We start from the raw sequence: 56,858 nt of genomic DNA on the forward strand, positions 1-56,858 counted from the left end.
GGCGTTGCCCGCACATCCGCCGGAACAAGGCGAACCGTTCGAATCCGTGCTCGCCGACTTGGACCGCGTCGTGTTGCCCGGCATCACACACTGGCAACACCCCTCGTTCTTCGCGTACTTCCCAGCCAACGCCAGTGGGCCTGCCATCCTCGGTGACCTGCTTTCGGCAGGGCTCGGCGTGCAGGGCATGGTGTGGGCGACCAGTCCGGCCTGCACGGAACTGGAGACGGTGGTGGTCGACTGGCTGGCGGAACTGCTCGACCTGCCATCCCACTTCCGCACCGACACGGCGGGCGGCGGGGTGATCCAGGATTCGGCGTCCAGCGCGAGCCTTGTCGCGGTGCTCGCCGCGATCCAGCGGGCAGGTGGCAGGGCCGGTGACGGCAGGCGTTACTCGATCTACGTCTCGTCGCAGACCCACTCCTCGCTGGAGAAGGCGGCGCGGATCGCGGGGATCGGCGCCGAATACGTCCGCGCCGTCGACGTGGACCCCGACACACTCGCGATGGACCCGGCACAGCTGGACGCGCTCATCGCCGAGGACGTCGCCGCGGGGGTGACGCCCGCACTGGTGTGCGCGACGATCGGCACGACGTCCACCACCGCGATCGACCCGGTGGCCAGGATCGGCGAGGTGTGTCGTGCTCGCGGGATCTGGCTGCACGTGGACGCCGCCTATGCCGGGGTTTCGGCGGTCTGCCCCGAACTGCGGTGGATCAACGAGGGAGTGGCCGCCTTCGCCGACTCCTACGTCACCAACCCGCACAAGTGGCTGTTGACCAACTTCGACTGCTCGGTGTTGTGGTTGGCCGACCGCGCGCCGCTGATCGAGGCACTTTCCATCCTGCCCGAATACCTGCGCAACGCCGCCAGTGCTTCGGGAGAGGTCATCGACTACCGCGATTGGCAGATCCCGCTGGGCAGGCGGTTTCGCGCGTTGAAGTTGTGGTCGGTGATCCGCTGGTACGGCGCGGAGGGGTTGCGCGCGCATGTGCGCAGCGGCATCGAGTTGGCCGCGAAGTTCGCCGCGCTGGTCAGGGCGCACCCGGGATTTCGACTACTTGAACACCATCCGTTCAGCCTTGTCTGTTTTCGGCCGGTATGGCCAGGGATGTCCACTGCGGACGCCAACGAGGCGACCCTGTCGCTGCTGGAGCGCCTCAACGACTCAGGGCAGTTGTACCTGAGTCACACCAAGGTCGGTGACGAGGTGCTCCTCCGGTTGGCCGTCGGGGCCCCGATGACACAACTGCGGCATGTTCAAGCCGCATGGGACCGCATTCGGACGGAGTACGAGCAGGCCCGTTGAGGTTCACCCACGCCGACGGGCAACTCACGGTCCACACCGCAGGACTCACGGTCCGCACCGCAGGACTCGCGGGCAGGAGCGGGGGACTCGCGGGCAGGAGCGGGGGACTCGCGGGTGTTTACTGCCTGCGCAGGATCGGCCGTAGTGAGTCCAGCACGCCTGGGTCCTCGATGGTGGAGGGCACCGGCTCGTCGCGGCCGTCGGCGATCCCGCGCATCGTCTTGCGCAGGATCTTGCCCGAACGGGTCTTCGGCAGCGCGTCCACAACCGAGACGTCGCGAAACGCCGCGACCGGGCCGATGTCGGCGCGCACGGCGGCGACCAGTTCCTCCCTCAGCCGCTCCTCATCGATGTCCACGCCCGACTTCAGCACCACGAAACCCCACGGCAGCTGACCCTTCAGCGGGTCGTGCACACCGATGACGGCGCACTCGGCCACGGCCGGATGCGCCGCGAGCACCGCCTCCATGGAGCCCGTGGACAGCCGGTGGCCCGCCACGTTGATCACGTCGTCGGTGCGGCCCATCACGAACAGGTAGCCGTCCCCGTCGCGGTAGCCGGAGTCTCCCGTGAGGTAGTGGCCCTCGTATCGGGACAGGTACGCCTCGACGAAGCGTTCGTCGTCTCCCCACAGTGTGGGCAGCGCGCCGGGAGGCAGCGGCAGTTTGATCGCGATGGCGCCCTCCTGACCCGGCGGCAGCTCCTCGCCCGATTGCCCGAGGATGCGCACGTCCCAGCCAGGCACGGGAACGGTCGCGGAGCCGGGCTTCACGGGCAGCTTCTCGATGCCGCGCGGATTCGCCGCTATCGGCCACCCGGTCTCGGTCTGCCACCAGTGGTCGATCACGGGTACGCCAAGTTTGTCGTGTGCCCAGTGGTAGGTCTCCGGATCGAGCCGTTCGCCTGCCAGGAAGAGGGTGCCGAACCGCGAAAGGTCGTGCTTGGCCAACTCGGTGCCGTCCGGATCGACCCGTTTGATCGCTCGCAGCGCGGTGGGAGCGGTGAACAGCGCCTTCGCGCCGTGCTCGGCGATGACCCGCCAGAACGCGCCCGCGTCCGGGGTTCCCACTGGTTTGCCTTCGTAAAGTACTGAGGTAGCCCCCACCAGCAGCGGTGCGTAGACGATGTAGGAGTGGCCGACCACCCATCCGACATCGGAGGCGGTCCACCACACGTCACCCGGGCCGATGTCGTAGACCGCACCCATCGACCAGGCCAGTGCCACCGCATGCCCGCCTGCGTCACGCACGACCCCCTTCGGCTTCCCGGTGGTGCCGGAGGTGTAGAGGATGTAGAGCGGGTCGGTGGCGGCTACCGGAACGGGATCGGCCGGTGAGGCGCCTGCCATCAGCTCCTGCCAGTCCACGTCGGTGTCGGTGAGTTCTGCCCGCGCCGCGTCGCGTTGCAGCACCACGACCCTGTCGGGCTGGTGCTGCGTGGTCTTCAACGCCTCCTCGATGATCGGCTTGTACTCGACGGTCCTTGTGGGCTCAATGCCGCAGGAGGCCGCCACGATCGCCTTCGGTTTCGCGTCCTCAACTCTGGCGGCCAGTTCCTTCGGGGCGAACCCGCCGAACACCACGGAGTGAACAGCGCCGATGCGGGCGCATCCCAGTATGGCGATCACGGCCTCGGGAACCATCGGCATGTAGATGATCACCCGGTCGCCCCTGCCGACCCCGAGTGACACCAGCGCCCCCGCGAAGCGGGCGACCTCGTCGCGTAACTCGGCGTAGGTGTAGCTGCGCCGCGAGCCGGTGACCGGCGAGTCCCATACCAACGCTGCCTGCTCGCCCCTGCCGCGTTCCACGTGCCGGTCCAGGGCGTTGTAGGCGGTGTTCAGCTCACCGTCGGGAAACCACCGGTACAGCGGAGCGGCCGACGCGTCCAGCGCGCGTCGCGGCGCGCGGGTCCAGTCGACGGCCTCGGCGGCCCGCAGCCAGAACCCTTCGGGGTCGGAAAGGCTGTACCGGTATTGCTCGGCGTAGGCGCCCATCGTGCATGCCTCCTCGTCGTCGAGGTCCAGCACAAACCGTAGAGTGACAAGCCTGCCCCACACCAGTGGCGGCGGGACCAGCGGCTTCGCTCACCTGTCACGGTCGCGAGCCGCCCCGGTGGCCGGTGGCATATTCTGGTGCCGACGGCAAACCGCCGGGCGACGCGGCGAAGGGGCGAGGGGTGGAATCGATCGCGAGCTCGTTGCTCTCGCTGGCCTACCGGCTGTTCCAGCCGGGATTCTGCCCCGGCGACTGGGCATGGGCCACGAGCATGGCCGGCGCCATCATCGCGCTCTTTCCCGTCGCGGGCGCCGTGGTGGTCGCCATCATGCGCAAGTTCACCGGCAACCGCTACCACGGCCCGACGCTCATCACCATCGGTGCTGTCGGCGCCGTTCTGGTGTTGCTCGTGCCCTGGCTCTACGCGGCGGGGGTGTCCAGTGTCTTCAGGGCCGTGTTCGCGGGTGGCAACGGTGGCCTCTCCGCGGGCGAGGTGGACGCGCTGCAACAGCAGTACTGCTTCGTGGGCCCGCAGGACGAGTACCTGGGCGGCGGGCAGAACGTCTACGAGACGCTCTTCTATCCCTCCGGGGACGTGTTCGCCTACGGCTACTACCTGGGCATGCTCGTGGGCCTGCCGGTGTTGGCGCTGCTGGCCGTGCTCCTGCTGAGCAGGATCGCGCTGCGCAGGGGCCCGAAGTGGCCCGGCCGGCTGCTGTGGGTGCCGTTCGTGCTGTACGTCCTGGTCTCCTCCGGCGTCGAGGCCAACACCGCGGTGCATCTGTGGCTGGGGTTCCTGCCGGTCACCGTGCTCGGAGTGATCCCGGTCGCGCTCGTCGGGCCGCCCAGTTGGTCGGTGATCCAGAACTCGGACCGGCCACCGCAGCGTGAGCAGCCACCGCCCTACGTGCCCCCCGCGCAGCAGGAGCAGAAGCCACCGCCACCACCACCGCCCGCGAAGAACTACCCGCCCACCTCGGTGGCGCCCGCCCAGGAACTGGCTGCCGCGCCGGGCCCGGTGCCGCCACCACCAGGCTCGGGACAGGCCGGTAGCGGCAGGTTCCGCCGGGTGCGCAGGCTCGGCCACGGCGGGTTCGGCACCGTGTGGGAGGCGGTGGACACCCAACTCGGCCGCACGGTCGCACTGAAGATCGCGCACGTCCCGGACAAGGACACCGAGGAACGCATGCAGCGGGAGGCGCGGGCGCTCGCCGCGCTGAGCCACCCCAACTGCGTGCGGGTGTACGACCTGGTCGAGGAGTCCGACGGACTGGCGCTGGTGATGGAGTACCTGCACGGCCAGGCATTGGCGGAGAGCGTCGACACGGTGGGCCCACTGGACGACATCACCGCCGGTCGGCTGTGGGCCACCATGGCCAGCGCGCTCTCGGCCGCCCACGAGAAGGGTGTGCTGCACCGCGACGTCAAGCCGTCCAACATCATCGTGGACCCGGCAGGGCTGCCGCACCTGATCGACTTCGGGATCGCCCGCAGCAGGGGTGACGCCAAGCTCACCGCCACCGGCATGATGATCGGCACCCCCGACTACGTGGCGCCGGAGACCGCGGCGGGCGCACCCGCGAGCCCGGCGTCGGACGCGTGGCAACTCGCGGCGACAGTGAGTTACGCGCTGTCCGGCTACCCGCCGAGGGGAACGCGCGAGACGCCGATGGCCGCGCTGATGGCCGCTGCCCGCGCCGAACCACCATCGCAGTTGCCGAGGCAGAGCGTGCACGCGAAGTTGCTCACCGCATCGCTGGACCCGCAACCACGCAACCGGCCGACCCTGAACGCCGTGCAGCGCGAGGTGGAAGGCTGGCTGTCCAGGGCGGGCACCTCCGCGGAGGGCCCGGTCACCCGCGTGGTGCCAAGGGCAAGGTGACGTCCGAGGTTTGACCGCTGGCCGCGGTCACGGGTGGGGCACGGCCGGTTCCGGGTCAGCGCCACGATGGCAGCCAGAGTTCGGCCTGCCAGCGCGCGTTGGTGATCGGATCACCGTTGAGGACAGGCCACAGCCAGACGAAGTTCGCCACCACCAGCCCGGTGTAGAGGGCGACCACGAGCAGACCGGTACCCCGCCGTTCCAGTCCGTGCCGCGCGCTGCCGAGCAGTTGCCCCAGCACGAGCGTCAGCCCCAGCACCAGGAACGGCGCCATCGGCGTGGCGTAGAAGAAGTACATCTGGCGGTCGAGGTTGGCGAACCACGGCAGCAGGCCCGCGAAGTAGCCCACGAGCACCGCCGCGTACCGCCAGTCGAAGCGGAACACGGCCCGCCACAGCCCCCAGCCAAGCACCGGCAGCGCCAGCCACCACATCGCGGGCGTTCCGATGAGCATCGTCGCGCTGACGCACTCCGACTCGCCGCAACCGGTGACGTCGGCGCCGGATTCGTAGTAGTACAGCATCGGCCGCAGGCCCATCGGCCACGTCCACGGCTTCGACTCCCACGGATGGGGGTCACCTGCGGGTGTCGCCAGGTTCTCGTGGAAGTCGAGCACGTTGAGCGTGTAGAGCACGAGCGACCGCAATGCGTCCGGCACGAACCCGAAGGCACCGCTCCCGACGTTGTTGATCTCGACGTAGTGGCGGTCGGTGGCGGTCTCGCTCGCGAACCACGCCCACCAGCTGCTGAGGTAGACCAGTACGGCCATCACACCGATGTTCCACGCCGCAGGGGCGAGGTCCCGTCGCAGCATGCCTGCCCACGGTCGCGGAACGCCCGCCGTCCTGCGTGCCGCCACGTCGAAGGCGATACACAGCAGACCGAAGGCGATCACCCAGTACGCGCCCGACCACTTCACGGCGGTGGCAAGGCCGAGCGACAGCCCCGCGCCGAAGCGCCACCAGCGAAACCCCAGTTTCGGCCCGTAGGGAGATTCGTCGACCCAGCCCTCGCGTACGGCTACGGCCAGCCGTTGCCGAACCTGATCGCGGTCCACGAGCAGGCTGGCGAACGCCGCGAGCACGAACAGCGCGCTGAAGATGTCGAGCATTCCCATGCGTGACTGCAGGTGCAGTACGCCGTCGCTGATGACCAGAATGCCCGCGACAGCGCCGAGCAGGGTCGAACGAGTTAGCCTGCGTGCGATGCGGATCGTCAGCAGCACGATGAGCGCGCCCGCGATCGCCGCACTGAACCGCCAGCCCCAACCGTTGTAGCCGAACAACCATTCACCGATGGCGATGAGCTGCTTGGCCAGCGGCGGGTGCACGATGAGTTCGTAGCCGTAGTTGTCCTCGTAGCCGCCGTTACGCAGCATTTGCCATGCCTGCGGCACGTAATGCTTCTCGTCGAAGACCGGCGTGCCCTGATCGGTTGGCACACCCAGGTTCTGCAACCGTACGAACGCGCCGATCGCCGTCAGCACGACCGTGACGACCAGCGCGCGCAGCCGGTCGCCGGGCATCGGCCTGCCCAGCAGGGCGGCTTCCCTGTCGCTCGGTGGTTGCGGCGCCCGTCCTGGCTCGGGGCCCACACCGCCCCCTGACGAGCGGGCGAGGAGTGCGGTCACGGAGCCCGATCCTACGGGCTAGCCTCGGCCCGTGACGCTCGTACTGGCAGCCACGCCGCTCGGTGACCCTCGCGATGCTTCTCCCCGCCTCGCTGAGGCGATCGGTGAGGCTGATGTGGTCGCGGCGGAGGACACCAGGAGGCTGCGAGCGCTTGCCACGGCACTGGGAGTGACCCCGTCCGGCCGGGTTGTCAGCTTCTACGACGACGTGGAGTCTGCGCGGTTGCCGAAGCTGCTCGACGCCCTTCGCGCTGGTGAGACGGTGCTGCTGGTGAGCGACGCCGGCATGCCGAGCGTTTCCGACCCCGGCTACCGGCTGGTCGCGGCGTGTGTTGCCGAGCAACTGCCGGTGACCGCGCTGCCGGGTCCCTCGGCCGTCACCACCGCGCTGGCGGTCTCGGGGCTGCCGACCGACCGGTTCTGCTTCGAGGGATTCGCGCCACGCAAGAGCGGTGAGCGGGCGAGGTGGTTGCGGGAGCTGGCGGGCGAGTCACGCACCGTCGTGTTCTTCGAGTCGCCGCGCAGGCTGGCCGCCACACTCGCCGAGGCGGCGCAGGCACTGGGCGGCACGCGGCAGGCAGCGGTATGCCGGGAGCTCACCAAGACCTACGAGGAGATCCGCCGCGGCAACCTGGCGGAGCTGGCCCACTGGGCGGCGGAGGGAGTCCGTGGCGAGATCACTGTCGTGCTGGCCGGGGCGCGACCGCCCAGCGCGAGCACCGCCGACCTGGTCGCCGAGGTACTGGCCAGGGTGGAGGCAGGCGAGCGGCTGAAGACCGCCTCGGCAGAGGTGGCGGCGGCGTCCGGGGTTTCCAAGAAGGAGTTGTACAACGCCGCGCTGCGCGATCGCGCCAGCCGCGGCCAGGACTAGGCAGGGTTCGCGAGCAGCCGTTCCAGCGGGGCGCTCTTGTCCAGGCATTCCCGCCACTCCGCGTCAGGGTCTGAATCGGCGGTGATCCCGCCGCCCACTCCGAACGCGATGGTGCCGCCGCTGATCTCGAAGGTACGGATGGCGACGTTCAGCTCCAGCCCCGCGACGGGCGAGCACAGTCCGATCGCTCCGGTGTATACGCCGCGAGGCTGGTGCTCCAAATCGGCGATCAGTTCGAGCGCGCGGATCTTGGGCGCGCCGGTGACCGAACCGGGCGGGAACGTCGCGCGCAGCAGGTCCTCGTCGTCGTGGCCTGTGGCGAGCACGCCCTCGACCGTGGAGTCCAGATGCCAGACACCAGGGGCCTCGCGCACGGCGAGCAACTCGGGGACCCGCACGCTGCCGACCTCGCAGACCCGACCGAGATCGTTGCGGACCAGGTCGGTGATCATCACGTTTTCGGCGACATCCTTCGCGGACTGCCGCAGCAGCCGGGCCTGGTCGGCGTCGGCCGCCGACCTGCGCGGCCGCGTTCCCTTGATCGGGGTGGACCGCACGCGGCTTCCGTGGCGGGAAAGGAACAACTCGGGAGACATCGACACCAACGCACCCCACTCGCCAGCGAGATAGGCGGCACGCGCTGGTCGCAGCAGCCGGATGCCCTCGGCGAACAGCCCGCTCGGCTGGCCGTCGAACGGTCCGGTGAACCGGGTGCAGACGTTGGCCTGGAACAACTCGCCCTGCTCGATGGCGTAGACGCACGACTTGACGGCCGCGTGGTGCGGTGGCGGGCGCAGCAGCGACGTTGGTGTCCAGGTCAGCGCCGGTGGTGGTTCGGCGAGAGCGGCGTCGAGTTCGCGGGCCAGCTCCGAGGGGTCGGGCGCGGCTTCGGGGACGAGCGCCTCGAACCACCAGCGGCCGTCCGTGTCGAGCCGCAACACGTGGTCGGCCCAGCCCCAGGCCGCGCTGGGCAGTGCGCCCCGGCGGCAGGACGGGTCGGTGAGGTCGTAGGACAGGTAGCCGAACCAGCCACCGCCGACGGCTCCAGGCACCGCGTCGCGCACGGCCGGTTGCCGCGCCGGGGTGGCGAACGCCTCCGCGACGCTCGCGCTCGGCCGCAGGTCCACGCTGGGTGTCAGCACCGCTTTCGAGCCGAACCACTCGCCCGCCAGCGCGGCCGGGTCCGGCAGGCCGAGCGCGCGTGCCCTGCGGTGCAGGGAGCGCAGCGCCTCCTCCGGTGTCGCCGTTGCCCGCAGCGTGGTGCGTATCAGCCGCATGCGCGCCATTCTCGCCGCAGCTACCGTCGCAGCCGATGGTTCGCGTGACGGACACGACACGAATCGGCCCGGTAACCGGCGCCGGTTCCGCCAACCGCACCCACGAGCGCTTCGCCATAACCGCCACCGACCTCGGGATCACGTGGGACGGCTGCGACGGCCGGGTGTTCGTGCTGTTCGGCGACACCTACGGCAGTGGTTGGGGCGGGCACGGCGCTGGTCCTGCGCACGCGGACTGGCGGTGCAACACGCTGGCGTTCTCCTCCGGCCGGGACCTGCGGCGGGGGTTGCCGCTGGACGGCGTCGTCGAGCGCGAGGGCGGTGGCGCCTGCCAGGTGATTCCTTCCGGTCATGGTCGCGAGGTCACCGTGATTCCCAACAGCGGGCTGTGCGTAGCCGGCGACCAGTACGTGCACTACATGTCCGTGCGCGCGTGGGGAAGGCCGGGCAGGTGGCGGACCAACCACGCGGGTATCGCGGTGTCCACCGACGGTGGCCGCAACTGGGCCAAACCGCGTGCCGCGCGCTGGGGCAACCGGTTGGGCGGTGACCGGTTCCAACTGGGTGCGCTGACCCGAAGCCGGGAGTACGTCTACCTGTTCGGAACAACGAACGGTCGAGCGGGGGACGCCTACCTCGCCCGAGCGGCCGTTCCGGATCTGCTGTCCAGACGCCGCTACGAGTACTGGAACGGCAGCGGCTGGACACGGTGGCAGGGTGCGGCCACGGCTGTCTTCGAGGGCCCGGTGGGGGAGATGTCCGTTGCCTACCACGGCTGGCTCGGTCGCTGGTTGCTCATGCACCTGGACGAGCGCAGGAAGGGCATCGTGCTGCGTAGCGCGCCGGAGCTGACCGGGCCCTGGACCGAGGGTGAGGTGGTGGTGTCGGGGCGCGAGTATCCGGCCGTCTACGGGGGCTACCTGCATCCCTGGTCGCTGGACGGTCCCGACCTCTACTACCTGGTGTCCCAGTGGGGCCCCTACAACGTCTTCCTCATGCGAAGCACGTTGCGGCGGGACTGACGGTCACCGGCCCCGCAGCACGATGTCGGCGAGGGTGAACGGGTAGACGAGCGCGTCGTTTCCGTAGCCGCCGCCGTTGCCGTGTTGGTGCAGGCCCAGTCTGGAGTGGAACCAGCCTGGCCGTCCCGGGATGCCGTTGTGCCGCACCAGCCACAACACCACCTCGTCGTCGGCCCACTTGTCGGGGCGCAACCGCCGCTGCCAGTGCTCGTAGGGCGCGTAGACCAGCACTCGCCGGATACCGGCACACTGCCGCAGTGACTTGATCCACGACTTGACGAAGCGATCGTCGATACCCTCGGCGCCTACATCCAGCGCGGGCGCGAGCGAACCGGGGACGAGTGCGCCGAGCCGGGTGCCCGTCTGCGCGAGGTGTTTCGCCTGTTCCTGTGGCGCTCCCGGGCGGGCGTAGTGCCGGATGCCCGCGTGGATGCCCGCGCGGTAGGCATCGACGAGTTGCCGTGCCGCCTGCTCGTCCGTCCAGTTCATTCCCTCGGTCACGGTGATCGAGGCGAACGAGACGGCATTCGCTCTGACGGCGGTCCAGTCGGCCACCGCCTGCCGCGGCGAGAGGTTGATCCCGCGCTGCTCGCCGTACTCGTTCATGGCGCGAGGCTAACCCGCCCGGGCGGGTGGCGCGGGTCGACGAGCCCGCGCCACCTCACCCGTCGTGGGGATTGTCGGGTCAGGCGTTCTCCCTGCGGAAGGTTCGCACTCCCCACAGCATTGCCAGTGTGGTCAACGCCACCAGCACGAGGCTTCCGGTCAGCAGCGCGTCCACTGTGAAGTCCCCGCGGAATCCGGCCCGTTCGGCCTCGACGACGTGACTGAACGGGTTGATCCGCGAGATGGTGTAGAGCCACTCCGGGGCGAGGCCGGTGGTGATCGGCAGCAGAATCCCCGACAGCAGCAGTACCGGCAGCAGTACCGCGTTGAGCAGCGCGGGGAAGGCCTCCTCGCTCTTGAGAGTGAGGGCCAGCGCGTACGACGCGGAGGCCATCGTGACGGCGAGCAGCCCGGCGATCAACAGGCTCAGCGCGATCCCGCCCACTGGCGCGCGCAGCCCGAAGACCACCACGGCCAGCGTGATCAGCAGTATCGCCTGCACCAGCGCCTGCAGCGCGTTGTTGAGCACCTTGCCAAGCAGTAGCGCCGTCCTGCTCGCCGGGGTGACGCGTAACCGTTCCACGACGCCGCTGCGGTAATCGGCGAGCAGTCCGAACCCGACGAACGAGGTGCCGAACAGCGCGATCATCACGATCAGCGCGGGCGTGAAGATCGTCCATACGTCGCCGGGCGGGAACCCGGGCGTGCTGGCCACGACTTTCTCCAGCAGCGGACCGAACAACACCAGGTACAGCACGGGCTGCATGATCTGGATGAAGATCCAGGCCGGGTTGCGCAGGGAGAGCACCAGGTCCCTGCGAAAGATCAGCCACACGTCACGCCACATTCGCGACCTCCTCGGCATCCCGCAGGCTTCGGCCGGTGAGGGTGAGGAAAACGTCGTCCAGAGTCGGCCGGTGTACCCGCATCGAGCGCATCGCGATGCCTGCGGCGTCGAGCGCGCGCAGCAGCTCCGGTAGCACGGTGTCCCCCTGCGGTACCCGGAAGCGAACCAGGTCCTGCGCCGTGGATACCTCGTGCGCTCCGTCGAGTTTGGCCGCGATCTCCGCTGCGGCTGCCGCGTGAGCTTCCTCGACGCCGATTTCCACACCGTCGCCGGAGACCTTGGCCTTCAGCGCGTCGGGTGTGCCCTCCGCGACGATCCGGCCGTCGTCGATCACCAGGATGCGGTCGCACAGCGAGTCCGCCTCATCGAGGTAATGAGTCGTGAGGAACAGTGTCACGCCGTACTCGGCACGCAGTCTGCGGATGTGTTCCCACAGGTTCGCCCTGCTCTGCGGGTCGAGCCCGGTGGTGGGTTCGTCGAAGAACACCAGCCGCGGTTGGTGGATCAGGCCCAGCGCGATGTCCAGCCTGCGTCGCTGCCCTCCCGACAGTGTCTTGGCGAGCCGCTGGTCGAGACCGGACAGGTCGAGTTGCTCGGCCAGCGCGCTGCCGCGTTCGCGTGCCTGTGTCTTCGTCAGTCCGTAGAGCCTGCCCTGCAGTTCCAACTCTTCGCCGACCCTCGACTCCGGTGAGGCGCCTCCGCCCTGCGCGACGTACCCGATGCGGGCGCGCACGCCGACCGGGTCGGAAAGCAGGTCACGGTCAGCCACCGTCGCCTCGCCCTCGGTGGGGCGAAGCAGCGTGGTGAGCATGCGCAGGGTCGTCGTCTTGCCCGCCCCGTTGGGGCCGAGGAAGCCGACGAGTTCGCCCGCGTCGACGTCGATGTCGACGCCACGCACGGCCTCGACGGTGCGGCTGCGGGCGGTGAACCGCCGCGCGAGGCCGCGTGCCTTCATCATGAAACCCCTTGGTAGTCAAATTTGACTAGCTGGACGCACTCTGCCCGATGCGCGGCAACTAGTCAAATTTGATTACGACTAGCCGACCGCCGGGCGCCCGAATGACGGTCCCGCGTCGTCGGCCATCACGTATTCGCCCGTGCGCAGTCGCTCGATGAGATCCTGGGTCCACTCCAGGTCGGCCTCCGCGCGCGCCTGCCACAGCCGGTACAGCGCGTTCACGTGCTGCGGCTGTCCCCAGTCGCTGCCGTGCTCCAGCAGTGCGGCCAGATTCGCCCGCACGCCCTTCAGCTGAATGACGCGAAACTTGAGCAGCCTGATCGCGCGCTCGCGGCTGAGTGCGGGCAGGAACGTCAACGCGGCGGCGAACCCGTGGTCGTCGGTGGAGTCCTCACGCACCTCCGACAGCAGCTTCTGAAGGCGCAGGTCGAAGTCGGCCTCGCCGCTGTCGGTGAGCCGGTACGCGATGCGGCCGGGGCCCGCGCCGGGTTCGGCCTCGACCTGTTCGAGCAGTCCCTCGACCGCCATCTTCTTCAACGCGTGGTAGATGGAGCCGGGCTGCACGTTGGCCCACTTGTCGGCCGACCACGAGAGCAGTTCGCGGCGCACCTGGTAGCCGTGCGCGATCCCGTGCATACGAACCACGCCCAGCACGAGCAACCGAGTCGCCGACACCGGCCCTTCCCCTTCCGCTCCCTGGCGCACGAATCAGCGGACACCATCCGTAGGCTAAACGGGTATGAGCACCCCTGTGTTGACCGCGGTGGCCTGGCCCTATGCCAACGGTCCCCGCCACATCGGCCACGTGTCCGGCTTCGGCGTCCCCTCCGACGTCTTCTCGCGCTACCAGCGAATGGCCGGCAACCGGGTGCTCATGGTTTCCGGCACCGACGAGCACGGCACGCCGATCCTGGTCCAGGCCGACAAGGAGGGGCTTTCCCCGCAGCAGACGGCCGACAAGTACACCCGGCAGATCGGCGAGGACCTGCGCGGGCTCGGCCTTACCTACGACCTGTTCACCAGGACCAGCACCGGCAACCACGCCGAGGTGACCCAGCAGATCTTCCTTGCGCTCTACCGCAACGGCTACGTCGTCCCCAAGACCACCACGGGCGCGGTCAGCCCCTCCACCGGCCGCACGCTGCCGGACCGCTACATCGAGGGCACCTGCCCGATCTGCGGGTACGACGGCGCCCGCGGCGACCAGTGCGACAACTGCGGCAACCAGCTCGACGCCGCCGAACTGATCAATCCGCGGTCGCGGATCAACGGTGAGAAACCGAAGTTCGTCGAGACCGAGCACCTCTTCCTCGACCTCCCCGCGTTCACCGAGACGCTCGGCAAGTGGCTTTCCACCAAGACCGACTGGCGACCCAACGTCCTCAACTTCACCAGGAACCTGGTGGACGACATGCGACCCCGGCCGATCACGCGTGACCTCGACTGGGGGGTGAAGATCCCGCTGGACGGCTGGCGCGACCAGCCGCTCAAGCGGTTCTACGTCTGGTTCGACGCCGTGATCGGCTACTTCTCGGCGAGCGTGGAGTGGGCCCGCCGCAGCGGCGACCCGACGGCGTGGCAGCAGTGGTGGAACAACCCCGATGCTCGCGGCTACTACTTCATGGGCAAGGACAACATCACCTTCCACGCCCAGATCTGGCCCGCGTTGCTGCTCGGTCACAACGGGGAGGGCGACCACGGTGGCGAGCCAGGGCCGTACGGCGCGCTGCGGCTGCCAGACGAGATCGTCTCCAGCGAGTTCCTCACCATGAGCGGGTCGAAGTTCTCCACCTCGCGGGGCACCGTCATCTACGTCAACGACTTCCTGCGCGAGTTCGGTCCTGACACGCTGCGCTACTTCATCAGCGTGGCGGGGCCGGAAACGCAGGACACCGACTTCACCTGGGACGAGTTCGTGCGCCGGGTGAACTTCGAACTCGCCAACGAGTGGGGCAACCTGGTCAACCGGTCGATCTCGATGGCGCACAAGAACAACGGCGAGGTACCGGTCCCGCGTGCCCTTACGCGGCAGGACGAGGAGTTGAAGGCGCAGGCCAGGGCCGCGTTCGACACCGTCGGCGAGAACCTGCGCAGGTCGCGCTTCAAGCAGGCCGCGAGCGAGGCGATGCGGGTGGTCTCCGCCGCCAACAAGTACCTCTCCGACCAGCAGCCGTGGAAGCTCAAGGACGACCCGCAGCGGCGGGACACCGTGCTGCACACCGCGCTGCAGGTGGTTTCCGACGCCAACACGCTGCTGACCCCGTTCCTGCCACATTCGGCGCAGCAGGTGCACGAGGCGCTCGGCGGTACCGGGGTGTGGGCCGCGCAGCCTCGGCTGGAGGAGGTCGAGGACCTCGACATTCCCGGCCGGATCAACCCGATCCTGACCGGCGACTACGCGGGCGAGCAGGCCCGCTGGGAGTCGGTTCCGATCGAGGTCGGGCGGCCGCTCGCCAAACCGACGCCACTGTTCGCCAAGCTCGACCCGAAGCTGGGCGAGACCGGGCCGGACTGGGCTCCCATTGAACGCGCGTGAGCTTCCGCCCGCGCCGGAGCCGCTTCCGGCGTGGGCGATCGACTCCCACACACACCTGGACGCCTGCGGCGCCACCACGCCCGAGGCACTCTCCGCCGCCCTCGACAGGGCGCAGGCGGCGGGCATCGCCGCCGTGGTGACGGTCGCCGACGACCTGGCATCGGCCCGCTGGGTGGTCGAGGCGTCCAACTGGGACAGTCGGCTGTACGGCGCCGTCGCGTTGCATCCCACCCGTACCAAGGATTTCGGTGAGGCGGAGCGCTCTGAGATAGAACGCCTTGCCCGGGCACCAAGAGTGGTCTCGATCGGTGAGACCGGGCTGGACTACTACTGGGACTTCTCGCCGCCGAAGGCGCAGCAGGACGCGTTTCGCTGGCACATCGACCTCGCCAAGCGGCTGGACAAGCCACTCATGATCCACGACCGGGACGCGCACGAGGACGTGCTGCGGATTCTGGAGGAAGAAGGCGCACCGAGGTCGGTGGTGTTCCACTGCTTCTCCGCAGACGCCGACATCGCGCGCCGCTGCGTGGCACAGGGTTACCTGCTTTCGTTCGCGGGCACGGTCACCTTCCGCAACGCCCGAGCGCTGCACGAGGCAGCCAGGCTGGTTCCCGACGAGCAACTGCTCGTGGAGACCGATGCGCCGTTTCTCACCCCGCACCCGTTCCGGGGCAGGCCCAACGAGCCGTACTGCGCCGCCTACACGGTTCGTGGACTCGCCGAGTTGCGTGGCCAGGCGGTCGACGTGGTCGCGGAGGCTGTTCGCCGAAATGCCGAGCGGGTCTTCGGGCTGGGTGCGACTGAAGGGGCCGCGCGATGAACTCACCGTCACCGGGACGTTCACCGGCTGCGACATTCGGGTACGCGCACGCGTCCACAGGCGCAGTGACGAACCTCACTGGACTGCGGGGGGTGTTTGCGCAACCTCGCAGCCTTCGTTATTGTCCCGTGACCGTGTCGGGTGGTGACTTTGCGAGTCACCGCGCGGCCGGCCCACAGTCACGTCGGTGTACGTCGGGGAAGCGCCCTGCGGGGTGCTTGGGGCGGCGCTGACTGCGGGAGTCGGTGTACTTATGCGAAAGGGATCGACCCTGTGACTGGTAGACCTGGGCATGCGGGCGGCTCCACCGCCATGCTCGAGTGGCCGAGCGAGCTTGACGACCTCGACTTCTCGCCCGACCCGCAAGTCACGCGGCATGACGTGATGACGGCTCTCGGCCCCGACGCCGATGCCCTGATGTACGAGGCGGACGTCGATGTCGACGAGCTGATTCGGCTGATCAACGCCGAGACCACGATGCTCCCGCCGATCGTCCTTCCCGACGAGACGAGCGACCGTTCCGCTCGACCCGCGCAGGCGCTGGAGGAACCCAAGGACGGCCTCGCGAGCGCGGTCAGGACCTGGAAGAAGCGCTTCCTCAAGGGCGCCGTGCTCGCGGTGATGATCACCCTCACCGGCGGCGGGGCCGCGGCGCTGGCGATGAACAAGAGCGTCACGCTTGACGTGGACGGCGAGCGCCAGACCGTGCGCAGCTTCGGCGACACGGTGGGCGAGGTGCTCGAGGACGCGGGCATCACCGTCGGCGCTCACGACGCGCTTTCCCCTTCGCCGCAAGCAGCCGTCGGCGACGGTGGTGTCATCAAACTCGAGCGGGGCAGGGAGCTCACACTCGTCGTGGACGGCGCGGAGCAGCAGTCCTGGGTGCGCGCCACCACCGTCGGCGAGGCGTTGACCCAACTCGGGCTCGACGACCTGAACAAGCAGGGAACCTGGTTCTCCGCACCGGTCACCGGCGAGGTGCCACTCGAGGGAATGCGGCTGGAGGTCAAGACCCTCAAGCACATCACCCTCCTCGACGGTGGTGACAAGCCACGTGAGCTGACCACGAACGCCGTGAACGCGCAGGAGCTGATCAACGAGCTCGGGCTGAAGCTCGGCCCGGAGGACAAGGTCGAGAACGGGCTGGACTTCAAGCTTCTCGACGGCGCGGAGGTGCGCATCAGCCGCACCGGCGTATCCGTGGTGAATCGCACCGAGACCATCGAGCCACCCACCCGCTACATCGAGGACTCCGAACTCGAGGCGGGCAAGGAGATCGTCGAGAACCCCGGCAAGGCGGGCGAGATGGTCGTCACCTACCGGATCACCCAGAAGAACGGTAAGGAGATCGGCCGCGAGGAGATCTCCACCAAGATCGTAAAGAAGGCCGTGGAGCGGGTCGTCCGCAAGGGCACCAAGCAGCCACTGATCAGCGATGCCGGCGTGTGGGATTCCCTCGCGCAGTGCGAGTCCGGCGGCGACTGGTCCATCAACACCGGCAACGGCTACTACGGCGGGCTGCAGTTCAACAAGTCCACCTGGGATGCCTACGGCGGCGATCAGTACGCGGCCTACCCCCACGAGGCGACCCGTGAGCAGCAGATCGCTATCGCCACGAAGGTGCGCGACTCCCGTGGTGGCTACGGCGCCTGGCCGGCCTGCTCCTCGTCGCTGGGCCTGCCGCAATAGGTGCGGCCACGTTCTAGGCTGGCCCGGTGACCGAACCACCGGGCCTGCTGGGGCCCGCCGACGTCCGCCGACTCGCGGACGAGCTCGACCTGCGGCCGACCAAGAAGCTGGGCCAGAACTTCGTGCACGACGCCAACACCGTGCGGCGCATCGTGGAGTTGGCCGAGGTCGGTCCTGGCGATGTGGTACTGGAGGTCGGTCCCGGTCTCGGCTCGCTGACCCTTGGCCTGCTGGGCAGTGGCGCGCAGGTGATCGCCGTGGAGATCGATCCGGTGCTGGCGACACGCCTGCCGGTGACGGTGCGCGAGCGTGCTCCTGGCGCGTCCGACCGCCTTACGGTGCTTCGGGCCGACGCGCTCGGCCTGCGCGCACGGGACATGCCGCGACCGCCGACCGCGCTCGTGGCGAACCTGCCGTACAACGTTGCCGTTCCCGTGGTCCTCCACCTGCTCTCGGAGCTGCCGTCGATGGGCCACGGGCTGGTGATGGTGCAGACCGAGGTGGCCGACCGGATGGCCGCACGACCGGGGAGTCGGGTGTACGGGGTGCCAAGCGTGAAGCTCGCCTGGTACGGCAGGGCGCGCAAGGTGAGCGCCGTCAGCAGGTCGGTGTTCTGGCCGGTGCCGAACGTGGATTCCGCACTCGTGGAGTTCGAGCGGCGGCCACCGCCGGCCCGCGTGGATCGCCGAGGAGTTTTCGAGGTCGTGGACGCGGCGTTCTCGCAGCGGCGAAAGACGTTGCGCGCCGCGCTGGCCGCGTGGGCGGGTTCGGCCGACCGTGCGGCCGAACTCCTCACGGCGGCCGGAATCGACCCGCACAGCCGTGGCGAGCAGCTCGGTGTGGAGGATTTCGCCGCCATTGCGGCAAAGGTGTGATCCTCGCTGCCGGCCTTGCTTTCGCCGCGCCGAGTCAGGTGTACTTTGTGGGCATCCATCCCGAGCGACCGAGAGACCTGGCTCGCCGACGTCGCAGCAACCACCCCACCGGGGCAGGTGCTACCGCCAGGACCGATGGAGGACTTGTGTATCGCTCCCGACTCCTGACAAGGCGCCGAGTGGTCGACCAGGGTCGTCGCACGGTGTGTGCGTGTCGTCGCCACATCGCCCTCGTCTGAGCTCATTTCGATCCGATTCGTTCGCGTCCTTCGGACGCGCCCTCGTCCTGCGCCTTCAGTTGCTTTGGAGCCTTTTCGTGATCACCGTCGAGAACGTCAGCAAGTCATTCCCAGGGTCCCCGGCGCCCGTCGTGGCGCTTCGCGACGTGAGCCTCAATGTGGACGCGGGCTCGCTGTTCGCGGTGGTAGGCCCCGCTGGGGCAGGCAAGTCCACGCTCGCCCGTTGTGTCGCGTTGCGGGAACGACCGGATCGTGGGGTCGTGCGCTTCGACGGCATGGCCATCAGCAAGCTGGACGGTCGCCGGTTGCGGGACGCCAGAAGGCAGGTTTCGGTGGTCGACCCCCGGTTGCGGCCTGAGCGCACCGTCGCGGGCAACGTGGCGGCACCGCTGGAGCAGCTCGGTGTCGACGCGCCAAGACGGCGCGGCCGGGTCTCGGAACTGCTGGACCTGGCCGGGCTCACCCGCCGCGCCGCGCAGTTGCCGGACCAGCTGGCCTCGGGACAGCGTTGCCGGGTGGCGGTCGCCAGGGCACTGGCGACGAACCCCGCCGTGTTGCTTGTCGACGACCCGACCGGTGCGGTTGAAGCTGAGGAGTCGGGTGCGGTGCTCACGGTGCTGGACCGGGCGCGCGCCGAGTTGGGTGTCACGGTGCTGCTCACCACCCGCAGCGCCGCGGACGCTCGCAGGGTCTGCGACGATGTCGCGCTGCTGGAGCGGGGCGAGGTGGTCGAGACCGGCAAGGTGCTGAGCTTGCTCGGCAAACCCGGCAGCAAGGTCGCGGACGCGCTGCTGCCCCCGATCGAGACGACGCGAGCTCAGGTGGCGCAGTACGACCTGGCAGTGGACGTGGTGCTGATCGGGTTCGCCACCATCGGCGCACTGCTTTCCGAGGCGGCTGCACGGTTCGACGTCGAACTGGCCACGATCGGCGGTGGTATCACCCGGATCGGCGACACGCCCGTGGCCCGGTTCCGGCTCGGTGTGCGCGGCCAGCGTGCCGACGCGTCGCTGGCGTGGATCGTCGAGCGCGGTGCTCACATCACTCACACCCTGCGGGGGCTGCGCAACCTGGCCGCGTGATGCCGCCGCGCCGCAGGCTCAGCTCGCTGTCGCCGCGTCCTGCTCGGTTCTGCTGCTGCTGCGCTGGGTTGTGGGGAGTGTGACGACGAAACGGGCGCCCGGATCGGCGGGCTCGTAGCGGACGTCGCCCCCGTGCGCCTGGCACAGTTGCCGCACGATCCACAGCCCCAGCCCGACCGACTTTCCGTTGCGGTGACTGGTGAATCGGCCGAACAGTTGGGGCAGCACTTCGTCGGGGACACCGGGGCCGTAGTCGCGGAAGGCGATGTTGAGCCAGCCTTCTTCGGTGCTGGCGCTGATATGCACCGGGGGTCCGGCATGCCGGATGGCGTTGTTGCTGAGGTTGAACACGATCTCTTCGAACCGCTCGGAGTCCAGCTCGGCGACGAGGTCGCCGTCGATGTCCACCGTGGCCTGGTTCGCGGGAAGGTAGTTCAGCGCGCTCTCGACCGCCTCGCGGACGTTGACCTCATCGATGTCCAGGCGCAACGCCCCGGTGGTGTCGACCCGCTCCAGGTCGAGCAGGCCGGTGGCCAGCTTGGTGATGCGATGTGCCTGCCGTTGCGCGGTTTCGGCGATGGTGTGGCGTTGCGCTTGGGGTAGGTCTTCGTCGGCCAGGGTCTCGACCGCCAGCTCGAGCGCGGTGAGGGGTGAGCGTACGTCGTGCGCGAGCGTCGCGGTGAGCGCGGCCCGCCACTGCGCCACCCGGTCGAGTTCGTCGCGGGTCCGCTCGATGGAGTCCACCTGCCGGGCCACCAGCTCGGCGACACCGATCATGACTGGCAGGAGCATGAAGGCCAGCCCGATGACGACGTTGAGGTCCTGGGTGAGAGCGAGCCCGGCCACGAATCCCGCCGCCGCGAGCGGCACTACCAGTGCCCTGACCCAGCCGGGAAAGTGCAGGCCCAACCACACGAGCATCACCAGCAGGAATGGTGCGGTGACCATCGAGTAGGCGCCGAAGCCCCACGTGGTCACGGTGATGCCGGGAATGCCGAATACGAAGGTGACGGCGGGCAGCAGCGGGTTCCAGCGCTGCCACGGCAGCAGCCACAACACCGGAACGATCACGATCGTGCCTATCCCCGCCACCAGCAGGGGCAATCTCGCCCCTGGGAACGCGACGGAGCCGATCACCGCGAGCGCGCCGCCAAGCAAGGCGATCACGCTTGCCTGGCGTGTCGCGCAGACCGGTCCGGACCCCCAGAACTGAAAATCGCGCTTCGTCGGCACAACGGTGACTGTAAGGGCTTGTGGCCAACCACACAGTTCGACGTGTGTGCGCCGTCGGGTGTCGTTGTGGCTCGGCCGCGCGCCCCGCGTTGCCGCTGGTGGCCCCTGCGCCTTGAGCGCGGCAAGTAGGCTGGTAGCCGTGCTTGCCGTCGTTCCGCCGCCGGTCACCGTACGGGTGCCCTCCAAGATCAATCTGCACCTGTCCGTGGGTGCCGCGCGTGAGGACGGCTACCACGACCTGACGACGGTGTTCCAGGCGCTGTCGCTGACCGACGAGGTCACGGTGGCGGCCACCGAGGACCCCGGGGTCGAGGTACACGGAGAGGGCGCCAAGTCGGTTCCGACGGACGAGAGCAACCTGGCCTGGCGTGCGGTGCGCGCGCTCGCCGAGCGGATGGACAGGCCCGAGGACGAGGCGAAGGTCCGGGTGGTGCTACGCAAGAGCATCCCAGTGGCGGGTGGGATGGCAGGCGGAAGTGCCGACGCGGCGGCGACGCTGGTCGGGCTCAGCGCGCTGTGGAAACTGGACCTGTCGAGGGACGAACTGGCCGAGGTCGCCGCCTCGCTCGGCAGCGATGTGCCGTTCGCGCTGTACGGCGGCACGGCGCTAGGTACCGGCCGCGGTGAGCGACTCGTGCCCGTCCTCTCGCGGCACGTGTTCCACTGGGTGCTGGCGTTCGACCAGCGAGGGCTTTCGACCCCGAAGGTCTATGCCGAACTGGACCGGCTGCGCCAAGACGGTGACCCGCCGAGGGTCGGTTCCCATGACCCCGTTGTGGAGGCGCTGGCATCCGGGGACCCGAGGCAACTGGCGCTGCTGCTCGGTAACGACCTGCAGGCGGCGGCGGTGTCGCTGCGGCCGGGACTGCGACGCACGCTGCGGGCGGGCGTCAACGCGGGCGCGCTCGCCGGTACCGTTTCCGGCTCAGGGCCGACCTGCGCCTTCCTCTGCGAGAGCGCGCAGTCCGCGCTCGAGGTGGCGGCGGAGCTGGCCGGAGCCGGGGTGTGCCGCACCGTCCGCGTGGCACACGGGCCGGTGCCGGGTGCGCGCGTGGTCGGCGGCGACGACAGCCCCCGGCCGACCACGCCGCCGCAGGTGCACGCCTGATCGGGCAGCACAGCGGATCACGGACCTGAGACGAGAGGGATAGGCGTACGGATGGCCAACCTGGTCAACCTGGAGTCGGTCAGCAAGTCCTACGGTGAGCGGGCGCTGCTCGACGGTGTGTCGCTCGGCGTGGCCGACGGCGACCGCATCGGCGTCGTCGGCCTCAACGGCGGTGGCAAGACAACGCTGCTCGAGGTGCTCTCCGGGCTCGCCGCTCCGGACTCGGGGCGAGTCAGCCGAGCCCGCGACCTGCGCGTCCGTGTCGTGACACAACGAACGAACCTGCCGCCCGCGAGCACCGTTCGGGAGGCCGTGCTCGCCGACTACGCCGCCGAGCACGAGTGGGCCGCCGACGCGCGGGTGCGCTCGGTCATGGACGGGCTCGGCATCTCCGCGATCGGCCTTGAGACCCCCACGGCCACCCTGTCCGGCGGTGAACGGCGCAGGGTTGCGCTGGCCGCTGCGTTGGTGGCCGAACTGGACCTGGTCGTGCTGGACGAGCCGACCAACCACCTCGACGTCGAAGGCGTGCGCTGGCTGGCCGACCACCTGCTGGGCCGCAAGATCGCGCTGGTGGTGGTGACCCACGACCGCTGGTTCCTGGACGCGGTGTGCTCGCGGACGTGGGAGGTCACCGGCGGCAGGGTGGAGCAGTACGAGGGTGGCTACGCCGACTGGGTGTTCGCCAGGGCCGAACGCGCTCGCCTTGCCGCGGTGGCCGAGGAGAAGCGACGCAACCTCGCCCGCAAGGAACTGGCGTGGTTGCAGCGCGGGGCCAAGGCGCGCACCTCGAAGCCGCGCTACCGCGTCGAGGCGGCCGAGGCACTGATCTCGGACGTGCCCGCCCCGCGTGACTCCGCCGAACTGCTGTCCTTCGCCAAGCGCCGGCTCGGCAAGACCGTGCTCGAACTCGAGGACGTGACGCTGACCGCGGGAGAGCGCGTGCTGGCCGATCACGTCACCTGGCGCATCGGGCCGGGTGAGCGGATCGGGATCGTCGGCGTCAACGGCTCGGGAAAGACCACCCTGCTGCGGCTGCTCGCCGGTGAGGTGACACCGAGCACGGGCAGGCGCGTCGAGGGCAAGACGGTGCGCCTTGCGCACCTGCGTCAGGAACTGGAGGACCTGCCGGGGCAGCTTCGTGTGCTGCAGGCGGTGGAGTCGGTCGCGGGCCGTGTGACGCTGGGCAAACAAGAGCTGTCCGCCTCCCAGCTTTCGGAGCGACTCGGCTTCCCACCCGCTCGGCAGTGGACACCCGTCGCGGATCTCTCCGGTGGTGAACGCAGGCGGTTGCAGCTTGTCCGGCTGTTGATGTCGGAACCGAACGTGCTGCTGCTCGACGAGCCGACCAACGACCTCGACATCGACACCCTGCAGCAACTGGAGGATCTGCTCGACTCCTGGGCAGGCACGCTCGTGGTCGTGTCCCACGACCGCTACCTCGTCGAGCGGGTGTGCGACACGGTGGTCGCGCTGTTCGGCGACGGCGCGTTGACCCACCTGCCAGGAGGCATCGACGAGTACCTCACCCGCAGGGCGAGAGCGCAGCGGGAGGGCGGCCAGTCCGGCCGCGCCGCGCCTTCCCCTGCTTCCTCGGGGTCTTCGGGGCCACCGTCCTCGGCTTCGGCCACGCGGGCGAAGAGCGACGCCGCGCAGTGGCGTGCCGCGGCGAAGGAGCTCGCGCGGCTGGAACGCAAACTCGACACGCTGCACGCCAAGGAGAGCAGGCTGCACGACGCCCTGGCGTCGGCCGCGACCGATCCCGACCGGCTGATGGAGCTGAACACCGAGCTCAAGGCGCTGCTCGCCGAGAAGGAGGATCTCGAACAGCGGTGGTTGCAGACATCCGAAGCGATGGAGTGAACCCGGTCAGGGATAGGGTCTACTCATGAGTCGGTTCGTGGAGACGATGGTCGCCACCGCGAACGCGGGTGGTCGGCAGCGCGGCATGGTCACGGGCGAGCCCTCGGACCCGGTGCGCAGAACGTGGTTCGAGGTACACCAACGCGCCACCAGGGTGGCGGGCGGGCTCGTCGCGGGTGGGTTGCGGCAGGGAAGCGCGGTGGCCGTGCTCGCCGCCGCGCCCGAGTTGATCGCCCCGACCGTGCAGGGCACCTGGCTGGCGGGCGGCAGCGTGACGATGCTGCACCAGCCCACGCCGCGCACCAACCTCGAGCAGTGGGCCGAGGACACTCTGCGGGTGCTCAGGATGATCGGCTCGGAACTGGTGCTGCTCGGTGAGCCGTTCGATCAGTTGGCGCCTGTGCTGGAGCAACACGGGATCTCCTACCGCTCCATCACCGACCTGCTCGCGGCGCAGCCGCTGGAGCGGCCGGTGCCGGTCGGCGAGGACTCGCTCGCGTTGCTGCAGTTGACCAGCGGCTCCACCGCCGCCCCCAAGGCCGTGAAGATCACTCACGCCAACCTGTACTCCAACGTCACCGCGATGGTGCAGCGGGCGGAGTTCGATTTCGAGCGCGACGTGATGGTGTCGTGGCTGCCCACGTTCCACGACATGGGCATGGTGGGTTTCCTGACCGTGCCCATGACCTTCGGCGTGGAACTTGTCAAGATCACTCCGGTCGAGTTCCTCTCCGGCCCGCTGATCTGGCCCGAACTGATCAGCAAGTACCGCGGCACCACCACCGCGGCGCCCAACTTCGCCTACGCCATCGTGGGGCGGCGACTCGCCAGGGTCGATGACGACGATGCCTATGACCTTTCCAGCCTGCGCATCGCGCTCAACGGCGCGGAACCGATCGACCCGGTGGCAGTGCGCACGTTCACCGACGCGGGCGAGCGGTTCAAGATGGCGCCCGAGTGCGTGTTCCCAGCCTATGGCCTCGCCGAGGCGACACTGGCGGTTTCGTTCGCGCCGCTGTTCACCGGGCTCACGGTCGATGTCGTGGAGGCCGCCCCGCTTGAAGCGGAAAACCGCGCCGTGCCGGTCCCGGAAGGAGATCCGCGCAGGGACACCGACCAGGTTCGCGGGTTCGCCGTGCTTGGGCGTCCGCTTGCGGGCCTCGAGGCGCGGATTGTCGACGAGTTGGGCAACGAACTCGGTGAGCGCGAGGTCGGCGAGATCGGACTGCGAGGGGAGGCCGTCTCGCCCGGCTACCTTACGGTGAAGGGCCCCGCGCCGACGCAGGACGCCGACGGCTGGTTCGCCACCGGTGACCTTGGCTACCTGGTGGACGGGCAGATCGTCATCTGCGGGCGCAAGAAGGATGTGATCATCCTCGGTGGCCGCAACGTGTACCCGACCGACATCGAGCGGGCGGCCGGCTCCGTGGAGGGCGTGCGGGCGGGCAACGCCGTGGCCGTGCGGATCGACGCGGGCACGCGCAGGGAGCGCTTCGCCGTCGTGCTGGAGTCCAAGCTGGCCGGTGCGGGCGATGCCGAACACGACCTCGCCAAACAGGTGGCCGCACGGGTTCGGGACGCGGTCGAGGCTCGCCCCTACGCGGTGGTGGTGTTGCCACCGGGCAGCCTGCCCAAGACTCCGTCAGGCAAGGTGCAGCGGGCGGAGACGGCAGTGCGGTTCAGGTCCCAGATCGACGCGCGCGCCTGAACGCGGGCCTGCGTTCACAGCGGGTCGGCTGGACGTCTGGCACCGGAGGACCGGGTCACTCCGTCACCCGGACCTCCTCCGGTGTGACCGGTTGTTGTGAGGGCTTTCTGGCGGTGGGAATGCGGTGTGCGGCGCGGTGGGAACCCCTGCGGTGGGCGAACTGCTTCTCGACGGCGTCGAGGAACTCGTCCACCTCCCGTTCGTCGTAGCCGCGTCTGCCAAGCGGCGGGCGTCCGAACTGGACATGATGCACCTCTGCCGCGGTGAGATCGTCCTTGCCCGCCAGCGTCTTCGCGATCCGCAGCACGAAGGCGTCGACCTCGTTCTTGGCATAGCCCCTGCGCCCGATGGCGGCGTTGCCGAACTCGATGTTGCGCACGTCCTCAGCGGTGAACGACATGAAACCTCTCCAAGGTCAGGCACGATCGGCTCAACACCGTCGTAGTCCCCGTCGTAGCCGCAGCGAGAACGTCGGAAAACCCCGGCACGGAATCATCGACTCGAACAGGTGGCCGCGACCACGCCTGTGGGTGAAGGTTTCGGAGTGACCGGGCAGCGCGGTCGTCAGCGGGTGTGGAAGCTGTTCTGTGCCGCCGCGAGCCCTCGGCCGAGCAGTTCGGTGACCGCGTCCGCGCACAGGTCGATGTTGAGCGCCAACTCCTTGCGCTCGGTCGTGGAGAAGTCCTTCAACACGAAATCGGCCGGGTCCATGCGACCGGGGGGACGCCCGATGCCGAACCGCACCCGGTAGAAGTCGCCGGTGCCGAGCGACTTGGCGATCGAGCGCAGTCCGTTGTGGCCACCGGCGCCGCCGCCGAACTTCAACCGTACCGAGCCGTACGGCAGGTCCAGCTCGTCGTGCACGACCACGATGCCTTCGGCTGGGATCTTGAAGAACCGGGCGGCGCCGGCGACGGGCCCGCCGGAGAGGTTCATGAATGATCGGGGCTTGGTGAGCACGGCCCTACGGCCTGCGAGGTGACCCTGCAACACCTCGGCGCCGCTCTTGTGCGCCTTGAACTTCCCGCCGACCCGCGCGGCGAGTTCGTCCAGCACGAGATAGCCGATGTTGTGCCGATTGCCCTCGTATCGGGGGCCTGGATTGCCGAGGCCGACAAGCAGTACCTGCTCGCCGGCCCCGGGCACGTCCTGCTCCACCGCCACCGGCTACGCGCCGTTCTCGGCGCTTTCCGGTTTCTCCTCGACAACGCCCGCGCCTTCGGTGTCGACCTCGGCCTCCATGGCCGCCTCGGTCGGGGCCTCGTTGATGGCGGCCACCAGGTAGTCAGGGTCGGTAACCAGCCTGGCACCCGTGGGCAGCGTCACCTGCGAGGCGGAGATCTGCGTGCCGGATTCGGTGCCCTCGATGGAGACCTCGATCTGCTCGGGGATGTGCAGGGCCTCCACCTCGATCGACAGGGTGTCGAGGTCCTGGTTGACCAGGGTGCCGGGGCCGGGCTGGCCGACGAGCACCACGGGGACGTCCACGGTGACCTTCTCGCCACGGTGCACCACGAGCAGGTCCACATGCTCGATGTAGTTCTTCAGCGGGTGCACCGTCACCGTCTTGGTCAGCGCCAGCTCGGTGGCCTTCTCGGCCCTGTCCGTCGCGCCAGCGACGTCGAGCGTCAGCACCGCGTTCTGGCCGTTCTCCCGGATCACCCTCGCGAAGTCGATCGCGGGCAGTGCCAGGTGCCTCGGGTCAACGCCGTGGCCGTAGAGCACCGCGGGGATCTTGCCTGCGCGGCGGGTACGGCGCGCGGCGCCCTTGCCGAACTCGGTGCGTGGTTCGACCGTCAGACGTACCTCGGACACGGGGATGCACTCCTTGGGGTGGGTCAGGGGGCGTTGCTCTTCGGCTGTCCGGCGGCGAGGCTCGCAAGACGTGCGTGCACGGCGTGGCCACTCAAGCCGCCGCGTCGATCACGTCGGACGCCGAGCCTCACTCCGGACGGCGCCCGCCTCGCCGAGACAACCTGGATAGTCTAATCCAGCGGTTTTCCCCGTCCTGAGGGGCCCGGTCGTTCGTGGTCACGGACCCCCGTGCGGTTCGCTCAGGCGCTGCCGTCGAACAGACTCGTCACCGAACCGTCCTCGAAGACCTCCTGGATGGCGCGGGCGAGCAGCGGAGCGATCGACAGCACAGTCAGTCCTGCGAAGCGCTTCTCGTCCGGGATCGGCAGCGTGTTGGTGACGATCACCTCGCGAGCCTTGCAGCTCGACAGCCGCTCGGTCGCGGGGTCGGAAAGGATGCCGTGGGTGGAGGCGATGACCACGTCGGCCGCACCCTCCTCAAGCAACGCGTCGGCGGCCTTTGTGATGGTGCCACCGGTGTCGATCATGTCGTCGATGAGCACGCACAGCCTGCCACGGACGTGCCCGACGACGCGGTTGGCGACAGCCTGGTTCGGTTTGTCCGGATCGCGAGTCTTGTGGATGAACGCGATCGGCCTGTCGCCGAGCTGCTGTGCCCACTTCTCGGCAAGCCGGACCCGGCCGGAATCCGGCGAGACCACGGTGATGTCGGCATCGCCGTAGGTGTCGTTGATGTGTTCGGCGAGCACCGTCTGCGCAAGCAGGTGGTCGACCGGCCCGTCGAAGAAGCCCTGGATCTGCGCCGTGTGCAGATCGACCGTCATGATCCGGTCGGCGCCCGCCGTCTTGAACAGGTCAGCGATGAGCCGCGCCGAGATCGGCTCGCGACCCTTGTGCTTCTTGTCCTGCCGCGAATACGGGTAGAACGGCATGATCACCGTGATCCGCTTGGCGCTGGCACGCTTGAGCGCGTCCACCATCACGAGCTGTTCCATGATCCACTCGTTGATGGGGGGTGGGAAGCTTTGGATGACGAAGGCGTCCGTGCCGCGCACCGACTCCTGGAACCGCACGTAGATCTCGCCGTTGGCGAAGGAGTGCACCGTCTGCGGGGTGATCGTCACGTTGAGGTGCTTGGCCACCTCTTCGGCGAGTTCGACATGCGAACGGCCGGAGAAGAGCATGAGGTTCTTCTTCGGCGTGCCGGACTTCGGGCTCATTGTGGTGACTCCCCGTCGGTGTCGGATTCCTGTCGCGAGGAGAGGGCCCGCTCGGCCGCCTCCGCCGCGGGGGTGCCCGGCCTGCGCCGGACCACCCAACCTTCGATGTTGCGTTGTGGTGACTCCGAGATCGCCAGCGCGCCCGGGGGCACGTCGTGGCGAATGACGGTCCCCGCGCCGCTGTACGCGCCGTCGCCCACGGTCACCGGTGCGACGAACATGGTGTCCGAGCCGGTCCGAACGTGGGAGCCCACGGTGGTGTGCCGCTTGTGCACACCGTCGTAGTTGACGAACACGCTGGAGGCACCGATGTTGCTGTACTCCCCAATAGTCGCATCACCGACGTAGGTCAGGTGCGGCACCTTGCTACCGGTACCGATGTCGGCCTTCTTCGTCTCTACGAACGTGCCGATCTTGCCGTGCTCGCCGAGCCGAGTTCCTGGCCGCAGGTAGGCGAACGGGCCCACCGACGCGCCATCGCCGATGGTGGAATCACTGGCGTGGGTGCGGACGACACTCGCACCCGCGCCGACGGCGACGTTGCTCAGCGTGGTGTCGGGCCCCACCCGTGCGCCCTCCGCGACCGTGGTCCCTCCGTGCAGTTGCACGTTCGGCGCGACGATCACGTCGCGCTCCAGGGTCACGTCGGAGTCGATCCAGGTGGTCGCGGGGTCGACCACGGTCACCCCCGCCAGCTGCCAGTGCCGCACGATGCGCCGGTTGAGTTCGGCACCGAGGGCGGCGAGCTGGACCCGGTCGTTGACCCCCTCGGTCAACCACGGATCGGAGACCACGAGCGCGCCGATTCCCCTGCCTTGTTCCCTGGCGATGCCGAGCACGTCGGTGAGGTACAACTCACCCTGCGAGTTGTCGGCCGACAGCCGGGCGAGGCCGTCTGCGAGCACCGCGGCGTCGAACGCGTACACCCCGGAGTTGATCTCGGTGATTTCCAGTTGCTCCGCCGTGGCGTCGGCGTGCTCGACGATGCCGACAACGTTGCCGTCGTTGTCGCGCAGGATCCGGCCGTAGCCGCTGGGGTCGGCGACCACGGCGGTCAGCACGGTGACCGCGTCGCCACTGTGCGTGTGCTCCGCCAGCAACTCCGACAGCGTCGTGGTGTCCAGCAGCGGCACATCGCCGTAGGTGACGAGCACGGTGCCGGACAGTTGCGGTGGCAGTTCCGCCAGTGCGCACGACACCGCGTGTCCGGTGCCGCGCTGGTGTTCCTGCACGGCGGTGGCCACGGGCCTGCCGAGTGCCTTGCCGATGTGGTCCAGGTGTTCGGTCACGGCATCCCGCCCGTGCCCGACGACAACGACGAGCCGTTCGGGGTCCAGACCCGCGGCCGCACGGACGGCGTGCTCGACCAGCGGCCGCCCCGCGATCGAATGCAGCACCTTCGGTGTCGCCGAGCGCATGCGGGTGCCCTCACCAGCGGCGAGGATCACTGTACTGAGTGGGCCGGTCACGGCACTCCTCAATCTGGGAACTGGCTAGCTTTTCGACGGGCCACGATCCTACGTGCCCTCGTCGTCGCCGCACGCCGGGCTCGAAGCGGCCGGGTCCGCCTCGGTTTTCGCGTCGGTGTCGGTGTCGGTGCCGGGGGAGGGGCTGGCGGCGATCTGGTTGCCGCCTTTGCGCTTGGCCTGGTACATCGCGGCGTCGGCCCTGGAGAGCACCTCCTCGGCCCGCTCCTGTGGGCGCAAGGACACCAAACCGACCGAAAGCGTCACGCCGTGCGACAGGTGCTCCGGCAGTGAGGCCACCGCCTTGATGGAACGGGTGAGTGCCTGGGTGGCGGCCGAAACCGGCGCGCCGGGCAGCAGGATCACGAACTCGTCACCGCCGTAGCGGGCCACCACGTCGTCACCGCGCAGCGCGTCCCGCAGCGTGCTCGCCACGACGCGCAGCACATCGTCTCCCTCGGCGTGGGAGTACTGGTCGTTGACGTCCTTGAAGCCGTCCAGGTCCACCAGCGCGACCGACAGCGGCTGCGCGTCCACGGAAGCGGCGAGCGAGCGCAGCCGTTCGTCGAGTGCTCTTCGGTTGGGCAGGCTGGTGAGCGGGTCCTGCAGTGCCTGCTGGGTGACAGCGCCGTGCTCGGCGGAGAGTCGTTCGTGCTCACGCCTGGTGTTGAGGGTGGCGATCTGCGACTCACGCAGCGACCACAACTCGGCCTCCAGTGCCGAGGCGTAGTCGGCCAGCAGCGTGAGCGGGGCCAGTTCCTCCGCTTGCGCAATCTCAACGCCCGGCTTGCCCGCGCCCAGCCTCGCCAACTCGCGCACCAGGTTGAGCCGCATCGAGGGCTGCGAGTTGTCCTCCGCCTCGGTGTGCCTGGTGTCCAGCAGCACTTCCATCGCCTCGTCCGTCCTGCCGTCCGCGTCGAGACAGCGGGCGAGCGCGATGGCGACGAGGATGTTCTCGTGCGGGTAGCCCTTTCCTCCGCTCAGCTTGTGGAGTCGTTCGATGTGCGCGGCGGCGGGCGCGGCCAGCGCGAGCGACGCGGCGAGCAGCCCGACCTGCTCGATGGCGGGTACTCCCGGCTTGCGGGGAAACAGCGACTCCGCGAACGGGGCTTCCGCCGCGATCGTCATGGACGCGGCCGTGCGGAACTTCTCACCCGCCTCCTCGTCGCGCCCAACCCGTTCCAGCCGCAGTCCCCACCCAAGCAGCATCTTGATGCGGTTCATCAGCAGCAGGGTGATCTCGTGCGGTCCCGCGCTGTCCCTGATCGCCTGGTGGGCGCGTGCGATGACCTCCTCGGCGGCCTCGTACACCCCGAGCTGGTTGAGCACGATCCAGCAGTCGTTGAGCGCGGAGGACAACAGCCGGTCCCAAGCGCGCCTGCCGAGTTGGTTGTCGGTGTTGGGTGCGTCGTCCAGCAGCGCGAGTGCCCTGGCGATCTCGGTGAGGGCGGCGTCCTCCTGTCCGGTGACGACGAGGCCGCGTCCCCGCAGCGCGTGAGCGTCGGCGCGCAGCAGCGAGAGACCGTGCCGCTTGGTGTGCGCCAGCATCTCGTCGAGCAGCGGTTCGGCCTCGTCCACCATGCCGCGCGTGATCAGGCGGGAGACCGCGGCAGCCCGCAGCAGTTGGGCGACGAGTACGGGTTCGCCCCTGCGCTGTGCTTCCTCCAGCAGCTCGTCGAGAGTCTCGACGACCTTCAGCTGTTCGGTGCGGTCGCTGCGTTGTACGGCGGCGATGAGTTCGCGGGCGCGGCCGAGTAGCCAGGCGTCAGACATGTCGCCCAACGCCGGGCGCCGCTGGTCTTGCGCGTCAAGGCCGTCGCCGTGCAGCCGCCTCACACCCCCTACCGGCCTTCGTCCCGCGCCTGGAGCCGGGAAGCTCCGCCGCCAGGGCTCGAACCTGGACTGTCAGAACCAAAATCTGAAGTGCTGCCAATTACACTACGGCGGATCACGCCTGGTCAGGATAGCCAGTAGCGAAACGGGTACTCGCCACGGGGCGGTGCAGCCGGATTTCGGCTCTCCCCAGGCCTTCCTACCTCCTGTACCGTAACTTACGGAAACGTAGGTAAGGCCACCCTTGCCAGCTTGTATCAGAGAAAGAAGTGAAGTGCATGACGGCGACCCTCGAAGGTGCCTCGGCACCAGCCGCCAAAGGCCCCAAACCCATCATCGACGGCAGGCGCACGACCGGCCTGCAAAGCGCGATCTATCTCGGGGTCCTCGCCCCGCTCGCCGCGCTGATCGCAGCGGTGCCCTTCGCGTGGGGCTGGGGTCTCACCTGGGTTGACGTTGGGTTGTTCCTGTTCTTCTACGTTGTCAGCGGCCTTGGTATCACGGTGGCGTTCCACCGCCACTTCACGCACGGGTCGTTCAAGGCGAAGCCGTGGTTGCGTGTCTTGCTCGGCATTGCAGGGAGCATGGCGGTGCAGGGGCCACTCATCACGTGGGTGGCCGACCATCGCAGGCACCACGCGTTCTCCGACAGGGAGGGCGATCCCCACTCGCCGTGGTTGTTCGGAACCTCGCCGCTGGCCATCGCCAGGGGCTTCTGGCACGCGCACATGGGTTGGCTGTTCGAGCGCGACCGCAGCAACGCGGAGCGGTTCGCTCCCGACCTGCTCAAGGACCCCGCGATGCGCAAGGTCGACGAGTTGTTCTGGCTGTGGACGGTGTTGTCGCTGACGTTGCCCGCGCTGATCGGCGGACTTGTCACCTGGTCGCTTTGGGGCGCGGTGACCGCGTTCTTCTGGGCCGGTCTGGTACGGGTGTGCGTCCTGCACCACGTGACCTGGTCGGTGAACTCGATCTGCCACATGATCGGTGAGCGACCCTTCATGGCGAGGGACCGCTCGGCGAACTTCTGGCCGCTGGCGATCTTCTCGTTCGGCGAGTCGTGGCACAACCTGCACCACGCCGACCCCACCTCGGCCAGGCACGGCGTGCAGCGCGGTCAGATCGACATCTCCGCCCGGCTCATCTGGGCGTTCGAAAAGCTCGGCTGGGCCTACAACGTGCGCTGGCCGACGCCGACAAGGCTGGCCAAGCTCGCTGTCGACGCGACGTAAGCCTCGCGCCCGCGAGCCGCTTGTACGCTGCCAGGGTGGCGGCAAGACGGCGGGCGAAGCGCGACCGGGTCACCGGGGCGAGACCGAACGCCCCGGTGACCCGGGTGCGCATGACCGGTACGGAACGAAGACAGCAACTACTCAACGTCGCGCGAGAACTCTTCGCGGAGAAAGGCTTCGACGGCGCGTCGATCGAGGAGATCGCGCATCGGGCCAACGTGTCGAAGCCGGTGGTCTACGAGCACTTCGGCGGCAAGGAAGGCATCTACGCCGTCGTGGTGGACAGGGAGACACAGTCCCTGCTCGACCGCATGGTGTCCACTTTGCATGGTGGGCACCCGAGGGCGATGCTGGAGCAGGCGGCGGTGGCCCTGCTCAGTTACGTCGAGGACTCTCACGACGGCTTTCGCATACTGGTGCGCGACTCGCCGGTCGCCAGCACCACCGGCACGTTCTCAACGCTGCTCAACGACATCGCGAGTCAGGTGGAGCACATACTCGGGCAGCAGTTCTCCGCCCGCGGTTACGACGGCAAGTTGGCAGCCCTCTACGCGCAGGCGCTCGTGGGCATGGTGGCGCTGACGGGTCAGTGGTGGCTCGACGCCCGAAAACCCAAGCGTGACGAGGTTGCCGCCCACCTGGTGAACCTCGCGTGGAACGGGCTCTCCCATCTGGAACACAAGCCCAAGCTCCGGCTGACCGATTCCTGAACCCCGCCGGTCGCCGCCCGAGTGGGACGGACGTGGGGCAGCTCAGCCGCCCGAGTTCGCGGGTGTCACGCGGAACAGCTTGTCGTCACTGCCTGTCGAGGTGGTGACATACAGCGCGCCGTCCGCGGCGCGGCGCACGGCTCGCAGCCTGCCGAACCGGTCGTTGAACTCCGCGGGCAGCACGACGTGGCTCACCTCGCCGCCCCCGGAATCCAACAGGAACAGCAACATCTTCTGGCCGCGAAGCGCGACAACGGACAGCGCGCCGTTGAGATCGCCCCACTGCTGACCGGAAACGAACGCCGCGCCCGAAGGGGCCTCCGTCGACGAGGCCCCTGATGTCCACAGCGGAGGAACCGCGTTGGGGAATCGCTGCAGGTCGGTCATCGGCACGTCCTCGTCGTAGTGCTCGACGGTGCCACCCCGGGACGGGTCCCACCCGTAGTTGCCGCCCGGCTGGAGGCGGTTCATCTCGTCGAAGCCGGTGGGCCCGTGCTCGGAGATGTAGACCTGGCCCGTGCCGGGCCGCACCGCGACCCCCTGGACGTTGCGGTGGCCGTAGGTGTAGACCCTGCGCTCGTTGGGGTTGGTCGAAGAAGCGAACGGGTTGTCCGGCAGCCCTTTTCCGGTGCGCAGGTCGATGCGCAACACCTTGCCGCCAAGGCTCGTCCGGTCCTGCGGGATCGTCGGGTCGCTCGCGGTGTCTCCGGTGCCGACCAGCAACGCGCCGTCGGCCGCGATGGTGGGGCGGCAACCGGAATGGCGTCCGCTTTCGTTGATCGGCAGTCCGGTCAGCAGATCGCGCACCCGGGTGGCGGCGCGGTAGTCCGGTGACAGCCGCCAGGTGACCAACCGGATGTCCACCGGCTGCCCGTTCTCCTGGTAGGTCTGGCACATGGTGAACTCCCGGGTCCGATCGAAGTCCGGGTGCACCACCATTCCCATCAGCCCGCCCTCGCCCTGCACGTAGATGTCGGACAGATCGGCGCGGACCCGCGTCGCCGTCGTCCCTTCGACGAGCGTGAGCCTGGCCGGACGCTCGGTGACCAGTACCCGCCCGTCCGGCAGGAAGCCCACGTCCCAGCCGTGCTCCAGCCCGCCCACCACCTCGGCCACGTTCATCGGTTGTCGTGCGGCTGTCGTCGTCGGCGCGGCGTCGGCAAGCTCGTCGGAACCGTTGCCCCCGCATGCGGTGAGAACGCCGAGGAGGATGGCCGCGATGATTCCCGGCACTGGAGCTCGCATGGACCCCAGTCTGCCCCGGTGCGGGTTGCCGCGCCGCGTGAGTGGGAACGTACCCTGGAGCAGAGAGCCCCTGTGCCCCTCGTCCCGGGCAGGGGTATGTCTTATGTAAGGGGATTTCCAGCCGTGACCGAATCGAGCCCAGGCTCTTCGCGCCCGGCCGCGCTCGCCGGGCTGCTGTCGGCGGTCCTGCCCGATCCGGCGCTGCGTGGCGTCGTCGAGCGTGCCGGGGCGCCGCTGCTCGACCTGGTGGGCCCACCCGCAGCTAGGCAACTCGTGATCGCCGCGCTCGCGGCCGAGGGCGGTGCGGGCAGGCCAGTGCTCGCCGTGACCGCCACCGGCAGGGAAGCTGAGGAACTCGCCGCCGCACTGCAGGGCCTGCTCGGCGATGACGCCGTCGCCGACTTCCCTTCCTGGGAAACGCTTCCGCACGAGCGGCTCTCCCCTCGGGCCGACACCGTCGGCAGGCGACTCGAGGTGCTGCGCAGGCTCGCGCGGCCGGGTCAGGGCGGGCTGCGAGTCGTAGTGGCCACCGTGCGCAGCCTCATCCAGCCGATGGCCCCCGGCCTCGACACCCTCACCCCGGTGGAACTGGCGGTGGGGAAGGAAAGCGAGTTCGAGGGCGTGCTCGACCGGCTGGTCGAGCTTGCCTACACCCGCGTGGACATGGTGGAGAAGCGCGGTGAGTTCGCCGTGCGCGGCGGCATCCTGGACGTGTTCGGGCCCACGTCGGAGCACCCGCACCGCGTCGAGTTCTTCGGCGACGAGGTCAGCGAGATCAGGGCGTTCTCCGTAGCCGACCAGCGATCGCTGCCGGGCGAGATCACCGAGATCGTCGCCCCGCCGTGCCGGGAACTGCTGCTGACCGCCGAGGTCAAGGCCAGGGCAGCCAAGCTCGCCGAGATGCACGCCGCCGACGCGCAACTCGCCGAGATGCTGACCAAGCTGTCCAACGGCATCCCGACCGAGGGCATGGAGGCGCTCATCCCCGTGCTCTGCGAGGGAGAGCTGCGACTGCTCACCGACGCCATGCCGCAAGGCTCGCACGTCGTGCTCGCCGATCCGGAGAAGATCAGGGCCCGCGCCCACGACCTCGTGCGCACCGGCCAGGAGTTCCTCGAGGCCTCGTGGCTGAGCGCCGCCGGAGGCGGCAGCGCCCCGATCGACCTCGGCGCTTCGGCCTACCGGGAGCTCGCCGAGGTGCGCTCGCACGCGGGCGAGACCGACCGCGCATGGTGGACCCTCTCGCAGCTCACCGGCGAGCAGGACGTGCTCAGCCTCGACATCGAAGCCGCCCCCGCCTACCGAGGCGAGCTGGAGCGGGTGAGCACCGACCTGCGGGCGCACACGGCGGCTGGCGGGGCCGCGGTAGTGGTGGTGCGGGGACCGGGCACGGCCAAACGGGCCGTCGAGCAGTTCTCCGCCGGCGATGTTCCCGCGACACTGGCCACCGGCGGCCTTGCCGAACCGCCACGACCCGGCGTGGTGACCGTGACCTGCGGTGGTATCTCGGACGGCTTCGTGGCGCCCGCGTCTGCGCTGGTGGTGCTCAGCGAGAGTGACGTCACCGGAAGGGGCGCCACCGCGGGCAGGTCCAGCCACGACCTCAACACGAAGATGCCCTCGCGCAGGCGAGGCGCCGTCGACCCGATCGCGCTGAAGGCCGGCGACTACGTCGTGCACGACCAGCACGGCATCGGCCGGTTCGTGGAGATGGTGCAGCGCACCGTCGGCGGCGCCACCCGCGAGTACCTGGTGCTGGAGTACGCGCCCTCGAAGCGAGGGCACCCCGGCGACCGGCTGTTCGTGCCCACCGACCAACTCGACGAGGTGTCGCGCTACGTGGGCGGCGAACTGCCCACGCTGAACAAGCTGGGCGGCTCGGACTGGAAGAACACCAAGGCAAAGGCTCGCAAGGCGGTCAAGGAGATCGCCGCCGAACTCGTGCAGCTCTATGCGGCGAGGCAATCGGCACCCGGCCACGCTTTCGCTCCCGACACCCCATGGCAGCGTGAGCTGGAGGACGCTTTCCCGTTCACGGAGACTCCCGACCAGCTCGCGGCGATCGACGAGGTGAAGCGGGACATGGAGCGCGGCGCCCCGATGGACCGGGTGATCTGCGGTGACGTCGGCTACGGCAAGACCGAGATCGCCGTGCGCGCGGCCTTCAAAGCGGTGCAGGACGGTAAGCAGGTCGTGGTGCTGGTGCCGACGACCCTGCTCGCGCAGCAACACCTGAACACCTTCACCGAACGCATGCACGCCTTTCCGGTGACGATCAGGGGGCTGTCGCGGTTCGCGGACCCGCACGAGGCGGAGCGGACTCTGACCGGTCTCGCCGAGGGCGAGGTGGACATCGTCATCGGTACCCACCGGCTGTTGCAGACCGGTGTGCGCTACAAGGACCTCGGGTTGGTCATCGTCGACGAGGAGCAGCGTTTCGGGGTCGAGCACAAGGAACACATCAAGGCACTGCGCACCCACGTCGACGTGCTGACGATGTCGGCGACACCCATCCCCCGGACGCTTGAGATGAGCATGGCGGGGATCAGGGAGATGTCCACGATCCTGACGCCGCCGGAGGACCGGCACCCGATCCTGACCTACGTCGGTGCCTACGACGACAAGCAGGTGGGCGCGGCCATCCGGCGGGAACTGTTGCGCGACGGTCAGGTGTTCTACGTCCACAACCGGGTCTCCTCCATCGAGAAGGCGGCCAGGCGGTTGCGGGAGCTGGTTCCGGAGGCTCGCGTGGTCACCGCGCACGGGCAGATGAACGAGCACCGACTCGAGCAGATCATCCAGGGCTTCTGGGAACGCGAGTACGACGTGCTGGTGAGCACGACGATCGTGGAGACCGGGCTCGACATCTCCAACGCCAACACGCTGATCGTGGAACGCGGCGACATGCTCGGTCTCGCGCAACTGCACCAGCTACGCGGCAGGGTCGGTCGCGGCCGCGAACGCGGCTACGCCTACTTCCTCTACCCGACGGAGAACCCGCTGACCGAGACGGCGCACGACCGGCTCGCCACGATCGCGCAGAACACCGAACTGGGCGCGGGCATGGCGGTGGCGATGAAGGACCTTGAGATCCGGGGAGCGGGCAACATCCTCGGCGCGGAGCAGTCGGGCCACATCGCCGGTGTCGGCTTCGACCTGTACGTGCGGTTGGTCGGCGAAGCCGTCGACGTGTTCCGCAGGCACGCGGGCGCGGGTGCCGGTGAAGAGGAGGAGGCGCCCGCGGAGGTCCGAGTTGACCTTCCTGTCGATGCCCACATCCCGCATGACTACGTTCCTGGCGAGCGGCTACGCCTCGAGGCGTACCGCAAGATCGCGGCGGCTCCCGACTCCGAAGCGCTCGACGCCGTGCTGGAAGAGTTGGTCGACCGCTACGGCACCCCGCCGCGGCCGGTGAGCAGGTTGCTCGCGGTCGCGGCGTTCCGGCAGGTGTGCAGGCAGGCGGGGATCACCGAGGTCACGGTGCAGGGCAACAACATCCGGTTCGCTCCGCTTCCGCTGGCCGACTCGCAACTGGTGCGGCTGAAGCGGCTCTACCCGAAGGCCGTGTTCAAGGCCGTCACCAACACCGTGTCGGTGCCCAAGCCCACCGAGGGCCCCGCGGGCGGCCGCATCGGCGCGCCACCGCTGCGCGACGAGGCGCTGCTGGAGTGGTGCACGACCCTCGTGCGTTCGCTCACCGCGCAATCGGCCACGACGGGATCGTGAGTGGCTGGTTCGTCGCGGCGCCGGACCCCGGTGCGTCGCGGCAGCCGAAGCGGCATGTGAGAAGGTACGCGCTGTGACCCGTATCATCAGCCGCCCCGCCATGCTGGTCCTCGCTGTGATCGCCTCGCTCCTGCTCGCAGGGTGCGGGTCAGGACCTAGCAAGGTCGACTCCGCCGCCATCATCGGGAACCGCTCCGTGTCGCTGGACTCCGTGCAGCAAGAGGTCCGGTGGCTGCTGGACAACGTTCCGCAGGTGGAGCAGGCGCGGCAGCAGCAGAAGTTGGCCCTGCAGTCGCGGCAGATCGTCCGCAGCAGGGTGCTGCACCAGTTGGTGACCATCGCCGCCGCGCGAGAGGGGCTGCGCGTCGACCAGGCCGAGGTGGACCGGCTCGTCGAGTCCGGAGGTGGCGTCGACCGGGTCGCCCGCGACATGGGCATCGCTCCGGAGCGGGTCCGGCAGCTCGCGGCCGACCAGGTGTTGCTGCAGCAGCTCGCGCAGCGGTACCTGGACGGGCTCGCGGTCCGGTTCGTCGGTACGACGATCGTCGGCGAGTCGGCGGGTAACACCGCCAGGGAGCAGGCGCGCGCGCTCGGTGAGCGCATCGCGGCCGACCCTGCCAACGCCGAGCGCGTCATCTCCGAAAGTGGGCATCAGCTCATCCAGGAGGAGCTGTCGTTCGCCGACGCGCTGCGCGGCCAACCCGAGTTGGGCATCAGTGCGCTGTTCGGCACTAGGGAGGGCTCGGTGATGGTGATCCAGCCGAGCCAGGCGCAGTCCGGCTGGCTGGTGGCGCTGGTGCGCGAGCGGACGGTGACAGGCTCCGGTCAGGGCAACGCCGACCTGGCCGCCCAACTCGACCCGCAGGTGCTTTACCTGGCAGGGGTGCGGATGTTGCAGCCGATCGCCGACGAACTCGGCGTCCAACTGAACCCGCGCTACGGCGTGTGGGACAGCGCGGCCATGGCCCCCGCCGCCAACTCCGACGAGGTGACCGGCTACCTGCTGCCGTCCCGTACCGTGCGGCCATGACGTCTTCGCGGGCGACGGTGGTGCTGATCTCCCAGGCACTGCCGCAGGTGCTGCCCGCAAGGGCGTGGCCCGCGATGCGCTCGGCGAGCGCTGTCTACGCCGCGGCGGACGTGCCGGAGGCCACGCGAGCGGCGCTGGACGTCAAGGTGGCGCCCGAGCCCGCTGAGCTCGCGCGCCACCCCCATGTCGTGTTGCTCGCGGGGAGCGTGGCCGAGCCCGGTGCGGCCGCGCTCGTCGAGCGCGGCGCGGAGGTGCTCGAGGCCGCCGTGCCACCGTTGGTGCGGGCGGTCGACGTGATGGACCGGTTGCGCTCACCGGGTGGTTGTCCGTGGGACGCGGCGCAGACCCACGATTCGCTGCGCCAGTACCTGATCGAGGAGACCTACGAACTGCTCGACGCCATCGAGAGCGGTGACCCCGTCGCGCTGCGCGAGGAACTCGGTGACGTGCTGTTGCAGGTGCTGTTCCACGCCAGGATCGCGCGGGAGTACGACCACGACGCCTTCGGCATCGACGAGATCGCCGAGGAGTTGGTGGCCAAGCTGGTGGGCAGGCACCCGCATGTGTTCACCGACGAGGAGCAGGTGCACACCGTCGAGCATCAGCAAGCCCGTTGGGAGGAGCTGAAGCAGGCGGAGAAGCGCAGGCAGTCGATCATCGACGGGGTCGCCTTCGGACAGCCGGCTGTCGCACTCGCGGGCAAGCTCGGCCAGCGCACCGGCCGGGGTGGTGTGCCGTTCGACCTGCTGCCATCGGGGACCGACGAGGGCGCCAAGCTGTTTCGCGTCGCGGCCGCGGCTCGTCGCGCCGGGGTGGACCCGGAGGGTGCGTTGCGGGCGGTCGCGAAGGAGTTCGCCGATCGGGTTCGCGCCGCGGAACGAGCCGCGCGCGAGGCGGGCTGGGACCCAGTCACCCTGGATGCTGACGGCTGGCGCCGCTTCTGGCCCGCGTAGCCTGATCGGGTGCCCGAGCCCCACGCCCGACCGAGCACACCGTCACGTGACCGCGGCGGCCCACCGCTGCCGCGGGCCGCGCTCGGCCGGGTTCTGCTCACACTGCTGCTGATCGCTGCCGGGCTCATGCTGACCCTGACCATCGGTACGAACAGGGGCGACGACAACGCCACCGTGGCGGCGGGTGATCAGCGGCGCCCCCGGCCCCACACCAGCGTCCCCACCCGTGCGGTCGCGGCGCCTCCGGACCGACCGCGCGCTTCCGACGAGGCTCAACTAAGGGAGTGGGCCGACGGCGTCTCGGCCGCCACCGGCGTTCCCGCACGTGTGCTCGCGGGCTACGGCAGGGCGGAGATGTGGCTGCGCGGCGAGCGACCCGGCTGTGGGTTGTCCTGGGCGACACTCGCCGCCATAGGCGGTGTGGAATCCGAACACGGCAGCGTCGGTGGCAGGAGGATCGGCGCCGACGGCAAGCTCACCGAGCCGATCGTCGGCGCTGCCCTCGACGGCTCCGCCGGCGCGCGGAAGGTCGCCGACACCGAAGGCGGCAGGCTGGACGGCGACCGGGAATGGGACCGAACCATTGGACCGATGCGGCTGCTACCGCAGACGTGGCAACGCTGGGGCGGCAGGGCGATCCGTGACGGGACGAAGGCGGACCCGCAGAGCATCGACGACGCCGCGCTCGCGGTTGCCCGGTTCCTCTGCGCCGACCGCAGGGACCTCGCCACCCCGCGCGGCTGGTGGGATGCGGTGCTGGCTTACCACGATTCCGTCGGTTACGCCCGCGACGTCTACCGTGCCGAGGAGGCCTACGCGGCGGCCACCCGCTAGCGGCGTTCGAGGGCGAGCCTGGCGGCCACCTCGCCGATCGCGTCCTGGTACTCCGGCACCGGGTTCATCGCTGAGGCCATCTTCAGCTGCCCCAACGCCTCCACCAGTCGACCGAGCCGCTGCAACGTCCTGCCCAGCACGAATCGCGCGTAGTGGTCCGAAGGATCGAGTTCCACGACGCGGGTCAATGCCCGTTCGGCGCGGACCAGTTGTGCGGAGTGGAAGTAGGCACGACCGGCGAGCAGCTGCACGCTCGGCTTGTCCGGTTCGGCGTCCAGCACGGGTTCGAGTGCCTTCAGCGCATCGAGCGGCCTGCGCCGCTGCACCAAGGCCTCCGCCTGCCGAAACGCCCGGAACCGGGCCTCGCCGGAATGCCGCGGTGCTGGCTCCTCGTCAACCATGGTCTTCTCGACGGTACCCGCGAGGATCGCGATTCTCGACCCCCGGCAATGTCTCGAAACGGACATGATCCGTGCCGACCCGCTAACGCATCCGTGTGGCCTATCGATCTAGTGACGGCTCACCTCACCCGATTGGAGGCACGGTGCATCCGGACGAGTTCGACCATCCCGACCTGCGTGACCGGAGTTGGACCAAGCGTGCGGAGCGGCGGGCGCGCCGCGAGGCCAGAAGAGTGCGCAGGCGGCAGGTGGCTGTCTGGGGGCAGCCGAAGCGACGATCCCACCGCGTGCGCTGGCTCGCTCTCGGCGCGGTGGTCGTCGCGGCGGCGTCGGTGGGCATCTACTACGTCGAGCGCAACGCCGAGGAGGACACCCGGCCAGGCAGCCGGGCGGACCTGCCCTCGATCAACCCGGTCGACCTCGACCGGCCGTTCGCGAGCACCCCTGCCCGGAACTGGGCCGACGGTGCGGCGGGCATCGTGCCACCCGACCCGGTGGCGGTCGGCGACTTCAGTGCCGAGCAGGTCGGCGAGGCGACCGAAACCATGAAGCGGATACTCGTCGCGTCCCGGCTGGACTCCCGGATGCTCAGCGAAGGCGACACCGACGCGTTCGTTTCGCTCTTCGCCCCCAACCAACGAGAGTGGGTCCGCGAGCAGTTCAGTACGCCGCGGTGGCCCGCCGCGCTCGCGACGCGGCTCGCGCCAGGCTTCCGGCTGCTGCCCTCGGGGCCGAAGGTGCGGGGATCCATGCGGGTCGAGGCAGGGGAACGGCCGGGGGAACTGCGCGTGCGCACCAGTTACGCCTTCGCCTACGCGTTCCACACCGACGACCCCTCGGCCGTGCACGCCCCGCTCGACATCGTCGCGCTGTACCGGGCCCGGCTGTCGTTCGTGTGGCGCGACGGCGACCTGTGGCGGCGGGGCGACCGTGGCTTCGCCTTCGACGGAGGTCAGGGCTTCTCCTACTCGATAGCCTGCGAGCAGGCGGAAAAGGGCATGCTCGCTCCCGCCTACAGTGGCCGTGCCCGGCTCGGCCTGCCGTCCGGCAGGCGGCCACCGGAGTACTTCGACCCGGCCAATCCCATTCCCGACGAGGACTCCTGTTGATCGGATTCGGCGGGGTGAGTGCTGCCACGACACGGCTGATGTGGTGAACTAGCGCGCCATGAGCGACGAAGCCCCGAGCTATCTCGGCCTCGCGCCGTACCTGTACTACACCGACGCCACCGAGGCGGTGGAGTGGCTGACCCGGGTGTTCGGGTTCCGGGAGAAGGTCCGGTATGTGGACGCTGCCGGTGAGGTGTTTCAGGCCACCGTGCTGGCGGGAACCGCCGAGATCCAGCTGACCGCGGTGGACGAGGGCTACTGGGAGGCCAAGGGAGTCGACGGCCCCGTCGGCCAGCTCAACGTCGTCTACGTCGACGACGTCGATACCCAGTACGAGCGGGTCAAGGAAGCGGTCGGCGACACCGCGGAGGTGACCACCCCGCAGGACCAGCCCTACGGGGCCAGGCTGTTCACCGTGCAGGACATCGGTGGCAACAGCTGGGCGTTCTGGCAGCGGGTTTCCGACACCGTGGACCTGCCGGTCGGCTGGCAGGAGATCCGGGCGGAGGACTCCTAGGCCCGCGCGAGCGGTCGGCTTCGCGAGCCTCCGCAGCGCGGCAATAGTGTGCGACTACGCTGGGTGCCGTCGTGGCTGACTCAACCGGGTGAGGAGCTGAGTGTGGCGGTTATCGAGCAGGTGGGCGCGCGCGAGATCCTGGACTCTCGCGGAAACCCGACGGTCGAGGTGGAGGTGGCCCTCGACGACGGCACGCTGGCGCGGGCCGCGGTTCCCTCGGGGGCGTCCACAGGCGAACACGAGGCGGTGGAGCTGCGAGACGGCGACGCCGACCGCTACGGAGGCAAGGGCGTCGAGCGAGCCGTCGCGGGTGTGCTTGACCAGATCGGGCCCGCTCTGGTCGGGGTGGACGCGGTGGACCAGCGCATCGTCGACCAGAAGCTGCTCGACCTCGACGGAACACCTGACAAGTCGCGGCTGGGGGCCAACGCCATCCTCGGCGTTTCGCTCGCCGTGGCGAAGGCCGCGGCGGACTCCGCGGAACTGGAGCTGTTCCGCTATCTCGGCGGCCCCAACGCGCACGTGCTCCCCGTGCCGATGCTCAACATCCTCAACGGCGGCGCCCACGCCGACACCGACGTCGACATCCAGGAGTTCATGATCGCTCCGATCGGCGCCGAGTCGTTCCGGGAGGCGCTGCGCTGGGGCGCGGAGACCTACCACGCGCTCAAGGCCGTGCTGAAGGGCAGGGGGCTGTCCACCGGTCTCGGTGACGAGGGCGGATTCGCGCCGAGCCTCTCGAACAACCGGGAGGCGCTCGACATCATCATGAGCGCCATCGAGAAGGCCGGCTACCGGCCCGGCCGGGACATCGCGCTGGCTCTCGACGTCGCCGCTACGGAGTTCTTCGACGACGGCGCCTACACCTTCGAGGGCACCAAGCGCAGCGCGGAGCAGCTCGCGGCGTACTACACCGAACTCGTGGACGCCTACCCGCTGGTGTCGATCGAGGACCCACTCTCCGAAGACGACTGGGACGGCTGGGTCCGGCTGACCGCCGAACTGGGCGAGCGGGTGCAGTTGGTTGGCGACGACCTGTTCGTCACCAACCCCGACCGGCTGGAGGAGGGCATCTCCCGGCGCGCGGGCAACGCCCTGCTCGTGAAGGTCAACCAGATCGGCACGCTGTCGGAGACGCTGGACGCCGTGACACTGGCCACCTCGTACGGCTACAAGTGCATGATGAGCCACCGCTCCGGCGAAACCGAGGACACCACGATCGCCGACCTGGCGGTGGCCACCGGGGTGGGCCAGATCAAGACCGGCGCGCCCGCTCGCAGCGAGCGGGTCGCCAAGTACAACCAGCTGTTGCGCATCGAGGAGACCCTGGGCGACGCCGCCCGCTACGCGGGTGACCTGGCCTTCCCGCGATTCAACCCGGAGGGCTGACCCGGCGTGGCCGAGCGAGGCAGGAATCGCGGCAGGCGTGGCGGGGGACGAGCGCGCGGCTCGTCCTCCCGCCGCCCACGCCGCGTGCGGCGAGGAGAACCCAGGTCGCGCCTGCGCAGGGGGCTGAGCGTCAGCAGGTCCTCCGGCGCGGCCAAGGTGCTCGGCCTTTCCACCACGCGCCGAGCCGCCGTAGTGGCGATCGTGGTCTGCGCGCTCGCTTTCACGATCGCCGTGCCGCTTCGTACCTACCTCTCGCAGCGCGCCGACGTGGCCGAGCAGGAGCAACGGCAGGCCGAGTTGCGGGGCCAGGTTGCGCAACTCGAACAGCGGCACGCGGAACTGAGCGACCCCGCGCAGGTGGAGGCTGAGGCTCGGCGCAGGCTCGGCTACGTGATGCCGGGCGAGACGCCCTACATGGTGCAACTGCCGGAGGACGACCGTGGTGAGCGGCCGCAGCAGGACGAGGCGGCACCACCACGCGACTCCTGGTACCAGAACCTGTGGAACAGTGTGAAAAGACAGTGAACGTGAAAAGCCAGTGAACGAAACCCGGTTCGAGCCCGTCACCGACTCCGACTACGCCACCATCACAGAGCAGCTTGGCCGAAAACCACGAGCGTTGCGCGCCGTCGCCGCACGCTGCCCTAGCGGCCATCCCGCTGTGGTGCAGACCAACCCTCGGTTGGAGGACGGGACCCCGTTCCCGACGCTGTACTACCTCACTTGCCCCACGCTTGCGTCAATCGTGGGCAAGCTCGAGGCGTCGGGGATCATGCGGGAATTGACCGAGCGGCTCTCCCGCGACGAGGAGCTGGCCGAAGCCTACCGCAGGGCACACGAGTCCTATCTCGCACAGCGAGATGCCATCGAGCCGCTGGGGCACCAGGTCACGGCGGGCGGCATGCCGGGAAGGGTGAAGTGCCTGCACGTCCACCTCGCACACACCCTGGCGTGCGGCGAGGGCGTCAACCCCATCGGCGACGAGACCTTGCGCCTTGTGCGCGAGGAAGGCTGGCCGTTGGGAGACTGCGCCGATCGGCGTTAGTGCGACCGGAGCAATTCACCCACGGTTTGTTCGCGCGGGGGTGACCTCGCACCCGCCGGTGAGGCAGGCTGAGCCCGACCCTGGATGACTGGTGGGAGGGTTCGAGCGGGATGAGCGACGCTGCCCGGCGGTTCAGCGCACGGCACAAGACCGTGGCGGCGATGGTCGGTGGTTCGCTGGCGATGCTGCCAGTGCTCGGGGCGAGCGGCGCCGCCTCGTGGTGGCTGAAACCCAGCGCCAGCGCACAGGGGTTGCCGCTGGAGGGTGGCTATGCCCCACCCGTGCCCGGCCGGATCTCCGTCGACGGCAGCCTGCCCGATTCGCCCGACCCGCAGGACCTGCGGGTGTACCAGGGACCTTCGCCGGGTCCACAGGGGATACCGCACTCGGCCCTGCGGGCCTACCGCAAGGCGGCCGAGGCGGTGGGGCGGCAGTATCCGCGGTGCCACCTCGACTGGGCGCTGCTGGCGGGCATCGGTCGCATCGAGTCCAACCACGCACGCGGCGGCTACGTCGACAACCGGGGCGACACGCTCGAACCGATCCTCGGACCCGTACTCAACGGGGTGGGTCCGGTCGCCGCGGTCGTCGACACCGACGGCGGCCGCCACGATCGCGACTCCACCTGGGACCGCGCCGTCGGTCCGATGCAGTTCATCCCCGGAACCTGGGCCCGATACGCGGCCGACGGAAACGGCGACGGCAAGCGCGATCCGAACAACCTCTACGACTCAACGGTGGCGGCCGCCAGGTATCTGTGCTCCGGCGGGTTCGATCTCGCCGAGCACGATCAACTCAGGGCGGCGATCTACCGGTACAACAACTCGTGGTCCTACGTGGAGGCCGTGATCCGGTGGGCGAGGGCATATCGGGACGGCGTGTTGACACTGCCTGACAGCGACGTGCCGCTTGCGGTGCCACGGGTGCTTGCCGTCGAAGCACCCGCACCTGCGGGGCCGAGCCGGGGCTCTACAGGTGAAGGGGGCGACACGTCCGCGACGACGCCGGCTTCGCCCGCCTCGCCCGGCGGCGAGCTTGCGGCCGAGGCAACCCCACCTCCTGCACCCCCGGAGCCGTCACAGCCCGAGCAGGAGACGACGCGGGAGCCGTCGCCGCAGGAGAGCACCACACAGCCGTGCGAGTCTACGGATTCGACCGATCCCAGTACGGAGCCGACCAGCTCGACAACGTCGACCTCGCCGACGTCCGGCGCCACCTCAACCGAGCCCGTGCCGACAACGACGTCGAGCGAGCAGACGTCCAGCACCACCACCACACCGCCGCCCTCCTGCGGGTAGCAGCGACCGAGCCGGGTGCCGCAACCACCGGCGGTTAGGGTGGCGGCATGCCTCGCGTAGCCGCCATCGACTGCGGAACGAACTCCATCCGGCTGCTGGTCGCCGAGCTGACCCACCGCCATGACGGCACGGTGGACCTGCGTGACCTCCACCGCGAGATGCGCATCGTGCGACTGGGACAGGGAGTCGACGCCACCGGCAGGTTGGCGCCGCAGGCACTGGAACGCACAAGGCAGGCGCTGTCGGCATATACGATCGCCGCCCGTCGCAAGGGTGTGGAGAAGCTGCGCATGGTGGCCACCTCAGCCACCAGGGACGCGAGCAACCGCGACGATTTCTTCGCCATGACGCGCGAAGTGCTCGGCGTTGAGGCCGAGGTGATCAGTGGCGACGAGGAGGCGAAGCTGTCTTTCGCGGGGGCGGTCGCCGAACTGGACCCGGATGAGGGCCCATTCCTGGTCGCCGATGTGGGCGGCGGCTCGACCGAACTCGTACTGGGCACCTGGGACGGCAGGCGGGCCGACGTCGCCGCCGCGCGCTCGGTGGATGTGGGCTGCGTGCGCATCACCGAGCGCACGCTGCGCTCCGATCCACCGACGCAGGAGGAGATCGAGTCCGCGCGGCGGCTGGTGGAGCGGACGCTCGAGGACGCCTTCGAGGTCGTGGATGTGTCCAAGGCGCGGACGTGGATCGGCGTGGCGGGCACGGTGACCACCCTGTCCGCGCTGTCGCAGGGGCTGCCCGAGTACGACTCGGAGCGCACCCACCTCTCGCGGCTTTCCCGCGCCGACATCGAACACACTGCGGCACGGTTGCTCGCCTCCGACCACGCCGCCAGAGCGGCCGACCCGGTGATCCACCCCGGGAGGGTGGACGTCATCGGTGGCGGTGCGCTGATCGTGCGCGTGCTGGCCGAGCAGCTCGCCACCAGGGGCGGCCCACGGGAACTTGTGGTGAGCGAGCACGACATCCTCGACGGCATAGCGCTGTCGCTGGCCTGACCCCCCGCGAGTCCCCCGCTCCTGCCCGCGAGTCCCCCGCTCCTGCCCGCGAGTTCTGCGTTCCTGCCCGCGAGTTCTGCGTTCCTGCCCGCGAGTTCCCCGCGTGGCGCCTCTTCTCGGCGCCACTCCCGGCGTGGTCCGGTGATACCGGCGACCGCCCGACATCCGGTCCGAACGCAGAACTTGCGGGCGTCGGCGCAGAACTCGTGGTCTCCTGCGCAGAACTCGCGGGCGTCGGCGGGGGACTCGCGGGCGTCGGCGGGGGACTCGCGGCGCGTGCCCTCCGCTGGTGAGTCCCGCTACCTGTTCGCGGCGGCCGCGACGAACGCCGCCAGGTCGCGCGACTGTTGCACCCTGGACGGCTCGTGTACGTACATCACGTGCAACGGTGGTCGTGACCTGGGGAAACACTGTTGGGGGTCGGTGGGAACCTTAGGGAGCGTACTGGGCTATTAGTGCAGGTCAGCCTACATTTCCATCCTCCGTTTTGGAAGCCTCTCGGAGTGCCTGGTTGTCGAGGTTCGTCCCACGTCGTGTCCCACGCTGTCCCACGCCACCATTGTCCACAACGGACAAGGTAGGGGCCTCGCCGAGCGCGGCGAGCACGCGGGCGCGAGCCGTGCTGGTCTGCTGCACGTACTCGCGCGACAGGTTGATGTCACTGTGGCCCATAACCTCAGCGAGCTGGAACACATCCAGACCGCCTTCCGCCAACCGCGTCGCGAACCCTCGGCGCAGCGCGTACCCCGACTTGCCGTGAACGCCGACGGCTTCAGCGGCCTTCCGAAGATGGAAACCGAGGATGTCCCGATTCAGCGGCTTACCGGCCTCGGTCAAGAACACCAACGGATGCGCACACTTCTCCCCTCGCATGTGCTCGACGCCACACGGCTCCCGCGGATCGCGGCCGGCTAATCGACGACGTGCGATCTCCACAGCACGCGCCGAAAGCGGCACCTCGCGGGCGTCGCGGTCCTTCGGCCATGGCCGGATCCTCTTCTGCCTGAACACGAAGACCTCGGCGACCGTTAGGACCGCGTTGACGAGATCGACGCGGTGCGCGTGAAGACCAGTCAACTCCCCCGGCCGTAGGCCGGTGTCGATCATGAACAGCACCGCGTCCGCGTAGTCGGGCCGGAGCTTCCCCGCGAGCTTCGTCGCCTCGTCGGCGGACATATATACCTTCGGCCGCTTCTGTCGCTTCGGCAGCTTCACCCCGGCGCACGGCGAGGCATCGAGGATGCCCTCGTCCAGTGCTCGCGTGATCGACACCCGGAATGGCGAGTAGACGCGTTGCACGTAGCTCGCTGACAGCGGGCGCTGCACGAACTTCGGGTCCACCATGTCGACGGGCGCCTTGCCGCGTTCCAACTGCTCGACCCACTTCTGAATGTCTCGCTGGGCGATCTTGTTCAGCGGCACGTCGCGCCAGCGCGGCAGCACGTAGCTGCGGACGAGTTGCTGCTCGATGCGGCCCGCGTCGGACTCGAACTCCCGCGTCTGGCTGACGATCTCCCACCACGCGCCCCACGATGTCCGGGCGGACAGGGTGCCGTCGTTGGCTGCTGCGGTCCGACGAGCTTTCACCTCGGCTTCCTGAGCGGCCTCGCGCGCATCCGCCTTCCTGCGGAAGGTGCCCTTGACGGTGCGCTTCTTCCCGCCTGAATCGCGGTAGACGCCGCGCCACCGGCCGGACGGCAACTTCTCAGCGCTCGCCATTGTCATCCTTTCCGACGCTTTGCCCAGAAGCGAACTTATAGAGCCGTGCCAAGTTCAGTGCGAATCGTCCAACTTCTTCGAGTTGATCTGCATCCAAAGCCGACATTGCGGCCAACACTTGGTTATATGCATCGTCAGTACCGCGAGCAGATTTCCATTGCTCTTCTTCGGATAGGAATTCGGGTAGACTCTGGCGTTTTGGTGCTGCCCCGGCGGCCAGGGTGGGGGATCGCAAGCGCTGTAGTGTTAGGGCTATATCCAGGCCATCTGGGGCGTCTTTTGCTTGAAGTGTGGTGCCTGGCTCAAGATCAAACACGCGGTCTACGGCAGCGAGGCTCATGTCGCGAACTCGCTTCCCCGATTCGATTCGGAGCCATGTAGCGTACGCAATACCAGCCTTATGTGCCGCCTCTTCTGCGGTTAATCCACGCTTTATCCGTTCCCGTCTGACGATGCGACCGAGGATTTGCTTTTCACGGCTTACTCGTGTAACGAGAACGCCTGAAACAGCATGGAGGCTGCGGTCAAAGTGGGCTATCGAGTCGGCATCAGAATCAACGTCGAACGTAAAATACACCGCCCCTTCCCGACCCATTATCGGCATTGGGTAGCGGCGAGGTCCTACTATGGATCCGCGTTTCAAGTCTCCGCCGGCCTGGCGAGCCAATCGGGTGGCACTCGAGATGATGCGAGCGATCTCTTCGGTCTGCAACGATTGATCAACTAGCACTGTCACGTTGTAGCGATGCCTGCCGGGCAGACTGTCCGACTGGCCTGAATCGTTGTCCACACCCTCAGCATGGCAAGAACCGCTAGGAGTGTCTAGGAGAGTCTGGGAACTACATCTGTGTAGGAATATCTTTAGGCACCTCGATGCAGCGATCGGCAGCACTTGGGCGACATGCTGTTGACCCGGTAGTTGCAACTCGGTACAACTAGGTATAGCTTCATGGTGGTCGCTGGGAGCGCCCCGGCGACAAGTCGGATCACCTAGGAGTGCAATGGATAGCCCCTGGTTGACGGTCGACGAAGCCGCCACGAGATCGCGCCGTCACAACAAGACGGTACTCCGCGCTCTTCGCCGTGGAGAACTGCGCGGTCATCAAGCCCGTGCGAATGGGCGCTGGCTGATTCACGTCGAAGACCTCGATCTGTGGGTCCGCGGCGAGCGGCCGACAGGTCGAACGAAGGTGGCGAGCTGATGCCGCTCGTCAACATCCCTCAGGCAGCGACCTACCCGAACACGAGCCGGCAAGCACAGGTCGGGCAGGTCGCCGAACTGAACATCAACTACTCAGGAGTAGCGATGCCTACGTCGCAGCATAACGCAGTACATCCGTACTGCAACCCGGAACTGCCCACACCGCCCGCTTGGGCGTGCGAAGTGGTGATCGACGGCGGCACCGGCGGGGTCTACTCGCGGCGCTCGTCGGTCGAGGTCAGCGCGTTCGACGATCTCGACCGGGCGGAGGAGGTCGCTGTCGACCTCAGCCAGGTTGACCTCGTCGACGAGGACTCCGGCGAAGTCCAGCGCTTCGAGCCGCGCGTCACGGTAGTGGTCCACAGCCGCGACGAAGGTTCCTTTCCAATTCACCTCACGGTCGAGCAGGCGGGGCGGCTCCGCACCGCGCTTGGTGAGCTGCTTGACGCGCTTGGCGAGCCCGACCAGGACTTCGCGGCCGTCGAGGCTGAGGCGCTGGCTCTGGTGGCGTCGTCGAACGGGGGTGTCGACCATGGCTGACCTGTTCGGCTCATCGACCGGACCTGCGGAGCCGGCGGTTCAGGTGAGCGGCTCGTTGTATCGGGTGAGGCACTTCGCCGAGGAGGCGCGGCAGGGTCGCCTTGCTGCGCTGGAGGCGCTGCGGCGCGCGGAGGCCGAGGTGGATGCCTACCTCGCCCGGCAGGCGCAGGCGCGCGACGCGGAGGTGCGCGCCGCTGGTGAAGGGAAGGTGGCCGCTGACCCGCGCCCCACCTCGGCGCAGGCGGCGCGCACCATCGCTCCCCGGGTGGGGACACAACGCGCCCGCATCCTCGCCGCCATCGTCGAGTACGGCGGCCTGACTGATCACGAGCTGGCGGAGCGACTGGGCATGCTCGACAACTCCGTGCGGCCGAGGCGAACCGAGTTGGTGTCTGGCGGATTCGCCGCCGACTCCGGCCGCGTGCGCACTCACCGCGGCACAGCCTGGGTCGTGTGGGAAGCGACCGAGGAAGGGCGGGCCTGGTGGCGCTCCCTGCTCGGGGGTGCCGCATGACGCGCCCTGATGGATTCCCCGCTGACCGGTCCCTGGCCGCAGTCAGGCGCCACTACCGGCAGATGGTCCCGCTGTTCGATGCCTACTGCGCGGCCGTCGAATCGCACGCTGAGTGGTTTCCTCGACCGATCACCGAACCGGCGCGCCCGGAGAACTTGCTGGCTCGGTCGGAAGCGTGCTTGATCGCGCTGCGGAATGTCGGTCACCCGGCCGACGAGCTCGCGGTCACGCTGGCCGAGGCCTACGTCGAGCGGCTCGAGGACGAAATCCGCAGCCTCGCCGACGAAGAACCCAGCCTGGATGATCTCGTGACCAGGTACTTCTTCGCCTTCGCCGGATGTGTCCCGACGCCGGAGAGCTGGCTGTCCGAGGTCGAGGAGGAGAAGGACGCTGCGGTGGCCGAGTTGGTCGAGCAGATGACCGACGAGCAGCACGCCGAAGCGCTGAAGGCGGCGATGCCGCTGGTTCTGGAGCGGATCATCGCCAGGGACAAGGCTGAGGGGGCGCAGTGATGGTGGAGTCTTTGCAGGTTGTAGCCGTCTGGCTGCTGGCGTTCGTGGGTGGCGCGGTCGCCGCCGCCGTGGTTGTCCTGCTGGCGGATCGCGTGGCCGACCGCCTCTACACCACTTGGCGGCGACCGTGCCCGCAGTGCATTCGCTGCGACGACCACTCCTAACCACAGGGCCGGTCCCGCATCCCGAGCGGGATCGGCCCCACCCCGAGCAACTGGAGGGGACATTGTCCACGTTGGACAGCGGGAGCGAGTCCCGCGAATACCAGGTCATCCCGATCACTACGCCGTCTCGCGCTGAACTGTGGCAGCGCAACCAGCTCGCGAGGAGTCTGCTCAGCCATCGTCCGTGCTCGACCGAGACCACCCGACTAGTGCTGGCCGTGCTTGACGGCACAGCGGAGGCGAGGTGAATACCATCGAGTCGGTACCCGTGAGGTACCGGGGAACATTGTTCGCCTCGACCCTGGAAGCGGACTGGGCGGCGACATTCGACAGGCTCGGCTGGTACTGGCAGTACGAGCCCCTCGCGGTGAGGCTACTCAACGGCGAGTGCTACCGACCAGACTTCTGCCTGCCAGCGCAGCGGGTGTGGTGCGAGGTCAAGGGCCCGCATGACGAGCGGCTCCACAAGACCCGGCTGCTGCAGGCCACGCTGAGCTATGACCGCTGGGACTGGGAATCGTGGCTCGTTGTCGTCCTACGGCCGCCAGGCCCAGGCGAGGCTGCCACGTGGCATGGCACCAGCGAGGAGCAGGACATCGTCTTGGTGCGCTGCTTCGAATGCGGCCACTACTGCTTCATGGACCACGCCGGGATATGGACTTGTCGACACCACATCGGCGTGGGGACAACGCCTGAGAAGCCGTGGCGGAACGGTGGGGAATTGCTTCGCAGTGGCGATGCGATGTTCACGCGCGCCCCTCGTCTGTTGAAAAGGGGTGCATGATGCGCATTCGGTCGATCAAGCCGGAGTTCTGGCGTTCCAAGACCATCGCAGGGCTCGCGTGGGACGTGCGGCTCGTGCTCAAGGGCCTGGAGTCGTATGTCGACGACAACGGCGTCGGCAAGGACGACATCGCGCTCATCGCCGCTGACGTGTTCCCTCGCGACCTTTCCGCGAACCCTCGCGAGACCCTCGCGAGATTGTCCGAAGCGATTTCCACCCTCGCTGAAGCCGGTCTCGTCATCCGATATGAGGCTGATGGCGACGAACTGATCTACATCGACCGCTGGGAAGACATCCAGCGGATCGACAAACCATCCAAAGGACGTTTCCGCAGGCCAGACGGCACATTGAACTACTCGGAGACGGCCGCTCGCGAGACCCTCGCGAGCCCTCCCGAAACCCTCGCGCCTGTAACAGGGGAACAGGGGAACAGGGGAACAGAGAAAAGACCTCCGTCAACCGCTGCGCAGTCGACGGAGCAAGACGACCCAGACTTCGCGAAATTCTGGGACGTGTACCCACGCAAGGTGGGCAAGGGCGAGGCGCGCAAGGCGTGGGCGAAGCTACTCAAGGCCGGGATCGACCCGGCAGACATCATCGCCGGCGCGGAACGCTACCGCGACGATCCGCTACGCAAACGCCAGGAGATCAAGTACACCAAGCACCCAGGGCCATGGTTGAACGCCGAACGCTGGACCGATGAAACATCCGCAGCAGGCAGCGGTGAACTGCAGGGATGGTGGAGCACGTGAGCGCACTACGAGAACTCGTGCTCCCCAGGCTCGACGGACTACGCACGTCAGGCTCCGGCTACACCGCCCGCTGCCCAGCGCACGACGACGGCCGGGCCAGCCTGTCGGTGTCAGCAGGCAAGGAACACCCCGTCGTCCTGCACTGCCACGCCGGGTGCGATCGCGACGCCGTGCTCGACGCGCTCGGGCTCACCTGGGAGCAGATATGCCAGCCGCATGATGACCGGAAAGACGACGGCGAGTGGACCCCGAGGGGTCCTGCCGTCGCCGTCTACGACTACGTGGACGAGGCCGGTGAACTGCTGTTCCAAGTGTGCCGCACCGCGGACAAGCAGTTTCCGCAGCGACGCCCAGACCAGTCCAGGAAGAGCGGGTGGAGCTGGAAACTCGGAGATGTACGCCGCGTCCCCTACCGGCTTCCGAAGATCATCGACGCGCTGGAGTCCGGGAAGCCGGTCTGGATCGTGGAGGGCGAGAAAGACGTTCACACCCTCGAGAGGCAGGGGCTGATCGCCACTTGCTGTCCCGGTGGCGCCGGGAAGTGGCGATCAGAGTTCGACGGATTCTTCGTCGAGGCCGATGTGACCATCGTGGCCGACCGCGACGAGCCAGGGGAAAAGCACGCACGCGCTGTCGCCCAGTCGCTGGCCGACGTGGCCACCAGTATCCGCATTGTCGAATCCGCGGTCGGCAAGGACGCCACCGACCACTTCTCCGCTGGGCGCACCATCGACGAGCTGGTCGAAACGTGGAACGCCACACAGGGACAGGACATCGACCTGGCACCGGACCTGTGGGAGTTCATCGGCCAAGAAGATCCACCCCCTGACTGGGTGATCCCGGACTTGCTCGAGCGAGGCGACAGGCTCATCTGGACAGGGTTCGAAGGCCTCGGCAAATCGATGTTCCTCCGCCAGTTGGCGGTGACCGTCGCCGCAGGCCTGCATCCCTTCCACTTGACCGACATCCCACAGCGAACCGTGCTGATGATCGACTGCGAGAACTCCGAACGGCAAAGTCGCCGCAAATTCCGACCACTCGCGGCCGCGTCGATCAGCTCACGTCACCGCGTCCCAGACGGGGCGCTGCGGCTCATTCACCGCCCCGCAGGCCTCGACCTGACCCGCGACGATGATGCCGCATGGCTCATCGAGCGCGTCACTGCGCACCAGCCCGACCTGCTCATGATCGGCCCGTTCTACCGCCTTCACGCAGCGAACATCAACGAGGAACAAGCAGCACGCCGAACGGTGGCGATACTCGACGCGGCCCGCACCAAGGTCGACTGTGCTCTCGTCGTCGAAGCACACGCCGGCCACGGTGAACAGGGTGCGAACCGATCAGTTCGCCCACTCGGGAGCTCGCTACTGCTGCGCTGGCCCGAGTTCGGCTACGGCATCAAGCCGGCAATAGAACCTGATCAACACGGGCGCGTGAAGCTGGTCAAGGTGGAGCGGTGGCGAGGAGATCGCGCCGAACGCGACTGGCCAACCCAGCTCGTGTGGGGCGACCCATGGCCGTGGCAACACGTCAAGCACGGCCACGTGCAGAAACACCCCGAAGGCTGGCAGCAAAAGTACGACGACTGACGGAACGGATCAGTATGAACCCCGACCCGAAAGCGCTGGACCTGTTGGACCAGGCGTTGCAGAACCCTGCTCATGTCCACATCGGACACATTGATGTTGATAATATCAGAGTCACGCAGCCGAGCGAGGACGCTGGCACCGGCAAGGACTACTCCCTCCGCAAGCTCCGCAAGGACGCCCCCGAGCAGGTCAAGGCCGGTTAGGTGAGCAACGCATGGGCAGGCGGCAGCACTCGGGCGTGGCGACGCACCCGGTTGCAGGTCGCTGCACGTGACAGGTGGATCTGCCAACTGTGCGGCCAGCGCATCAACCCACGACTGCGTGACCCAGACCCACAGTCACTGTCCATCCACCACACCCGGGGCAAGGCGTACGGCGACGACCAGCGCTACCTCGTCGCCACGCACCGACAGTGCAACCTTGAGGCAGGCGACCCCACCCGGGCACCGGACCCGGCGCCACGACCAATGACGAGATGGTGACGCATGACGACACACGATCAAGCCCGTGACCAGCGCAAACGTCAGCGCTGTGACCTGCGGTTTTCCCCAGCGGCGACCGGGCCGGACACCCCCGTCCTTCTGTCCTTTTTTTGCGCGCAAGCCCGCAGGCCACGGCGATGACGGATCGGAAGACGGCGAGTGTGCTGGCGGCGCTGTACGCCGCGTTGCGCGAGGTCGAGACGACACCGGGGGATGCGGCGG

General features: G+C 68.6%; 54 protein-coding genes, 1 tRNA gene and 1 riboswitch (2 of these 56 running past the window's edge). Of the genes, 36 read left to right on the forward strand and 19 right to left on the reverse strand.

Features of this window, described 5'->3' with window-relative positions; genetic code table 11:
* Positions 1 to 1,309, forward strand: partial view of an aminotransferase class I/II-fold pyridoxal phosphate-dependent enzyme gene (locus FHU38_RS04455; protein ID WP_167175520.1) — the 3' portion only. It extends 119 nt beyond the left edge of the window; only the last 1,309 of its 1,428 coding nucleotides appear in the window; its start codon lies beyond the left edge, outside the window; its stop codon occupies positions 1,307 to 1,309.
* A gap of 118 nt (positions 1,310 to 1,427) precedes the next feature.
* On the opposite strand, the gene FHU38_RS04460 is transcribed toward FHU38_RS04455, so the two are convergent.
* Entirely contained in the window at positions 1,428 to 3,338 is a 1,911-nt protein-coding gene (locus FHU38_RS04460) for a propionyl-CoA synthetase (RefSeq protein ID WP_313886664.1), read from the reverse strand.
* Between the two features lie 149 nt (positions 3,339 to 3,487).
* On the opposite strand from FHU38_RS04460, the gene FHU38_RS04465 reads away from it, so the two are divergent.
* Entirely contained in the window at positions 3,488 to 5,188 is a 1,701-nt protein-coding gene (locus FHU38_RS04465; protein WP_167175526.1) for a serine/threonine-protein kinase, read from the forward strand.
* 55 nt (positions 5,189 to 5,243) lie between these two features.
* Here FHU38_RS04465 and FHU38_RS04470 read toward each other — a convergent pair whose 3' ends face one another.
* Positions 5,244 to 6,818 (reverse strand): dolichyl-phosphate-mannose--protein mannosyltransferase, encoded by a 1,575-nt coding sequence (locus FHU38_RS04470; RefSeq protein WP_167166761.1) that lies wholly within the window; start codon positions 6,816 to 6,818, stop codon positions 5,244 to 5,246.
* A 31-nt stretch (positions 6,819 to 6,849) separates the two neighbouring features.
* Between FHU38_RS04470 and rsmI the strand changes: the two genes are divergently transcribed.
* Complete coding sequence (gene rsmI, locus FHU38_RS04475; protein WP_167166763.1) at positions 6,850 to 7,689, forward strand: 16S rRNA (cytidine(1402)-2'-O)-methyltransferase; 840 nt, start codon at positions 6,850 to 6,852, stop codon at positions 7,687 to 7,689.
* On the opposite strand, the gene FHU38_RS04480 is transcribed toward rsmI, so the two are convergent.
* The gene (locus tag FHU38_RS04480) at positions 7,686 to 8,966 is read right to left on the reverse strand and encodes an aminodeoxychorismate synthase component I (RefSeq protein WP_167166766.1); all 1,281 of its coding nucleotides are present in this window, start codon (positions 8,964 to 8,966) and stop codon (positions 7,686 to 7,688) included. The two genes, rsmI and FHU38_RS04480, sit on opposite strands and share 4 nt — an antisense overlap.
* Positions 8,967 to 9,001: 35 nt before the next feature.
* On the opposite strand from FHU38_RS04480, the gene FHU38_RS04485 reads away from it, so the two are divergent.
* Positions 9,002 to 9,988, forward strand: coding sequence for a DUF4185 domain-containing protein (locus FHU38_RS04485; RefSeq protein WP_167166768.1), 987 nt, complete (start codon positions 9,002 to 9,004; stop codon positions 9,986 to 9,988).
* Positions 9,989 to 9,991: 3 nt separating this feature from the next.
* On the opposite strand, the gene FHU38_RS04490 is transcribed toward FHU38_RS04485, so the two are convergent.
* From FHU38_RS04490 to FHU38_RS04505, 4 genes are all read right to left on the reverse strand, one after another.
* Positions 9,992 to 10,594: a GH25 family lysozyme gene (locus FHU38_RS04490; RefSeq protein ID WP_167166770.1), complete on the reverse strand. Its 603-nt coding sequence runs from the start codon at positions 10,592 to 10,594 to the stop codon at positions 9,992 to 9,994.
* Positions 10,595 to 10,673: 79 nt separating this feature from the next.
* Positions 10,674 to 11,441: an ABC transporter permease gene (locus FHU38_RS04495; protein WP_167166772.1), complete on the reverse strand. Its 768-nt coding sequence runs from the start codon at positions 11,439 to 11,441 to the stop codon at positions 10,674 to 10,676.
* The gene (locus FHU38_RS04500; RefSeq protein ID WP_167166774.1) at positions 11,431 to 12,399 is read right to left on the reverse strand and encodes an ATP-binding cassette domain-containing protein; all 969 of its coding nucleotides are present in this window, start codon (positions 12,397 to 12,399) and stop codon (positions 11,431 to 11,433) included. The genes FHU38_RS04495 and FHU38_RS04500 overlap by 11 nt, the downstream gene beginning before the upstream one ends.
* Before the next feature lie 78 nt (positions 12,400 to 12,477).
* Positions 12,478 to 13,074, reverse strand: coding sequence for a PadR family transcriptional regulator (locus FHU38_RS04505; RefSeq protein WP_167175529.1), 597 nt, complete (start codon positions 13,072 to 13,074; stop codon positions 12,478 to 12,480).
* A 64-nt stretch (positions 13,075 to 13,138) separates the two neighbouring features.
* Between FHU38_RS04505 and metG the strand changes: the two genes are divergently transcribed.
* From metG to FHU38_RS04530, 5 genes are all read left to right on the forward strand, one after another.
* A complete protein-coding gene (gene metG / locus FHU38_RS04510) occupies positions 13,139 to 14,935 on the forward strand; it encodes a methionine--tRNA ligase (protein WP_167166776.1) in 1,797 nt (598 codons plus the stop codon).
* A complete protein-coding gene (locus FHU38_RS04515; protein WP_167166778.1) occupies positions 14,922 to 15,758 on the forward strand; it encodes a TatD family hydrolase in 837 nt (278 codons plus the stop codon). The genes metG and FHU38_RS04515 overlap by 14 nt, the downstream gene beginning before the upstream one ends.
* 312 nt (positions 15,759 to 16,070) lie before the next feature.
* Positions 16,071 to 17,447 carry a resuscitation-promoting factor gene (locus FHU38_RS04520; RefSeq protein ID WP_167175532.1) on the forward strand — a complete coding sequence of 459 codons (1,377 nt, stop codon included), beginning with the start codon at positions 16,071 to 16,073 and terminating at the stop codon, positions 17,445 to 17,447.
* Between the two features lie 26 nt (positions 17,448 to 17,473).
* Positions 17,474 to 18,322, forward strand: coding sequence for a 16S rRNA (adenine(1518)-N(6)/adenine(1519)-N(6))-dimethyltransferase RsmA (rsmA, locus tag FHU38_RS04525; RefSeq protein WP_167166780.1), 849 nt, complete (start codon positions 17,474 to 17,476; stop codon positions 18,320 to 18,322).
* Between the two features lie 52 nt (positions 18,323 to 18,374).
* A riboswitch (SAM riboswitch) is annotated at positions 18,375 to 18,464 on the forward strand.
* 174 nt (positions 18,465 to 18,638) lie between these two features.
* Positions 18,639 to 19,643 (forward strand): methionine ABC transporter ATP-binding protein, encoded by a 1,005-nt coding sequence (locus FHU38_RS04530; RefSeq protein WP_167166782.1) that lies wholly within the window; start codon positions 18,639 to 18,641, stop codon positions 19,641 to 19,643.
* Positions 19,644 to 19,661: 18 nt separating this feature from the next.
* Here FHU38_RS04530 and FHU38_RS27900 read toward each other — a convergent pair whose 3' ends face one another.
* Complete coding sequence (locus FHU38_RS27900) at positions 19,662 to 20,876, reverse strand: sensor histidine kinase (RefSeq protein WP_167166784.1); 1,215 nt, start codon at positions 20,874 to 20,876, stop codon at positions 19,662 to 19,664.
* A 139-nt stretch (positions 20,877 to 21,015) separates the two neighbouring features.
* Between FHU38_RS27900 and FHU38_RS04540 the strand changes: the two genes are divergently transcribed.
* From FHU38_RS04540 to FHU38_RS04550, 3 genes are read left to right on the forward strand one after another with little or no spacing between them, the layout of a single operon-like run.
* On the forward strand, positions 21,016 to 21,984 hold the full coding sequence (locus tag FHU38_RS04540; RefSeq protein ID WP_167166786.1) for a 4-(cytidine 5'-diphospho)-2-C-methyl-D-erythritol kinase: 969 nt from the start codon (positions 21,016 to 21,018) through the stop codon (positions 21,982 to 21,984).
* 51 nt (positions 21,985 to 22,035) lie between these two features.
* Entirely contained in the window at positions 22,036 to 23,847 is a 1,812-nt protein-coding gene (locus FHU38_RS04545; RefSeq protein ID WP_167166788.1) for an ABC-F family ATP-binding cassette domain-containing protein, read from the forward strand.
* A 25-nt stretch (positions 23,848 to 23,872) separates the two neighbouring features.
* The gene (locus FHU38_RS04550; protein WP_167166790.1) at positions 23,873 to 25,555 is read left to right on the forward strand and encodes a fatty acyl-AMP ligase; all 1,683 of its coding nucleotides are present in this window, start codon (positions 23,873 to 23,875) and stop codon (positions 25,553 to 25,555) included.
* A 55-nt stretch (positions 25,556 to 25,610) separates the two neighbouring features.
* Here FHU38_RS04550 and FHU38_RS04555 read toward each other — a convergent pair whose 3' ends face one another.
* From FHU38_RS04555 to FHU38_RS04585, 7 genes are all read right to left on the reverse strand, one after another.
* Positions 25,611 to 25,955, reverse strand: a complete 345-nt coding sequence (locus FHU38_RS04555; RefSeq protein WP_167166792.1) for a DivIVA domain-containing protein — start codon at positions 25,953 to 25,955, stop codon at positions 25,611 to 25,613.
* Between the two features lie 164 nt (positions 25,956 to 26,119).
* On the reverse strand, positions 26,120 to 26,713 hold the full coding sequence (gene pth, locus FHU38_RS04560; protein ID WP_167166795.1) for an aminoacyl-tRNA hydrolase: 594 nt from the start codon (positions 26,711 to 26,713) through the stop codon (positions 26,120 to 26,122).
* Between the two features lie 9 nt (positions 26,714 to 26,722).
* Positions 26,723 to 27,370, reverse strand: coding sequence for a 50S ribosomal protein L25/general stress protein Ctc (locus FHU38_RS04565; protein WP_167166796.1), 648 nt, complete (start codon positions 27,368 to 27,370; stop codon positions 26,723 to 26,725).
* Between the two features lie 239 nt (positions 27,371 to 27,609).
* A complete protein-coding gene (locus FHU38_RS04570) occupies positions 27,610 to 28,590 on the reverse strand; it encodes a ribose-phosphate diphosphokinase (RefSeq protein ID WP_167166798.1) in 981 nt (326 codons plus the stop codon).
* Positions 28,587 to 30,059 carry a bifunctional UDP-N-acetylglucosamine diphosphorylase/glucosamine-1-phosphate N-acetyltransferase GlmU gene (gene glmU / locus FHU38_RS04575; RefSeq protein WP_167166800.1) on the reverse strand — a complete coding sequence of 491 codons (1,473 nt, stop codon included), beginning with the start codon at positions 30,057 to 30,059 and terminating at the stop codon, positions 28,587 to 28,589. The genes FHU38_RS04570 and glmU overlap by 4 nt, the downstream gene beginning before the upstream one ends.
* 48 nt (positions 30,060 to 30,107) lie before the next feature.
* Entirely contained in the window at positions 30,108 to 31,829 is a 1,722-nt protein-coding gene (locus FHU38_RS04580; RefSeq protein WP_243852393.1) for a diguanylate cyclase, read from the reverse strand.
* A 103-nt stretch (positions 31,830 to 31,932) separates the two neighbouring features.
* A tRNA-Gln gene (locus tag FHU38_RS04585) sits at positions 31,933 to 32,004 on the reverse strand.
* Positions 32,005 to 32,167: 163 nt separating this feature from the next.
* Between FHU38_RS04585 and FHU38_RS04590 the strand changes: the two genes are divergently transcribed.
* Both FHU38_RS04590 and FHU38_RS04595 read left to right on the forward strand, forming a co-directional pair.
* A complete protein-coding gene (locus FHU38_RS04590; RefSeq protein WP_167166805.1) occupies positions 32,168 to 33,121 on the forward strand; it encodes an acyl-CoA desaturase in 954 nt (317 codons plus the stop codon).
* Positions 33,122 to 33,231: 110 nt separating this feature from the next.
* Entirely contained in the window at positions 33,232 to 33,831 is a 600-nt protein-coding gene (locus FHU38_RS04595; protein WP_167175535.1) for a TetR/AcrR family transcriptional regulator, read from the forward strand.
* A gap of 42 nt (positions 33,832 to 33,873) precedes the next feature.
* On the opposite strand, the gene FHU38_RS04600 is transcribed toward FHU38_RS04595, so the two are convergent.
* Entirely contained in the window at positions 33,874 to 35,076 is a 1,203-nt protein-coding gene (locus tag FHU38_RS04600) for a PQQ-dependent sugar dehydrogenase (protein ID WP_167166807.1), read from the reverse strand.
* A 96-nt stretch (positions 35,077 to 35,172) separates the two neighbouring features.
* On the opposite strand from FHU38_RS04600, the gene mfd reads away from it, so the two are divergent.
* The 4 genes from mfd to FHU38_RS04620 all read left to right on the forward strand — a co-directional run bounded on the left by mfd (position 35,173) and on the right by FHU38_RS04620 (position 41,619).
* Entirely contained in the window at positions 35,173 to 38,802 is a 3,630-nt protein-coding gene (gene mfd, locus FHU38_RS04605) for a transcription-repair coupling factor (protein ID WP_208415556.1), read from the forward strand.
* A gap of 73 nt (positions 38,803 to 38,875) precedes the next feature.
* Positions 38,876 to 39,832: a SurA N-terminal domain-containing protein gene (locus FHU38_RS04610; protein WP_167166811.1), complete on the forward strand. Its 957-nt coding sequence runs from the start codon at positions 38,876 to 38,878 to the stop codon at positions 39,830 to 39,832.
* Positions 39,829 to 40,785, forward strand: a complete 957-nt coding sequence (locus FHU38_RS04615) for a MazG family protein (RefSeq protein ID WP_167166813.1) — start codon at positions 39,829 to 39,831, stop codon at positions 40,783 to 40,785. Before FHU38_RS04610 ends, FHU38_RS04615 begins: the two co-directional genes overlap by 4 nt.
* 9 nt (positions 40,786 to 40,794) lie before the next feature.
* Positions 40,795 to 41,619 (forward strand): murein transglycosylase, encoded by an 825-nt coding sequence (locus FHU38_RS04620; RefSeq protein ID WP_313886665.1) that lies wholly within the window; start codon positions 40,795 to 40,797, stop codon positions 41,617 to 41,619.
* Here FHU38_RS04620 and FHU38_RS04625 read toward each other — a convergent pair.
* Positions 41,616 to 42,020 (reverse strand): tetratricopeptide repeat protein, encoded by a 405-nt coding sequence (locus tag FHU38_RS04625; RefSeq protein ID WP_167166816.1) that lies wholly within the window; start codon positions 42,018 to 42,020, stop codon positions 41,616 to 41,618. The genes FHU38_RS04620 and FHU38_RS04625 overlap by 4 nt on opposite strands.
* A gap of 143 nt (positions 42,021 to 42,163) precedes the next feature.
* On the opposite strand from FHU38_RS04625, the gene FHU38_RS04630 reads away from it, so the two are divergent.
* The 7 genes from FHU38_RS04630 (at position 42,164) to FHU38_RS04660 (ending at position 48,379) form a co-directional block, all read left to right on the forward strand.
* Positions 42,164 to 43,129, forward strand: a complete 966-nt coding sequence (locus FHU38_RS04630; protein ID WP_167166818.1) for a hypothetical protein — start codon at positions 42,164 to 42,166, stop codon at positions 43,127 to 43,129.
* A gap of 58 nt (positions 43,130 to 43,187) precedes the next feature.
* Positions 43,188 to 43,646: a VOC family protein gene (locus FHU38_RS04635; RefSeq protein ID WP_167166820.1), complete on the forward strand. Its 459-nt coding sequence runs from the start codon at positions 43,188 to 43,190 to the stop codon at positions 43,644 to 43,646.
* 102 nt (positions 43,647 to 43,748) lie between these two features.
* On the forward strand, positions 43,749 to 45,035 hold the full coding sequence (eno, locus tag FHU38_RS04640; RefSeq protein ID WP_167166822.1) for a phosphopyruvate hydratase: 1,287 nt from the start codon (positions 43,749 to 43,751) through the stop codon (positions 45,033 to 45,035).
* A gap of 6 nt (positions 45,036 to 45,041) precedes the next feature.
* Positions 45,042 to 45,560, forward strand: coding sequence for an FtsB family cell division protein (locus tag FHU38_RS04645; protein WP_167166824.1), 519 nt, complete (start codon positions 45,042 to 45,044; stop codon positions 45,558 to 45,560).
* Between the two features lie 13 nt (positions 45,561 to 45,573).
* A complete protein-coding gene (locus FHU38_RS04650; protein ID WP_167166827.1) occupies positions 45,574 to 46,080 on the forward strand; it encodes a DUF501 domain-containing protein in 507 nt (168 codons plus the stop codon).
* A gap of 110 nt (positions 46,081 to 46,190) precedes the next feature.
* Entirely contained in the window at positions 46,191 to 47,378 is a 1,188-nt protein-coding gene (locus FHU38_RS04655) for a lytic transglycosylase domain-containing protein (protein ID WP_167166829.1), read from the forward strand.
* Positions 47,379 to 47,425: 47 nt separating this feature from the next.
* Complete coding sequence (locus tag FHU38_RS04660; protein WP_167166831.1) at positions 47,426 to 48,379, forward strand: Ppx/GppA phosphatase family protein; 954 nt, start codon at positions 47,426 to 47,428, stop codon at positions 48,377 to 48,379.
* 462 nt (positions 48,380 to 48,841) lie between these two features.
* Here the strand turns inward: FHU38_RS04660 and FHU38_RS04665 are convergent, their stop codons facing one another.
* Positions 48,842 to 50,098 carry a tyrosine-type recombinase/integrase gene (locus FHU38_RS04665; protein WP_167166833.1) on the reverse strand — a complete coding sequence of 419 codons (1,257 nt, stop codon included), beginning with the start codon at positions 50,096 to 50,098 and terminating at the stop codon, positions 48,842 to 48,844.
* Positions 50,085 to 50,888, reverse strand: a complete 804-nt coding sequence (locus tag FHU38_RS04670) for a 30S ribosomal protein S6 (protein WP_167166834.1) — start codon at positions 50,886 to 50,888, stop codon at positions 50,085 to 50,087. The genes FHU38_RS04665 and FHU38_RS04670 overlap by 14 nt, the downstream gene beginning before the upstream one ends.
* A gap of 211 nt (positions 50,889 to 51,099) precedes the next feature.
* Between FHU38_RS04670 and FHU38_RS28115 the strand changes: the two genes are divergently transcribed.
* The 11 genes from FHU38_RS28115 to FHU38_RS04725 all read left to right on the forward strand — a co-directional run.
* Entirely contained in the window at positions 51,100 to 51,300 is a 201-nt protein-coding gene (locus tag FHU38_RS28115) for a helix-turn-helix domain-containing protein (RefSeq protein ID WP_167166837.1), read from the forward strand.
* On the forward strand, positions 51,300 to 51,839 hold the full coding sequence (locus FHU38_RS04680) for a hypothetical protein (protein ID WP_167166839.1): 540 nt from the start codon (positions 51,300 to 51,302) through the stop codon (positions 51,837 to 51,839). The genes FHU38_RS28115 and FHU38_RS04680 overlap by 1 nt, the downstream gene beginning before the upstream one ends.
* Positions 51,832 to 52,353, forward strand: a complete 522-nt coding sequence (locus FHU38_RS04685) for a hypothetical protein (protein WP_167166841.1) — start codon at positions 51,832 to 51,834, stop codon at positions 52,351 to 52,353. Before FHU38_RS04680 ends, FHU38_RS04685 begins: the two co-directional genes overlap by 8 nt.
* Entirely contained in the window at positions 52,350 to 52,865 is a 516-nt protein-coding gene (locus tag FHU38_RS04690) for a hypothetical protein (RefSeq protein WP_167166843.1), read from the forward strand. The genes FHU38_RS04685 and FHU38_RS04690 overlap by 4 nt, the downstream gene beginning before the upstream one ends.
* Before the next feature lie 11 nt (positions 52,866 to 52,876).
* Positions 52,877 to 53,029 (forward strand): hypothetical protein, encoded by a 153-nt coding sequence (locus FHU38_RS04695; RefSeq protein ID WP_208415558.1) that lies wholly within the window; start codon positions 52,877 to 52,879, stop codon positions 53,027 to 53,029.
* A gap of 62 nt (positions 53,030 to 53,091) precedes the next feature.
* Entirely contained in the window at positions 53,092 to 53,277 is a 186-nt protein-coding gene (locus tag FHU38_RS04700; RefSeq protein ID WP_167166847.1) for a hypothetical protein, read from the forward strand.
* The gene (locus FHU38_RS04705; RefSeq protein ID WP_167166849.1) at positions 53,274 to 53,813 is read left to right on the forward strand and encodes a hypothetical protein; all 540 of its coding nucleotides are present in this window, start codon (positions 53,274 to 53,276) and stop codon (positions 53,811 to 53,813) included. Before FHU38_RS04700 ends, FHU38_RS04705 begins: the two co-directional genes overlap by 4 nt.
* On the forward strand, positions 53,810 to 54,565 hold the full coding sequence (locus tag FHU38_RS26920) for a hypothetical protein (protein ID WP_208415559.1): 756 nt from the start codon (positions 53,810 to 53,812) through the stop codon (positions 54,563 to 54,565). The genes FHU38_RS04705 and FHU38_RS26920 overlap by 4 nt, the downstream gene beginning before the upstream one ends.
* A complete protein-coding gene (locus tag FHU38_RS04715) occupies positions 54,562 to 56,154 on the forward strand; it encodes an AAA family ATPase (protein WP_167166851.1) in 1,593 nt (530 codons plus the stop codon). Before FHU38_RS26920 ends, FHU38_RS04715 begins: the two co-directional genes overlap by 4 nt.
* 14 nt (positions 56,155 to 56,168) lie before the next feature.
* On the forward strand, positions 56,169 to 56,357 hold the full coding sequence (locus FHU38_RS04720; protein WP_167166853.1) for a hypothetical protein: 189 nt from the start codon (positions 56,169 to 56,171) through the stop codon (positions 56,355 to 56,357).
* A gap of 416 nt (positions 56,358 to 56,773) precedes the next feature.
* Positions 56,774 to 56,858, forward strand: partial view of a terminase small subunit gene (locus FHU38_RS04725; RefSeq protein WP_167166855.1) — the 5' end (the start) only. It continues 236 nt past the right edge of the window; 85 of the gene's 321 nt are visible here — the first part of the coding sequence; its start codon is at positions 56,774 to 56,776; its stop codon lies off the right edge, out of view.

It is taken from the genome of Saccharomonospora amisosensis (assembly GCF_011761185.1).
GTDB classification, from domain to species: Bacteria; Actinomycetota; Actinomycetes; order Mycobacteriales; family Pseudonocardiaceae; genus Saccharomonospora_A; species Saccharomonospora_A amisosensis.

What these genes read in the sequence shown, in the direction of transcription:
- FHU38_RS04555 (WP_167166792.1), bottom strand. Translation starts at nt 25,955, where the DNA reads ATGTCGTTCACCGCTGAGGACGTGCGCAACATCGAGTTCGGCAACGCC.
- FHU38_RS04660 (WP_167166831.1), top strand. Translation starts at nt 47,426, where the DNA reads ATGCCTCGCGTAGCCGCCATCGACTGCGGAACGAACTCCATCCGGCTG.
- metG (WP_167166776.1), top strand. Translation starts at nt 13,139, where the DNA reads ATGAGCACCCCTGTGTTGACCGCGGTGGCCTGGCCCTATGCCAACGGT.
- FHU38_RS04520 (WP_167175532.1), top strand. Translation starts at nt 16,071, where the DNA reads ATGCTCGAGTGGCCGAGCGAGCTTGACGACCTCGACTTCTCGCCCGAC.
- FHU38_RS04690 (WP_167166843.1), top strand. Translation starts at nt 52,350, where the DNA reads ATGACGCGCCCTGATGGATTCCCCGCTGACCGGTCCCTGGCCGCAGTC.
- FHU38_RS04490 (WP_167166770.1), bottom strand. Translation starts at nt 10,594, where the DNA reads ATGAACGAGTACGGCGAGCAGCGCGGGATCAACCTCTCGCCGCGGCAG.
- FHU38_RS04615 (WP_167166813.1), top strand. Translation starts at nt 39,829, where the DNA reads ATGACGTCTTCGCGGGCGACGGTGGTGCTGATCTCCCAGGCACTGCCG.
- FHU38_RS04635 (WP_167166820.1), top strand. Translation starts at nt 43,188, where the DNA reads ATGAGCGACGAAGCCCCGAGCTATCTCGGCCTCGCGCCGTACCTGTAC.
- FHU38_RS04590 (WP_167166805.1), top strand. Translation starts at nt 32,168, where the DNA reads ATGACGGCGACCCTCGAAGGTGCCTCGGCACCAGCCGCCAAAGGCCCC.
- FHU38_RS04485 (WP_167166768.1), top strand. Translation starts at nt 9,002, where the DNA reads ATGGTTCGCGTGACGGACACGACACGAATCGGCCCGGTAACCGGCGCC.
- FHU38_RS04570 (WP_167166798.1), bottom strand. Translation starts at nt 28,590, where the DNA reads ATGAGCCCGAAGTCCGGCACGCCGAAGAAGAACCTCATGCTCTTCTCC.
- FHU38_RS04545 (WP_167166788.1), top strand. Translation starts at nt 22,036, where the DNA reads ATGGCCAACCTGGTCAACCTGGAGTCGGTCAGCAAGTCCTACGGTGAG.
- FHU38_RS04595 (WP_167175535.1), top strand. Translation starts at nt 33,232, where the DNA reads ATGACCGGTACGGAACGAAGACAGCAACTACTCAACGTCGCGCGAGAA.
- FHU38_RS04480 (WP_167166766.1), bottom strand. Translation starts at nt 8,966, where the DNA reads ATGCGGCTGATACGCACCACGCTGCGGGCAACGGCGACACCGGAGGAG.
- FHU38_RS04665 (WP_167166833.1), bottom strand. Translation starts at nt 50,098, where the DNA reads ATGGCGAGCGCTGAGAAGTTGCCGTCCGGCCGGTGGCGCGGCGTCTAC.
- FHU38_RS04680 (WP_167166839.1), top strand. Translation starts at nt 51,300, where the DNA reads ATGCCGCTCGTCAACATCCCTCAGGCAGCGACCTACCCGAACACGAGC.
- mfd (WP_208415556.1), top strand. Translation starts at nt 35,173, where the DNA reads ATGTCTTATGTAAGGGGATTTCCAGCCGTGACCGAATCGAGCCCAGGC.
- FHU38_RS04685 (WP_167166841.1), top strand. Translation starts at nt 51,832, where the DNA reads ATGGCTGACCTGTTCGGCTCATCGACCGGACCTGCGGAGCCGGCGGTT.
- FHU38_RS04600 (WP_167166807.1), bottom strand. Translation starts at nt 35,076, where the DNA reads ATGCGAGCTCCAGTGCCGGGAATCATCGCGGCCATCCTCCTCGGCGTT.
- FHU38_RS04625 (WP_167166816.1), bottom strand. Translation starts at nt 42,020, where the DNA reads ATGGTTGACGAGGAGCCAGCACCGCGGCATTCCGGCGAGGCCCGGTTC.
- FHU38_RS04655 (WP_167166829.1), top strand. Translation starts at nt 46,191, where the DNA reads ATGAGCGACGCTGCCCGGCGGTTCAGCGCACGGCACAAGACCGTGGCG.
- FHU38_RS04720 (WP_167166853.1), top strand. Translation starts at nt 56,169, where the DNA reads ATGAACCCCGACCCGAAAGCGCTGGACCTGTTGGACCAGGCGTTGCAG.
- FHU38_RS04550 (WP_167166790.1), top strand. Translation starts at nt 23,873, where the DNA reads ATGAGTCGGTTCGTGGAGACGATGGTCGCCACCGCGAACGCGGGTGGT.
- FHU38_RS28115 (WP_167166837.1), top strand. Translation starts at nt 51,100, where the DNA reads ATGGATAGCCCCTGGTTGACGGTCGACGAAGCCGCCACGAGATCGCGC.
- FHU38_RS04580 (WP_243852393.1), bottom strand. Translation starts at nt 31,829, where the DNA reads ATGTCTGACGCCTGGCTACTCGGCCGCGCCCGCGAACTCATCGCCGCC.
- FHU38_RS26920 (WP_208415559.1), top strand. Translation starts at nt 53,810, where the DNA reads ATGATGCGCATTCGGTCGATCAAGCCGGAGTTCTGGCGTTCCAAGACC.
- FHU38_RS04495 (WP_167166772.1), bottom strand. Translation starts at nt 11,441, where the DNA reads ATGTGGCGTGACGTGTGGCTGATCTTTCGCAGGGACCTGGTGCTCTCC.
- FHU38_RS04500 (WP_167166774.1), bottom strand. Translation starts at nt 12,399, where the DNA reads ATGATGAAGGCACGCGGCCTCGCGCGGCGGTTCACCGCCCGCAGCCGC.